Consider the following 57,671-nt stretch of genomic DNA (forward strand, 5'->3'; position numbering starts at 1 on the left):
GGATAACCGCTGAAAGCATCTAAGCGGGAAGCCGGCCCAGAGATGAGTCATCCCAAGACCTTTGAGGTCTCTGAAGGGTTGTTGAAGACGACGACGTTGATAGGCAGGGTGTGGAAGCGTTGTAAGGCGTTAAGCTAACCTGTACTAATTGCCCGTGCGGCTTAACCATACAACACCTGAATTGTTTTTTACCTACAAGCACTTGCGTTGCAAGTGGTCGTGATAATGTGCGTAAACGTCGAAGTAAATTCGACTGACACATTATGCCCTCGCTAAAGGGGGAGGTTGAAGAAGGTGAAGTGTGTAATGACATGCTAACGAAGATATTAAAGACGATAGAGTTGTGACTCTGTTGGATGTATTGATTACCAGCTTTCTGAATAGTTAAAGACATACCAGTTTATGTCTGGCGACCATAGCGATACGGTCCCACCTGATCCCATCTCGAACTCAGTAGTGAAACGTATTAGCGGCGATGGTAGTGTGGGGATTCCCCATGTGAGAGTAGCACATCGCCAGACTCTTAATTCTCTGAGAAGAGACAGAAACCCGCACGTGCTGCGGGTTTTTTTATGCCTGCGTTTTATGGGCATGATAAAAAGCAGGCTAATGGACACTGCTCCAATACCTTGTTTTTTGCCTTAGATATCAAATCAAAAATATATTGCCATACAACAAATTGCTCTAGGTTTTTTGACCTAGATCAAGTAGTATTCTTGCCTGTTTTTTAAGATTACCTGAGGACATATTTGTGGCTGATAATGGCGAGTTTAAAGAAGCTTTCAACTGGTGGTACTTTTTTGGCATAGTTGCGGCATTAGTTGCATTTCCTTTACTACATATCATTGCAGGTTGGTATGTTTTCTTTTTCAGTAATTAAATAACCCTTTAATACAAGGAAACGTTGTGTCATCTCAATTAATTAAAGATGCAATAACAACAATCGTTGATTATCCAAAGCCGGGCATTATGTTCCGGGATGTCACCAGTGTTTTACAGAAGCCGGAAGCATTTCAAGCGTGTATCGATCTACTTAAAGCCGAATTCGGTAACAAAGGCTTCACTAAAGTCGTTGGCACAGAAGCCAGAGGGTTTTTGTTTGGTGCACCCTTAGCATTACAGCTTGGTATCGGCTTTATACCTGTAAGAAAACCTAAGAAGTTACCTCGTGATGTAATCAGTGAATCATATCAATTAGAGTATGGTAGTGACGTACTTGAAATTCATAAAGATGCCATTGTCGAGGGCGACAAAGTACTCATGATTGATGATCTTTTGGCGACAGGCGGGACAATGATAGCAACGGCAAATTTGATTCGTAGATTAGGCGGGCACGTAGCTGATGCTGGCTTTGTGATATCATTGCCAGATATTGGCGGTGAAGCTAAATTGCTGGATGCTGGTATCACACCGTATACAATTTGCACATTCGAAGGCGATTAAACTAGTCTTATGAGCTATCAAGTCCTTGCCAGAAAGTGGCGACCTCATACGTTTGCGGAACTAGTCGGACAGCAGCATGTTGTTGATGCGGTCACCAATGCATTAGAGAATAATCGACTGCATCACGCCTATTTGTTTACAGGTACGCGAGGGGTCGGTAAGACTACAATCGCAAGAATTTTTGCAAAGAGCTTAAATTGCGAGAGAGGACAAAGTGCTAATCCCTGTGGTAAATGTAATACCTGCGCAGATATAAACGACGGAAGGTACGTTGATTTACTCGAAATAGATGCGGCCTCTCGGACAAAGGTTGAAGATACAAGAGAGTTATTAGACAACGTACAGTACAAGCCTACACGTGGTGATTATAAAGTTTATTTAATCGATGAAGTGCATATGCTATCAAAGCATAGTTTTAATGCGTTATTGAAAACACTCGAAGAACCACCTCCACATGTTAAGTTCTTATTAGCGACAACTGATCCTCAAAAATTGCCAGTTACCATTCTTTCTCGTTGCTTGCAGTTTAATTTGAAGGCGCTCAGCGTAGAACAAATTCAAGGGCAATTAGAGTCGATACTAAAACACGAATCTATAGAGTATGATCTTAACGCGCTTCATCATATAGCAAAATCAGCCAACGGCAGTATGAGAGATGCGTTGAGCTTGACTGACCAAGCTATTGCACAAGGTAATAACAAAGTAACAACGACAGTCGTAATGACTATGCTGGGACTACTCGATCGTAATTTGGTCTTAAAACTAGCTAAAGCGATATGTGAGAGAGATGGTAATGAGGCAATCGAACAACTGACACAGATTTGCCAAGATTCGCCAGATTACTCTCAAGTACTAGTGCAGTTAATGGCCACTTTCCATCAAATTAGCCTCACGCAGATTGTCCCCGATGTCTGTAAACTAGATAGTAACAACCCTAAAGCTATATACGTTTTATCTAAAGCAATTTCTGTTGAGCATGCTCAAATGCTCTATCAAATAGCATTAAATGGAAAACGTGATTTACCGTATTCACCTGATGGGTTTGCTGGTTTGCAAATGACAATACTTAGAATGCTTGCTTTCAGCCCGGTAAAATCTATTGATATTAATATTGAAGATTTTGAAAGTAATAAAAGTGAATCTCATGTTGTTCATTCCCAACTAAAAACTACAAACAATCATAATGAAGCAATGCATGATGTTGCAGAAAGCATTGCTACGGAAAGTATAGTTACAGAAAACGAAGGTTTGTCTTCCCTTGAGCCTGAAGAAGTACTTATTGAAGCGCCAAGTACTGTCGCGGACCCAATTACAAGTGAACAATATTTTGCGTCTGTTACACCTCAAGAAACAACACCAGCACACGAAGGGAATATTGATTCTAGCATCGTTCCGCTAGGCTCGAATCGTGACAATTTGGATGAAATGAACGCTATGCTAAGCATGGTGAATGCGCCTGAAGACAATGATTTTGAACATAGTATTGCTGCTGCGCCTCAAGGCACAGGCCAAGAAGATCAAGTATTACATGATAGTACAGCACTAAAGCAACACTCGGTATCTAATGAGTCGGCTAAAGATACGCTCGAAGAGACCATGGAGAAAATGGCCTTATTTGATGAGCTGAATGTATCAGACGACGAAGAGGGGACAGAGCTCCCTGTAAAAAAGTCTGAAGTAGTTACTGCTGACAAGGTAGAAGCTCCAAAGCCGCCAAAAGCGTTTGGTAAGACCGTTGATACATTAAGCTCTCACTTGGATACCGGTGAAAAGCTTGTTCAAGCTGCTCAAGTAGATGATTGGAGCCGATTTGTAGATGAGCTTGGCGTAAGGGCTTTAGCGCGGCAATTGTTGCTTCATTCCGAAGTCATTTCTTTTGAAGATTCGTTAGAAATAAAAATTTCTGAGGCAGATCAACACTTAAATGTAGAATCCAATGTACGTACTGTTGAAGAAGCCTTGCAGCAGAAATTTTGTAAACCTATACCTTTGGTAGTTTCTTTTCATGATGTAAATGAAACTCCCTATGAAATACAAACTGACATTAATGATATGCGTTTAGATCATGCGAAAGAAGTAGTCAATACAAACGAGGCTATTCAAGAATTGATCAAGGCATTTAACGCAAAAGTAATCCCCGGCTCTATAGAGCCTAGATAGGAGAAGTAATTATGTTTAAAGGTGGCATGGGCAATATGATGAAACAAGCCCAGCAAATGCAAGAAAAAATGAAGCGCGCTCAAGACGAATTAGCAACACTGGAAGTGACGGGCGAATCAGGTGCTGGCATGGTAAAAGTTACGATGACATGTAACCACAATGTACGTAAAGTGGAAATTGACGAGTCTTTGATGGAAGACGACAAGGAAATGGTTGAAGACTTAGTCGCAGCTGCGCTAAACGATGCTGTTCGCCGGGTGCAGGAAGCTTCACAAGAAAAAATGTCTTCAGTGACTGGCGGAATGAATTTACCGCCAGGCTTTAAAATGCCTTTCTAATTTAAGATAGTGCTGTGTCAGCGAGCCCCTTAATAGAACAACTTATCCAAGCACTCAAATGTTTACCAGGCGTCGGTGCTAAAAGTGCACAACGTATGGCGTTTAACTTGCTTGAACGCAATCGAGATGGTGCGCTCCATTTAAGTAGAGTGCTTCATGATGCAATGGAGCATATACGTAATTGTGAACGTTGCAGAACATTTACTGAATCAACTATTTGCCATATTTGTGACGATCCCCGAAGGGCTGAAAGCGCGCAGATTTGCATCGTTGAATCTCCGCAAGACGTCATCGCAATAGAACAGACATTGCAATTTAAAGGGCGCTATTTTGTGCTTATGGGGCATTTATCCCCTATTGATGGTATTGGACCTAGCGAATTACGCTTAGACGTATTACAGCGCAGGCTCGAAGACGAAAAAATTGACGAAGTAATTCTCGCTACTAACCCTACCGTTGAAGGCGAAGCTACTGCGCACTACATTTCTCAAATGTGCGAAAAACAAGGCATTGCAGCAACACGGATAGCACATGGTGTGCCTGTTGGCGGTGAATTGGAATATATTGACGGTAATACGCTCACGCACGCGTTTACTGGACGCCGTAAGTTTTAAAATAATTTCTTACATTTCCTATTGAAAATACGACTAACGTCCACAAATATAGTGAGCATGTAAGTTAGTAAGTAATTCAATAGGAGACCCTTGGCAATGGCTGAGACTGTTCAACACGAAACACATGGTTTTCAAACCGAAGTAAAACAGTTACTTCAATTAATGATTCATTCTTTGTACTCGAATAAAGAAATTTTCTTAAGAGAGTTAGTCTCAAATGCAGCAGATGCCGCAGATAAATTGAGATTTAAAGCACTGTCGAACAACGATCTCTACGAAGGTGACGGTGAACTTAGAGTTAGACTTAGTTTTGACAAAGATGCTGGAACACTGACAATTAGTGACAACGGCATTGGCATGAATAAAGACGATGTCGTTAAAAATTTAGGTACCATTGCGAAGTCTGGGACGGCTGAATTTTTTAGTCAGTTGTCTGGAGATCAAGCAAAAGATTCATCGCTTATCGGCCAGTTTGGTGTTGGTTTTTACTCTGCATTTATTGTTGCAGACAAAGTGACAGTGAATACACGAGCGGCTGGCGATGATACTTCTGAGGGCGTTCAATGGGTATCAGAAGGCGAAGGTGAATTTTCAGTTGCGACGATTGAAAAAGAGAATCGTGGTACTGAAATTATTTTGCATTTAAAAGACGACGAAAAAGAATTCCTTGATGCGTGGCGCTTGCGTTCGATTGTGACAAAATACTCTGATCACATTAGTATCCCGGTCGAACTATGGAAAGACGAAATACCTGAACAAGATGGCCCTGATGGTGAAAAAACACCTGCAGAGCCTGGCAAATGGGAAGTAGCCAATAAGGCGACGGCACTATGGACTCGCGATAAATCTGAAGTGTCTGAAGACGAATATAAAGAATTTTACAAGCATATTTCTCATGATTTTGCAGATCCAATTAGTTGGTCTCATAATAAAGTAGAAGGTAAAACTGAATACACAAGCCTGTTGTATCTTCCGAGTAAAGCGCCATTTGATATGTGGAACCGCGAGCAGAAAAGTGGTCTAAAACTTTATGTTCAGCGTGTCTTTATTATGGATGACGCAGAACAGTTTATGCCTACTTACTTACGTTTTGTAAAAGGCTTACTTGATTCAAATGACCTGCCATTAAATGTATCGCGTGAAATTCTTCAAGATAACAAGATTACTCAAGCGATTCGTCAAGGCTGTACAAAGCGCGTATTAACCATGCTTGAGCGTATGGCTAAAAATAAGCCAGATGATTACAAAGCCTTTTATGCAGAATTTGGTAACGTGCTTAAAGAGGGACCTGCTGAAGATTTCTCTAATAAAGACAAGATTGCGGCGCTACTTCGTTTTGCTTCAACGCACAATGACGCAAATGACACGGATGTGTCATTGTCACAATATATTGAGCGAATGAAAGAAGGTCAGGACAAGATTTATTATGTCACTGCTGATTCTTACCAAGCTGCACGCACGAGTCCTCACCTTGAGGTGTTCCGCAAAAAAGGCATTGAGGTCTTGTTATTGGGTGAACGTATAGACGAATGGATGATGAGTCATCTAACTGAGTTTGAAGAAAAATCTTTCCAATCTGTTGCTAGTGCTGATATCGATTTAAGTGACTTAGACGATGAAGAAACTAAAAAGGCTAAGGAAGAAGCAGAAAAAGCGGTAGAAGGTGTGTTAGAGCGCATAAAGTCAGCATTAGGTGATAAAGTAGAAGAAGTGAAATTTACTCACAGACTCACTGATTCACCAGCAGTAATCGTTGCTAGCGAAGACAGTATGTCGACTCAAATGGCGAAGCTACTTCAGTCAGCTGGACAAGAAGCGCCAGAACCAAAATATCATTTTGAACTAAACCCCGAGCACAATCTAGTGAAGCTGGTTGCCGATGTGCAAGATGAAGAACAGTTTTCTCAGTGGGCAAATGTGTTGTTTGATCAAGCTGCACTTAGCGAGCAAGGTAGCTTAAAAGACCCTGCGAATTTTGTGAGTAATTTAAACGGACTGTTGGCAGCTCTGGCTAAGTAGATCCGGAAACTCATTAAACCTTAAAAGCCTGAAGAAAGCACTTCAGGCTTTTTTTATTTTAATAAAAAGCGTTCTCTAGCATCTTCCAACTCGTTTAACGTTCGTTCAATGTCTTTATGTACCATAAAACGTGTGAAAATCTCTGTAGACGCGCTGGCCATAGCAGCCTTGGTATCTCTGTCAAAAAATTGGGATACACCTTTCGCTTTAGACAATAAGTTTTGACCTTCTGAGATAAAATAGTTTTTGCTTGGCGTGAGCACTTCAGCTGTTGGTGATATGGTGGTTGCGGCGTCGTTTAGTAAGGCTAAAAAATTCGTACTTGTTAACGACAACAGAACTTGTTCAATCGCGGGTGTCATTTTCGTGTAACTTGGCACCATAAACAAATCCAAAGGTGCTTCTTCATAAAGTGGCATTTCGGGATTAATTGTTGGAAATGCGACAAACCGAAAATCATTTTCTAGTGTTTTTGGCAAAGTGCTAGCGAAGAAGTTTCCGATCAAGGTCATTCCGGCCATTTTGTGATAAAGAAATGGCATTGCTTGAGACCAATCCCAGCCATTAAACCTATCAGTAAAGCAGCCTTTGTTTAATAGTTCATGCCACTTTATAAATACTTCTCTTACTTGTGGAGAGCGAAACGAATGCTCCCCCATTAGTAGCTCTTGGTGGTAGGTAAGGCCATTTACTCTTAAATTTAAATAGTCAAACCATGCAGCAGACGTCCACTTATTTGCCGCCCCGATAGTGATTGGTGTAATTTCATTTTTTAATAATACTTCGCATGTTTTTATTAAATCCTGCCATGTTTTAGGTGGCGATAGGCTCAATTTATCAAATAATGATTGTCGATAATATATTCCCCATTGATAGTACGATGCAGGCACACCATAGCGAGAGTCATCCACACTGATTGCATTGGTTGAACTTACGCTGAATTTTTTTAACAACCCGTGTTTCTTCCAAAATTCGCTGAGGTCTAAAACTTTTTTTTGCGCCACCAACTGGAAAAGTCGTTGTCCACCTTGCCAGGTCAATATTTCGGGGCCGTTTGCATTATTTAACCATTGGCTCAAAGCTTGCTTAAAATCGGCGTCCGACAAAAATTTGATGTTTACATCAATGTCGGGATGTTTTTGTTCAAAATCTTTTTCGTGTTTAGCATAAACCGCTCTTTGTTGGCTTGAGGTTGAGAGCACAGCTATTTCAACGGTATTAGGAAATGCTTGCGGAACAATTAGCAAGCATATTGCCATCGTAATCAAGCATTGAAGGATTTTGTCAAATTTTAAACTAACTTGTTTGGGCATTACTGGTAATCCTCAATTTGGATCGCATAATTAAAATCCTTCTTGAGTATTTCCGTGTAATACGAGGTAAATATGAACCTAAGAAAGAAGCTTAGTATTGCGTCCTTCGCTGTTGTCACTATCACCTTATTTGTATCTCAGATCATTGTTGCAATTAACAACCATCTCAAATTGCGGGATGAAATGACTCAAGCCGCTAACAATACATCGACTAGAATGGGCGTAACATTAACGGATTCTATGTGGAATTATAATGTCGCAAGTTCTCGGCAAATTGCCAGTGTAGAGCTAGGCACAAATGGCCTAGTGGGTGTTAAAGCGTTTAATCGCGACGAAGAAAAATTATTCGAAACCTATTGGGATGAAAAATCAGAAGAGGAAATCTCAACGCCATTCGCGGGTGACGTTTTTCTGACATTGACTAAGCCTATTAAATATCTTGACCAAGGCGATGCATTAGAAGCCGGCAGCATCGAACTTACGTTTAGTGCGAGGGCTTTAGATGAGGCATTGTTGGGCGTCATACTAACAGGCTTATTGCAGTTGTTATTTTTAAGCGCTGTGCTAATTATCTTCCTAAACTTTTTTGTCGTTAAGTTGGTACTTAAGCCTTTGGATGAGATTAACCTCCGTTTAAAAGATATCGCTGATGGAAACGGTGATCTCACTAAGCGGCTTAGTATAAAACGCGATGACGAGCTAGGTAAGTTAGCAAATTACATTAATCGCTTTATTGATAACATCCATTCTGTTATTACTAAAGTCGTTGTGGTGGCTCGGACTCTTGATGGCAGTGCCCAAGCTAGCCAGTACAATGCCGACCAACTGAATCAGCAAGTCGAAGCACTTAATCAACAAGTAGAGAGTATTTTGGCCACTGTCGATACCTTGGAAGACACTGCAATGGAAGTTGCCGGTCAAGCGGCATCTACATCAGAAACGACTAACAATACTAGCTCGCTCGCATCGCATGGTATGCAAAAAGTAAATAGTGCTGCTGATATGATCAAGCAACTGGCGAGCAATATGGAAGAATCTACTCACAAAACTGAAATGTTAGAAAAGCATTCTCAATCGATTGATACCGTCATACAAGTGATAAAGGAAATCGCTGAACAGACTAACTTACTTGCGTTAAATGCGGCAATTGAGGCTGCAAGGGCAGGTGAACAAGGCAGAGGGTTTGCGGTTGTCGCGGACGAAGTGCGAACGCTAGCGCAGAGAACGCAAGTATCTACCGGACAGATCACTGACATTATCACTACCTTGCAGCAGCAATCAAAAGAAACGCTCAATTTAATGCAAACGGGGCAGAAAATGGCATTTGAAAATGTGGAGTCAGTCAATGATGCCGAAAAAACCTTCGAAGAGATCAAGACCTCCATCGAAGGAAATTTAGACGGCGCTAGAATCATTGCCCGAGATACTGATGAGCAAAAGAATAACCTACAAGAAATAAAAACGAATATTGAAGTGATAAAAGGGACCAACGAGCAAACTTTACAGGTGGCTCAGCAGAGTTCTGCAGTCAATCAAGAAATTGTTACGATGAGTCACGAAGTATTTGAGTTAGTTGAACGATTTAAAGTGGACTAATTGCTCAAAAATAGGACAATTTAGGCGTTTTTCACTTGTTATGCGACAAGCTAAGCTGTACAGTTTGTCAATTTTAAAATATTGGTTGGAGGACGCTTAATGCGCATCATTCTTCTTGGCGCTCCCGGCGCGGGAAAGGGCACTCAAGCCCAGTTTTTGATGAACAAATTTGGGATACCACAGATTTCTACAGGTGACATGCTACGTGCGGCGATAAAGGCTGGCACGGAACTTGGTCTAACTGCAAAAAAGGTAATGGACGCTGGTCAACTCGTCTCTGACGATTTAATTATCGGCTTAGTAAAAGAGCGGATTGCACAAAGTGATTGCGAAAATGGCTTTTTGTTAGATGGTTTTCCGAGAACAATTCCTCAGGCTGATGCCATGAAAGAAGCTAATGTAAAGGTAGACTACTGCATTGAGTTTGATGTACCGGATGATGTTATTGTCGATAGAATGGGTGGTAGACGAGTTCATCCTGCTTCAGGAAGGGTATATCACGTAGTTTACAATCCACCTAAATCTGAGGGTAAAGATGACGTTACGGGTGATGATTTACGCATTAGAGATGATGATAAAGAAGATACTGTGAGAAGTCGCCTCGGTGTCTACCATGAACAAACTAAACCTTTAGTCGACTATTATCAAGCAGCTGCGTCAAATGGATTGTGTAAGTACTCAAAGATTGACGGGACTAAAGCCGTTGACGATGTGAGTGCGGAGTTATCAGATATCTTAAGCTAGTATCATTGAAGTTTAGTTCTATCTTTAAGTACTGAAATAAAAAAACCGCCGAATAGGCGGTTTTTTTATTAAAAAGCTAATCTAATTCATCATTTCAAGTTAACAAGCCTACACTAGGCCGCTTTTTAAACAACAGGTATCCAAAAAAAGTGAGGTTTAGCGCCACTCTAGCTCAATCATAAGTTTATCGTCTTCTACTGCAGAGCCACACATCTCATCATACGGCGTATTTTGTTTTAAAAATATCTTGTCGAAATGTTGTCCAGAAACTTGTTCCCTTATATCTGTAATGGATTGAAATGATGGGGAGTTTCTGTAGCTATCTTTTAAGAAAGATGTTGCTTTATCACTTCCAATTCCCGCGATGTACATACCACCTTCAATGGATTCAATGAATAGGTTCATATATAGCCTCATTTGTTGAACGAAAAATAAACAAGTGAGAACTTTGTACATTGCATGTCTGCATAAGGGATCATATTTTTGTGTGATATACATTAAAAAATATTTGAAGGACGTACGTAATTTTGTATACGCTAGTGCTTCCACCAATGCTTTCTTATGACGATTAGACCAATATCTTCAAGCAAGTGTTTAAGGTGTTCTTTGTCTTTCAAGTTCAGAAATTCACCTACTTCAACTTTTTTTTCCGGGTTGGAGATAGTTAGTTTGGGTAACTGCCAATCTCGCTTTGTTTCGATATATCTCACATATAAGTGCTTTCGAGATAATTTTTCTAAGTGATAATGCTTACCGTCGATCCATTCGAATTTCAGATAATCGGCATAAACATATATACGTTGATAACGATAAGTTTGCTTGCATACGTGGTAAATTAAAAATGTAAATACACAAAATTCAATGCCTGCAAAAGGTAGTATTACCCATACGCCAACTAAGGCCCAACCTACAGCAATCGTCGACATAACGAAAAATAAAAGCGCAATAGCCCATTTAGTTGAATACCAAGTAGCAGATTTGTTAGGTCGTAAATCAATGAGTATATGATTAGATTGCAAACTTTTAATGACCATAAGTCCTTGCCTTGGTTATAATCGCTCGGATTGTCCTTGTTAGCAGTATTACGCTCTCGTAGTATCAATATGTTTTGGAATAGATGAGTCAACTTATACAACAAATTAATGAACATAAGATCAAGCTGTTGTTAATTTCAGCGTGGTTAATAATATTAGTATTCCAATCAGATTTTTCTAGTTTGTTGGTTGAATATTCAGGATTTTTGTTTTTGGGAATTGCTGGTGCTATCTTCGCAAATTCCACTGGTGCGGGCGGTGGTGTTGTTTTTGTACCGTTTTTCAATCAGTTAGGTCTAGACAATATCACTATTGTCGCAACAAGCTTCGCTATTCAGTGTTGTGGTATGAGCGCTGGGGCAATAACATGGTGGCAGCACAATAAACGTGTTCATTCTGATGATCCGGAATGGACTGGCTTAGTCAGGGGATTAGTCACTACTGTCCCATGCTCTATCGCAGGTGTTTTGGTGGCACAGTTCTTATTAGCCACCTTAGGCGAAAGTGTATCCGAATCGCTGCATGTTTATTTTGGTTTGTTTTCTATATTGCTTGCTGTATTTATATATATGTCAATTCCATTAATGACACGCCAAACTATTCGTACTCAGTTCTCTGTATTAGATGTTATATGCTTAACTGTGATCGCATTCGCAGGCGGTATCATTACGGCTTGGTTATCGGTAGGAGTAGGTGAGTTGGTTGCAGTTTATTTGATTTTGCGAGGTTTTAATATTACGTTTGCCATTGCGTTAGCTGTGATCTTGAGTGCGTTTTCAGTTTGGGGTGGTATTACTTACCATATCACGGAGTCACAAGCGATTTATTGGGATATCATTTTATTCGCAGGTGCGGGCGCTGTTATTGGCGGAATGATTGCTAAGCATGTTGTACTTTTTTTCTCTCCCGCGCGCCTGAAGCTATTTTTTGCAACTTGGATATTAGTCATGGGCATTGCGGGTTTGCCGTTGTGGCAATGAACATTGGCGATCTAAGTCAATACGTAATACCCAATACCCAATATCATTAATCCAATGATTGGATTGTCTATCCTCGATATTACATTTAGCTTGAACTCTGCATAAGGAATGGTGCAAACCTGTGTTTATACAGAGTTCGGGTTATTTACATAATCTCGGTAATAAATGCAATAACTGCTAGTATGACAAAGCCGATGACCATCCTATAGGTTAATGTCGCAGCATTGGCTCCCTCATTTATATGCATTTTCGGCACTAAGCTCTTAAATAGAAGGAAGGTACGTTTACTCATATGTAGCGAGAATGCCATGGCGTTATGAAGAACTCCTCCAGTGGCCGGCAAAACCTTTCTGTAGAGCCACTCACTGTCTAGATTTACAGATCGTAATTCGGGCGGATACAAACCTTGCTTATTGAGCCATACAAACGCGAGTGCAGAAAAGAATAGCAACTGAAGTTGCGTAAGTACATGCGTAACATCATATGGTTGATAGACGTTGTCCCACGGAAGTAGATGGTAAACTAACCAAGGGTAACTACCAAAAGCAATGCAAAGCCCTGACGCGATTCCCATAGCAATAAGCATATTTGTTGGCGCTTCTTTAGGGCGCATACCTGAATCATGAGCAAAAAACGCAAAAAACGGGATTTTAATTCCTGCGTGATGGAACACGCCGGCGGAGGCAAACAATAGCATTAGCCATAAGTATTCGTGCCCAGCTTCGATCATTGCGGCCATCACCATGCTTTTACTTATGAAGCCACTAAATAGCGGGAACGCCGAAATAGAGGCGGCGCCTACTATACAGAATACCGTTGTTTTAGGCATTGTTTTGTACAAGCCGCCTAAATCTGAGCCATTTACGTGACCCACCCTAGTCAGCACTGCGCCCATGGTCATAAATAACAACCCCTTAAAAATCACGTCATTGAAAGCATGTGCAACTGCGCCATTTAACGCAAGTGCTGTGCCGATACCGATGCCACATACCATAAACCCAAGTTGGTTGATTAAGCTGTAAGCGAGTACTTTCCTTAGATCATTTTCGATAACGGCATAAAAGATTGGAAAGCATGTCATCGCGGCACCAATGTACACAAGCAAATCTTCACCAGGAAAGGTGCGTGCGAGCATGTAAATAGCTACTTTTGTGGTAAACGCTGATAAGAAGACAGTACCTACTGGCGTTGCTTCTGGATAGGCATCAGTTAGCCATGTATGCAGGAAAGGAAAAGCGGCTTTAACACCAAAGGCGAATAAAAATAGATAGGACGCGGTCGTACCTAGGCCGACAAAGTCGATGTCGTAAGACCCAATATCGTTAAAGTGCATAATGGCGGCGATGAGCAACGCGACGCCAGATAATATTTGAATAATAAGATAGCGAATACCAGCATTTTGAGCAGCGGTGGTTTTCCGCGCAAAAATAAGAAACGCACTCGTAACTGCTAGCAGCTCCCAAAATATAAACAAGGTAATAAAGTCGCCGGAGAATACTGCACCTATGGCACTTCCTGCATAAGTTAAACCAGAGACTAATTGGAGTTTATCTTTTAAGTGCATTGCGTATATCAAGCAAATAGCGCAAGCGATATGGAATAGATACGCAAACATTAAGCTAAGTTTGTCTACATCCATGATTTGTATATCGAAGTTGTGTAATTGCCAAGATATATTCGCGGTATTTAGCCCAGAGGTATAGAGTAAAATACCGTTGACTATGGGGACCAATATTAGCGCAAACCTAAATTTATGCGGTATTATCAAGGCAATTGCTGCGGCAACAAAGAAAGGTAAAAATGCGGGAATGGCATAATCGATCATGACTGATGCTCCTCATCTTTGCTTTCTGTCCCAATTAGATCGTCTCTATCACGATAATAATTTTCGTCGCGCATAACGACTTTACGCATGAGTTTGGCAAGTACAACGAGTACGACACAAGCAACGAAACCGTACAATGCGTAGAAGGTAGGAATTTTTTCGAAGTCGAGATAAATATGACGATGCACTACAAAATCTAGTAAGACTAATAAGGCACATAATACATAAAAAACAATCATCATGATTTTTATATTCTTCGGGTTGTCGAAGAAGGAGACTTTTTCTGTCGTTGATTCTTGTGCTTTCATATTAGACCTATTTCACCCTACTAATGTTTGTGACAATGTATAAAACACAGAAGGGTCAAAGAAAAGATAGATAGTCATTGCCGTCGGAATAGCCATACCAATCAAACAAGCGATAGGGGCTTCCTTAATGTGTGTTTTTTCGTTTGAGGGGACTGTAAAAAAGGCTTTCATTGGAATGCTAAGTAAGTAAAAAATATTAAGCATTGAACTAACACTGAGTGTAATTAATATTATCCAGTAAACAAATTGGCTACCTTCAAATTGAATACCACCCGAAAGTAAATACCATTTGCTCCACATACCGCCAAAAAATGGTAAGCCAATAATGCTAAGTGAGCCAACTGTAAATATCGTGAAAGTGATGGGCATTTGTCGTCCCAATCCATCTAGCTGACTCACATATTTTTTATGGGTCGTAACGAGTATAGCGCCTGCCGCAAAAAACAATGCGATTTTAGCAAAAGCATGCATGGCGATGTGCATACTTGCGCCGACAATTGCCAACTGATTTGCGATCATTGCGCCTAATACAATGTAACTGAGTTGACTGATAGTCGAGTATGCAAGACGTTCTTTTAGGTTGTCTTTTGTTAAGGCTATTAGCGATGCCGCAATGATGGTAAAAGCAGGGAGCAAGATGAGTAAATCATTTGCGTCAGAGGCCGTAATAAAATCTGTACCAAATATAAAAACGACAACCTTTACGACAGAGAATACGCCAGCTTTAACTACGGCAACTGCATGTAACAATGCACTTACTGGCGTGGGCGCCACCATTGCAGACGGTAGCCACCGATGTAAAGGCATTACGCCAGCCTTGCTAATACCTAATATAAATAGTAGTAGTAGTGGCAAAACATAGGCTGAGTCTAAACTGCCTTTTAATATCCCACCCTGAACGAACTCTAGAGACCCTGCCGTATACCACGTAATGATCATGGCGGGTAAAAAGAATAATATTGAGGAACCCATCAAAATTAATATGTATTTTCTGCCACCGCGTTTAGCATCACGATTACCAGAATGAGTCACTAAAGGGTAAGTCGATATTGTTAAAAACTCATAAAATATGAATAAGGTGAATAAATTCTCTGAGTAAGCAACGGCCATTACGCCTGCGATTGCAACGGCGAATAATGTATAAAAGCGTGTTTGATGACTTTCTTTATGTGCCCTCATATAGCCCATTGCATAAATGGATGTTGCTATCCAAAGTCCACTTGCAATGAGCGCAAACATTACACCAAAGGCGTTAAATGCAAATGAAATGGCTAAACCGTCAATCGGCTCGGCAACGATGAAACCAGCTTGAATGGCATCTTGTTGATGTATAAGTAAGTAAATGTTTAGCGTAAATAAGGACAGTGCAGTGAGTAGCGTTACACCTTCACGTATATTAGGGACTTTGCCGAGTTTTGAAATAACGACAGCACCAAAAATAGGTAGCAGTATGGTTAGCATTAATACGTAGCTCAATTCCATTTCGGTTACATCCCCAATAAAGCTTTGGCAACAGCGTTTGCTGCATTAAACGGAATATTGGTAAATAAACCAAAATATAAACAGGCAATAGCTCCAAGCCATAACGCTAAGCCCATACTTTTGGATGCACTTGGAATATTTATATCTCCGCTTTTTACGTGTTGAATATGGATTTTACGTTTTGAATTAAAATATAGGGCTTCAACAATTTTCCATACATATGCGATGGCGAATACCGAACCGATAACAATCGCCCCAACAACTATCCATTTGCTTTGCTGGATTGCCGCTTCAAGTAAGTACCATTTAGTGACAAACCCAACGGTACCGGGCACGCCAATGAGGCTTAAGCCTGCGAAAGCCATAGCAAAAAATGTCCAAGGCATACTTGCACCAAAACCGCGTAAATCTGATAGTTTCGTTGAATTGGCACGGTAGACCAGAATACCGGCACCAATAAATAAGGTTGCTTTGATAATGGCATGATTAAACAGATGTAAAACGGCTGCTGTTAAGCCGGTTTCAGTCAGTAGTGCAATGCCAATCACAATATAACCAATTTGCGCAACACTCGAAAATGCGAGTAAGCGCTTAATCTCAACTTGTTGCCATGCGCGCACCGAGCCGTAAATCACACCCACGCAACCAAGTACTAACAGTAGTTGTGGAATCAGCAATTCCTGCCAGTAAGCAATTGGGTATAAGTCAAATAGCACACGAAGTAGAACATATATAGAGACTTTTGTTGCTGTAGCAGACAGAAAGATACTTACTGTTGAGGGCGCAAAGCCATAGGCATTTGGCAACCAGGAATGCAACGGAAATATAGCCGCTTTTAGCGCGATTCCCAACAAAATGAAAATGAAGGCAGTAACGACTAGTTGCATATCTTCGAAGCTACTAAATCTTTCAGCGATGTCTGCAATATTCAAGCTACCTGATGCTGCATACAAAAAACCGACGCCAATGAGGAAAAAGGTGGCGCCGATTGTGCCTAAAATTAGATAAGCAAAAGAAGCGGTAAGTGCTTGGCGTTTTCTTCCCATACTTATTAGCGCATAGCTCGATAACGAGGATATTTCTAAAAATACAAATAAATTGAAAATATCTCCTGTGAGGGCAATACCCAAAAGGCCTAAGAGACAAAGTTGAAATGCCGCATAAAATAAACCGGACTGGGTTGTATCTATCTCACTCGGTGCGCTTCTGAAGGAAAAAATACCAGATACGACGGCGATGCCTGAGACTATTAACGCGATAAAAGCATTAAGCGAATCAATTTTATATTCAATTCCCCAGGGCGGGCGCCAACCACCTAATTCGTAAATAACGTGTTTACCGTCTATCACTTCAGCTAAAATTACACCAGATATTGCGAAACAAACGATTGATACGCTGAGCGTAATTGCCCAAGTTAACAAATGATTTTTAAATATTGCTGTAATTGGCGCACTCAATAGCGGAATAACGACCAATAGGATCGTGAGTTGCTCTGTCATGCGTCTTGATCCAACTTGTTTATTTCATCTTCTTCAATGCTGTCATATGATTCTTTAATTCTTATTACCAGCGCGAAACCAAGTGCTGTGGTAGCAACGCCAACCACAATAGCCGTTAACATTAACACTTGTGGTAGGGGGTTTGAGTATATTTCGTATGCATCATCTACTATAGGAACCGTACCATCTTTTACTTTTCCTAGACTGACATAAAATAAGATCACGGCCGTTTGAAACATGGCTAAGCCAGCGAGTTTTTTCATTAAATTTGTTCGGCTGATAAGGGTGTATAAACCGACCATCATTACGACAATAATAAGCCAGTAATTAACGTGCCCAGCGACATACTCTAACATTCATCGTCCCTCATCATTCTGGCGCGACACGTCTAGCAAAGGTAAAGAATAGCAAAATCATAACAGATGCTACTGTAATCCCTACACCTAGCTCTATGATAATTATACCAATGTGCTGACCTGCTACGGGGTCACTTAATAAAACACTGTAATTGAGGAAGTTTCCGCCTTTGAGCATAGAGACGACACCTACACCTGCATATAACAACACGCCAAAACTGGCACATATCTTTAGGGCAGATTCTGGAATGACTTTCAGTGCAGCATCTAAGCCATACGTGAGTGCATACAGCAGGATGGCACTAGAAAATATTACGCCTGCTTGAAATCCTCCTCCTGGGCTGTAATCACCATGAAATTGGACATACAGGGCAAATAGGACAATAATTGGAGATAACCATTTGGTCACTACTCTCAAGACAAGGTCGTTACCCATGCTGACCTCCTTTGCTTTTGACATGTATTTTTTTTCTGTTACCCAATAAGAGTAAAACGCCGATACCCGCAGTGAGTACAACAGTCACTTCGCCCAATGTATCAAAGCCTCGATAACTCGCCAAAACAGCGGTAACCAAGTTCGGCACGCCGGTTTCTTCTTGGCCTTTTTCAATATACCTTGCAGCGACTTCTCTATTAGGAGGGCTTTGTGCGTCGCCTAATTCAGCAATATCATGTGTACCATAAATAAGTAAACCGCCCATGACGACACATATGATTAAAGGGGCTGTGCGTGATTTCCCCTGTGTGGTTGCTTCATGGCCATCTCTAATAGAGGCAAGCGTAACTAGCATTAATACTGTTGAAATACCTGTGCCAACGGCTGCTTCAGTAAACGCTACGTCTGGTGCGTCTAATACCACGAATAGTCCAGCAACTAGTAGACTGTATAGGCCAAATAGCATCGCCATAGCAAACAAATGACGAGTTTTAAGTACAGCTAGCGCCATAACTAGTAAAAAAACAAGTAGCACGATATTGACGATCAGACTCACTTTTTCTCCTCGTTATCTAGGGAGTTAATGTGGATTTTCTGTTTGTGTCTAAGCCCCCATCGCCACGCATTGTTGGCAAGCGCATACGACGACGCTGGGCTTGTAAATGCCAAAAATAAAAATATTAAAATGAGTTTAGCGATAACGATGTATGATGTAGCTTGTAAGCTAAGTCCAAGCAAAATCAAAAATGTACATAATGTGTCAGTTACGCCGACAGCATGTAAGCGAGCATATGTATCGGGCAGCCGCAGGATACCAATGCCGCCAATTAGACCGAGTAAACACCCTAAACCGATGAAAATAAAACTAATAATATCTAGCATTATTTTTCCTCCGTTTTGGCAGCAGAACCGCGTTGGTCGAACGCAAAGTATTTTCCTCGCTCTACCAGTCTAAGGGCTGCAATAACACCAACGAAGTTTAGTAGAGAATATAGCAGGGCAATATCTAGTAAATCATGTCGGCCTGTGAAAAATGCGAAAATTGCTACCAAAAGTACGGCCTTTGTACCAAACATGTTAACGGCTAATATTCTGTCAAACACACTTGGACCAAGCAATGCGCGACATAATGCCAATGCCATAGTCACTAATATAGCTAAGCCAGCGATGAGAAAGTACATGGCCATTATTGATCTATCTCTATTGTTTTTATTGCGTATTGTTTCGGCATTATGCGTAGCACGTCACTATTAATTAAATCTTGTGCTCCATCTTCACTAATTGTGTGGATAAGCAGGGTGTTATCACCCATGGCAATACTCGAAGAACCGGGTGTTAGTGTTATAGCGTTCGCATAAAGCACCTTGGCGACATCATCTTTAAAAGGTAAATCAATGGTAACAAAAGTCGATTCGACCGGCTTAAAACCGAGTATTCTTGCGCAGACATCAATATTCGACTGCACTACTTTTACGCCTAATTTAAATAAAAATTTGGCAAAACTACCTGTAACGAAGAAGCTATATCGTTCTTGATCTATTTTAAGCATTCTTGATGTTATCCAAAGCGAAAAGATAACTGAGAACAGGCCAAAACCTAACATGAGTGGCTCAAACATTCCGGAAAGCAACAACCACGTGATAACTAATATTATCGCGAGTCTAATTGTATGCGTCACATTACCTCTCTTCGTTACTGTTTGTTTTTATTCTGTATTTTTATACAGTTTTATGTGTAAAAATGAGATGTTAAAATTAATGTAACAACAACTAGCGCTGCTTACAATTAAAATCATCAGGAAAATTTGATACATAACTGAGTTTTTCTCTGCTGCGCAGTCCAACACATGTTACTCCGCTTTCCCCTATGAGCATCTTTTTTGAACTCATGCGCTTAGAGTAAACCTGATTGCTTAACATTTAGATAGGTATTAATCATATACGGCAACAACGATTCAGGTTTACTATTTACACAAATCACATTCTCTTTTCGTAAGCGTTGAGTATTTTGTTTGTATTGATTTTGAAGCGCGAGCGCTGAACAGTATGCATTGGCATCATCATTACTTTCTATTGACATATTTAAGGCGTCTTTTAAACCTTGATTTTCGATGTTAATAAGGGCAACTAAGTGGCGTTTTTGAAGTTGACGGATAGCCGGTAACAATTCATGTAAGTCGTGATCATTTAGTGAAGTAACAAGCAATACTAATGCACGTTTGTTTCTCTTACTGAGTAAGTTGTTTGAGGCTTTCGTATAGTCACTGGCACACTCATCGGGGTACAGGTCATAAAAATGATTCATCACACGAGATACATTTTGCGCACCTTTCACATTAGCGAGCCATCTTTCTTCTAATCCAAAACTTTGCATACTAAACCAATCGCCTTGCTTTAGAACAGTATGGCTAAGCATTAGTAAGGCATTGAGCGCAGCATCGAAGTGACTACCAAATTGCGTTTCTATTTTCATTCGCTGCCCAGCGTCTAGCATTACTACGACATGCTGGTTCTGTTCTTCTTGATACTCTTTAGATATCAATTTTTGTCGTTTACTTGTTGCCTGCCAATCTATTTGTCGAATACTGTCGCTATCTCTAAAGTCACGCAGTTGATGAAATTCAATACCATCCCCACGCTTTTTCCGTAACTTGAGCCCAACGATAGATTGCTTGCCGATACCGTTTAGAGACTCTGATGATCTTATCCGACTAAAATCTGGATAGACTTTGAATACAGTAGATAGGGGGATGAGTGCAATGCGATGCCACAAGCCAAAAGGAGAGTGCAAGCAAAGCTCTATGTGATTTAATACATATTCTCCGCGCTTATTTGGTTTTAAACGATAAGCTACAAGGGCTTCCTCATTAGCGTTTATAATGAGCTTTTTAGTTCGTCCTTCTATTTCAAAAGTATCGGGTATGTGTTCAGAAAACGTAAAGGCATATGTTGTCGCGGACGTGTTCCTAAATATCACTTCAACATTCTGCCAACGATGTAAACTAACATTGTTAGGCACAATGCGTTTAATCGCTAGTTGGGGGGAGTGTCTCACTCGTAAAAAATCACGAATGCATGCGATAGAGAACACTAAGAATAACGCATACAAAATGAACATTGCATTTTCATACGTATTCGACAACAAAGAGACTGCGAGTGTTATTAGAAGTAAACCGCCTAAGTATATTAGGTTAGGAATAGACGGACGAAAACGAAAACCAATCATAAACGGGGAGCTTCTGTGTCTTCCAATATGTCATGAATCAGTTTTTCTTGATTTACCCCTTCAAGCTCTAATTCAGCGGATAAGGTAAGTCGATGCCGTAATATGTTTGGTGAAACTGTTTTTACATCATCAGGCAATACAAAGTCTCGATTGTTCATTAAGGCATTAACTTTTGCCGCTTTTAAGATATTAATGCTTGCTCGTACACCGGCGCCATGTATAACTCCATGCCACTCTCGTGTCTTTCTAACGATATCAACAGCGTACTCATATACTTTGTCGTCCACTATAATCTTACTTGCCATAAGCTTTATATGTTCGATGGTTTGCGCATCAATTACGGGGCATAGTTTGTTGACATTTTCTTCGTTCGATTGGCCACTGGTATTTAGTTTTAACAGGGAAATTTCTGCTTTTTCCGTTGGATATTGTAATTCAACTTTCATCATGAACCGGTCAAGTTCAGCTTCAGGTAGCGGGTATGTTCCCTCTTGGTCTAACGGATTTTGTGTCGCAAGCACCATAAACGGTGCAGATAGCGCAGTGGTCTTGCCATCTATTGTTATTTGTTGTTCTTGCATAACTTCTAAAAGTGCTGACTGCGTTTTTGCTGGTGCTCTATTTATTTCGTCCGCTAATAGGATGTTAGTGAATGCGGGGCCTTGTTTTGTTGTAAATTGTCCGGTTTTCATGTCGTACAAACTATGTCCAACGACGTCAGATGGCATTAGATCTGGTGTGAATTGGACGCGTGCAAATTCAACTTGAATGCTTTGAGACAGCGCGCGTACTAGCAGGGTTTTCCCCAAACCAGGTACACCTTCAAGTAACACGTGACCGCCAGCCAACAATACGGTCAACACTTTTTCAATGACATTATCTTGTCCAATAAGTACTTGATTAATATTGCGCTTTATTTTATTGACGGCTTCAAATGCTTCTTCTAGTGTTAACTTTGTGTCGCTAGCGCGGTCACTCATATTGCTTTCCTTAACTGCTTAAATAGTTTTATTGTTTTAATTCTGTCCGGCTCGTTGTTTGGTAGAGGTTGCTCCAGAATAAGCTGGATCGTTGATAAATCTTTGCCGGTTAACTTACTGAGTATTTTTGCTTGTTCTGCAACGGAGAGATGCTTGAAGCTTACGTGTTTAAGTTCCATTGCGATTTCAATGTCCTTAATTAGCGCACGTTTCAATTCGTCCTCATGTCCATTGGCTTGCATAAACTGTCCTAGCGCAATAACATGCTCAGTAAAGGGAACTTTCTTGTCACTAAGTGGTGTCAGTGCAGGGCCAATCCTTACTAGAAAATACCAAAGAATACATATCACTAGTGCGATAAATACTGTCACTAATTGCCATGACCACAACCATAGGGCAGCGAGCCAATTAGTCGCTTTTAAACTCGGCAAGTAATAAAGTTTTTCATTGTCACCAATTAACCAATGTAAAAATGCGCCATGATCTAAATGGCGTAAACCATGATTTGAAATAATGTCGATGCTAGGCACAAAAGTTATAAAACCATCATCAAACTTAATTTCGCAAATCAGTTCCTTTGCTATTTTTGCTGCAGTACTGTTTGTTGATGTATTGTTTGACTCTGCAAATTCTGAGGGTTGCAGCAGTTCTTTCAATGTTTCGTCGGTTTCAGTTTTTGGCCGATGACGATCATCTAAAGCAACATGCGAAGTACCGCTGCATCCAGAGAAATAATATTTGTAGGGTAGATACAATTGTAGTATCGAGGATTCATGTTCTAAGCTCAGGTTTGCTATAGGTGAGTGGAGAACATTTTGGCGGTTTTGCCAGTTTGAATCCAATACTACCTCTATGTCAGCCGCGCCTAAGTATGGAAAATATGCTGGGTTTAAGCTGTCGCGATTAGGTGAGACAACGTACACTAAATGGCCCCCGCTGCTAATCCATTTAGTTAAGGCTTCTTTGAAATTTGGATATTCAAATAAGGCCGCTTCGTTTACTACAAATGTGTTGTTGATATCGATTGTAATTTCTTCATTATTCAAAAATTGAGCTTTGTATCGTAGTATTTCGGCTGAACGATTAGTGTCCGCCAATAGTAGATTAGCCACTAAAAGCGGGTCTTTTCTCGCAGCTTGATTTAATCCGATCTCTCTTTCGACTTTTTTCCATTCAAGGTTGATTATCGACAATAGGATAACCCCGAAAAGTATAGATAGAAGGGCGTAAAGAAAAATATTACGAAATCGCATTACTTTTCTCCCACGTGATTTTTTTTACGTCTTCAAGTACATCGAAAACCTGAGTGTGTTCAACGTTTTTATGTGCCCAAGCAATGCGTATCCAAGTCCTAAATACGGTGCGAAAAATTGTGTGCAAATGTTCAGGGGCAGCTAATAACACCGCTCGTTCACACTCAATTTCGGTCATGGATTTATGCAATTTAACGGGTAAATATTGATCCGCGCGCATAAGCATATGTTTGAGAATAAACGCAACGCTGAGTCTAACTTCATGCTTATTCAAAGCATCATGCGCAGCAGCCAATAAATCATCGGGCCAATCTTGCTGACTAATTTCACGGAAAAAGCTGGGAAACTCTTGGGGCGTAGGCTTTCGTTCTGATTTATGTGCGGTATGTTTAAACCATATGTTTTGTTTGCGAACTAGTAGCCAAATGAACCATGCAACAATTAGCCCTATTAAGCACCAGATAATGAGGCTAGTACTTGAGCTCATTTCTTTTGAGTTGCCAAATAGTGCAATGAGATCTTTTACCCATTGAGGAAGATCATTATCACTGTCGCTTTGTTTAGTAACAGGCTCCCATGCAATGGTTTTTTCTATGATTGCATGCTCTTCATAGGTATCTTGTACGATTTGTCTAAGCTGAGTTGTGTAAGTTGCGTCCGCTGCTGTAAGCGGCTGCGTAGTTTCTTGATTTGCCAATGGAGTACTATCATCTTTTGCGGCAATGCTTTGTTTTGAAGGTAAAAATACGATCGACGAAAACAAAATAACAATTAGTAGAGATGAAAATTTACTTACAATTTTTTTGAACGTTAATTCAATATCCCAAGCTTCTAGCTGTATTCGGCTATTTAGGTACATCAAGAATCCACCCGTGGTGAAGTAGGGGGCGACTAAAGATATTGCAAACACATAAAATAAGAAATACAGCGACTGAACTAGCGCAGTGTTTACGTTTTCATATAAGAATTCAGTATCAATGTGCACCCCTTGAGGTATTAAACTATATAGTGCAACAAACAATACACTAACTATTAGCATTTCGATGTGAAGACAAAATAATGTCCACCAAGTTTGCTTAGTATGTGTGCGTGCAGTTAACACATCTTTGCGCTGTTTAGCTTTTTGCCCATCTTGACGCTCTAATTGATCCACTGCCGCAAGAAATGCACGATTTGGGCTCAAGCGATGTACAGTAAGCATGAGTAAAATACTTTTGATTCTTAAGTGCTTTAGACTTTTAAGGCAATCGCTTAATGAGGGATGAATACCGAAACTATATTGAGATAAATAGTGCAACAATGGGCGCTCAAATACAGGTTTTAGCCACCAAAGTATAATGCTAGCGTATTCCGTAGGCAGCAAAAAATATAAGGTAATGGCGAGCGGAAAAACTAACACGGTATAAATTTTAAATAATGCCCAATAACAAGGCCGTACAACTAGCTGTGACAGGTCAAATACTTGCCATGGACTTCGGTACTTAGCAACAAAGCGTAAATGCTTAAGTTCCATACCGAACACCTTTATATAGACGATAACATACGAATAACCATCCAATACTGCCGATGAAATATTTGTATGCACTAGGGATATCTCTAGGTGACCAGAATGCCTCAATAAATGCCGCAATGAACAACATTACAAATGCACCAACAATGAGAGGCATAACTTGCTTGCCTGCGGCTTTAAAGGCATATGCTCGAGTATAGTTGCCCGGTGCAAGTAAACTAAAGCCAATTTTACTGCCTGCAGCGCCAGCAACAACTATTGCCATGAGTTCGAAAGAACCGTGAGAAATAACAAATGAATAAAAGGTAGAGGTGTAGCCGACGTTCAGCATATGTGCAAAGACTGCACCCAAGTAAAAGCTATTAAACAGCAATGGTATGAGAGCGCCGATTCCAAAGAGCGCACCACCTCCAATCATTTGAAATGCGATCCCAATATTATTGAAGATATAAACGCCTAACATCAGTACATCTGAGTCGGCTCCACGAATAAGTGATTGAGTAGAGCCGGATGGATTGTACATTGATTCTAAATTATTGACGCTTTGAGGATCTAAAAAATGATAAATGGCATCGGGTGAGATTAGCACCCAAATAAATGCTAAAAGCCCAAACCCGTAAAATGCAAAAAATGATCCCCACATGTAGTATCTAGTTGTATAGAGGGCTGTTGGAAAATCACGTGTAAAAACGTGTAAAATTTGTCGGAGGCTCAACGAACTGCCTTTATATAAGTGAGTTTGCCCTAACTGCACAAGCCTATTTAGATTTTGAACTAGTGTTGGTGAATAGTTTCGCGTCTTTGCTATCGATAAATCGCTGCATATTTGCCTAAACTGTGTTGGAAAATTACTAGGTAAGTTGTCCGCTTGATTGCAGTGTGCTTCGAAACGTTTCCAGTTTTCACTTTTTGACTGTATGAATTGATTTTGTTTCATACATTTCTCGTTGAAGAAACAGATTGCCCAATATAATAACGCGCGTAAGCTTTAATCTGCATGTGAGTTGGTTGTTCAATATCACCTAGGACAGGTGCTAGTACATTTGCTAACTCTACTTGTCTAGCTTCAGATAAGGTGTCACAGCGCTTGGCAAACTCGATAATGGCGAGTTGTTCTGTAGTAGATAACTGAATTGGTGGGCTACAAACTTCACCACCGTCGTCAATATTTAAATCTACCGTTGACTCTTTGTATACCACTAGAGTGCCAGCGGCCCAGTCTCCGATTCGTTTAAATTCTTTAGAGCTCAATACGGTGACAATGCCCAGCGCATACACAAATGGAAAGCTGTCAGCGACTCTTAATAAGTTTCGAATGATGGCATGAGCGAAGTGTGCTGGTAAACCATTGTCTTGAACGACGACAAGCCCGTAGCGTTTTTTACCAGGCGTTTGTCCATTTTTGCCTTCAAAATAGATGTAGTAACCCCAAGACACAACAAAGTAGCTAATTAGAAATATACCGCCGCCTGCTTTCCCTAACATTGCAGTTATTATCCCAATTGCTGCCATCGCAACTAGACGAATGAAAAAATCAAATAGGTAAGCGCTGGTACGAACTGCTAAACCAGCGGGGTGAAGACTCATGCTTACGCCTTCCGCAAGTGAACGTTGAGTCTGATTATCTATTCCTTGTTCATACATCTTTGTGACATCATCCTTTGTGTAAACGCACATTGAGTTTTGTTATTGAAACCTAAAACTCAAATTGCATATAGAATCATGCGATAAAAATGATTTGTGTGCAAGTTGTCGCGAGTCTATAAAATTGCGTTAAAACCTTATTTTGCTTTTTGCTTTGTTAGCTGGAAAATGTATACGTTACATACCGAGCGTAAGGTTTATCTGGCGTTACAATATCTGCTTTAAAAGCTGATTGGTTGATGGCATCAGGGTAACCTTGCGCTTCTAGCGCTACTGCACTGTGTTTTTGAGGAAGGTAATTTCCAGTATATACCTGAAGGCCGGGCTGGTCCGTTGAGATTGTTAAGGTCAATCCTGTTGTATTGTTTGCTAGTGTTGCCACCTTATTTTTTGCCGCGTTCAGGCGATAACATTCATCATAGTCTTTAATGGGGAGTACTTTCACTAAGGCTTTTGCTTTTCGGAAATCCATGATGCCCTCTACTGACAAAAATTGGCCGCTTGGTATACCTTGGTCATCGACTGGGATGTACTCATCGGCTTCTACTTGTAAAGATAAACTTTCTAAGTGTTCCGCCCCAAGCGTAAAATACGTGTGATCACAGATGTTAATTGGGCAATCGGCATCACTGGTAGCAACAAACCGCTGAGTTAAACTATTGTCATCGTTTAATCTAAAAATACAAGAAATATCCATATTGCCAGGAAATCCTTGGTCTCCGTTTTCGCTATGAATGTTAAATGTAACCTCTTGATATCCTTCTCCTGAGGTGACCGGAGATGTATGCCAAGTCCGCAAGCCGATACCCTTAGGTCCGCCATGTAAAGTCTTGTTCGGTTCGTTCGCTTCAAGTAGAAAGGTTTGACCATTTAACTTGAAACTTGCGTTGGATATGCGATTTGCCACTCTGCCACATTTAGCGCCCATATATGCGCTGTCGGTAAGAATTTCTTCGTCGTTTTGTAGGTTCAAGGTAGTTTCTATTAACTCTCCCTTTGAAGATGGCACTTGAATCGACAAAATTCGCGCGCCAAAGTCGCATAACGTAACGGTCATTCCATGTTTATTAATTAGTTGTACTTTGTTTAGCGTGCTCATGCTGGAAGGTCATTCCTTTGTAGTGGCATATAAAATCCTAAGTGCTTGATTAGGAGGTGTTGTCTTGCTACATGTTGTTGATGTCGCATCAATCTGCATGCATTGCCGCGATCGGCGAACACACGAAGAGTACAAAGCTCATACACCTAAGGTCAACCCCAACACGGCTTAGCATTATAAACTGACTTCAATACAATTCAATGCTTTTAGCGTAATGCTAGTTATACATTTATAGTGTTAAGTGTTTGTTTTTTATTGTTTTTTGCGGGTGGTTTTGGCTGATTTTATTTCTTTTTCCGATGTCACATTGGTGACAAATGTCATGTTACATTACTGACTCTCATCACTTACCTCGTGTTTCTATCATAGGTATTCTAGTTTCAGTTTAACGATACATAAAACACTAATTCACTAAAGGAAAGAGAATGAGAACCATCAGAGATATATTAAAACGTAGCATTACTATTTGCTTATTTTTAGCAGTATCGACAGCTGTAAATGCAACTCAAGTAGACGTTAACGGTGACGTTAAAGTATTCGAGGCTTTTCACGTAAAAGTTGTCGGAGAAGGAAAGCCTGTTTTTCTTATTCCTGGCATTTCATCATCAGCAGAGGTCTGGGAAGATACGGTTGGAGTACTTAAAGGCCACTATCAACTGCACGTATTTAATCTCGCAGGGTTTGCGGGTGTACCTGCCGTTTCAACTGAAAAGCTAGGAACTAGCGTTTTGACTTATCAAAAGAATGCTATACGCACGTACATTGAAGAGCAAGAGTTAAAAGACGTCGTCATCGTCGGTCACTCATTGGGTGGTTTTCTTTCACTTTGGTTAGCGGCTGAGCAGACTGAGCAGGTGCGTGCCATCGTTAATGTCGATGGCTTACCAGCCTTAGGTGCTTTGTTCAGTAGTATGCAGAATACTCAAGATGCACAAAATACACCAAGGAATTTTGACCCAGTTGCCATGGTGAAAGGTATGGCGAACAACACAAATTGGCATCAACGTATTTTGAGTGATATGAGTAAATCTGACCAAATGACGTCTGGTCGAGCGATGGGCGAACTAATGCAATTGGATATACGTGCGCAACTTGTCGATGTAAAAATTCCGACATTGACAATTGGTGCTCCATCACAAGGTTTACCTTACACCTCATATGAGCATAGTAAACACAATTATCTGACGCAGTTGAACAATATTCCCTTAGAACACAGGAACTTAAGCTTTGCCAAAACATCTAGACACTTTGTTATGGCAGATGAGCCTGAATGGATGAATCAACAGATTAAAGCTTTTTTAGATGCTTTATAATGAAAAAGGGCGCCCGTTGGGCGCCCTAAACACGTTAGGGAGGTATGTTAAAATTGATGCATTAGCCTGCGTCGAAGAGACGACTACCAATTTCAATTCTTTTGGGCTTTTGTGCCTCAGGCACTACACGCTCTAAGTCTATGTGAAGTAGGCCATTTTCTAAATCTGCTGCAAGCACTTTTACGTTGTCTCCTAACTGGAATTTTCGTTCAAAGTTACGCTCTGAAATTCCTTTATGAAGGAATTTTCTTTCTGCCTCAGATTTGTTTGTGTCTTTTTCTGATGCACGGTTACCATTCACTTTTAGTGTATTCTCTTGAACTTCGATAACCACGTTATCTTTTGAGAAGCCGGCAACGGCCATTGTAATTCTGTATTTATCTTCGCTCAACAACTCTATATTGTATGGCGGATAGCTGGTTTGTTTTTCATGACGGCTAGCTGCATCAATCATAGATGCTAGGTGGTCAGAACCAATGAATGAACGGTATAGTGGAGATAGATCGATAGTACGCATAGTCATATCCTTTTTTACATTAAGCAATATGTTTAATTAATTTGCCCCGACAATTCGGCGGCGGTTATATATCGACCCTTTCGGCGTCGACATATAATATGTAGGTATGGATATTAAATTTTCAATGAAAAATATATAAAAAAAGATAAATTATTTTTTATGCCTTTGTTTTAAAACAGAAATTACATCCGAAAAGTTTAAGTCACTTGCTTGAAGAAGTACGCATAAATGATACATGAGGTCGGCAGCTTCATTTTTAAGTTCTTCTGTGTCTTTTACTGTCGCCGCTAGCGCAGCTTCGACACCTTCTTCTCCTACTTTTTGCGCAATACGCTTAATACCTTTGGCGTATAAGCTTGCTGTATAACTTGAGTCTGGCGCCGCATTTTTTCTGCTTGCAATCACTTGCTCTAACTCGGCTAAAAATCCAAAATCACTTGATTCAGCTGAGTTATAACAACTTGTTGTGCCTTTATGGCATGTTGGCCCATTTGCATTCGCGAGCACCAAAATGCTATCGGCATCACAGTCAGTACTTATGTCAACTAAGTCAAGTGTGTTGCCAGAGGTTTCACCCTTGGTCCATAGTCGTTCTTTGGAGCGACTAAAAAAGGTGACCATTTTAGTTTTGAGCGTTTTCTCAATCGCGGCGCGATCAACAAAGCCTTGCATCAGAATCTGGCCTGAAGTCTTGTCCTGCACAATACAGGGAATTAAATTTTGCATTTTTTCCCAAGCTAAATTCTCTATATTGTCGAGTGTAATTTTCATTTTTTTCCTTAGACTTTTTTTTGCCGGGGCTTTTAGTCAGCGTTAAATGTAATCAGACAAAATATATGCCGGCTAATTTCTCATCGTAATTTGCTGTTCTCGCAGCCACTGTTTTAATACAGGAATTTCGATAATGCCTTTATGAAATACAGACGCTGCGAGCGCGCCGTCTACGTCCGCTTGCTCGAATACGTCCTTAAAATGCTGCGTTTCGCCTGCGCCACCAGAAGCGATAAGAGGGACATCGCATGCGGCACGTACCTTGATTAGCTGCTCGATATCGTAACCTTTGCGAACACCATCTTGATTCATACAGTTTAAGACTATTTCGCCCGCGCCGCGCTTTTGTACTTCTTGAACCCAATCGACGGTCTGCCATTGAGTTTTTTGTGTACGTTTTTCATCGCCCGTAAATTGGTAAACTTCGTAATTACCCGATGCTTCATTGTAAAAGCTGTCGATACCTACCACTACACATTGCTGACCATAGGTATTGTATAATGCGGTGATAAGCTCCGGGTTAGCCAATGCTGGCGAATTAATTGATATCTTATCAGCCCCCATTTCTAAAATGAGACCTGCATCTTCAACGGTTTTAATACCGCCTGCGACGCAGAAGGGAATGTCGATGACTTGAGCTATTTTACTAACCCAGCTTTTATCCACCACACGTTTATCACTGGATGCAGTGATGTCATAAAATACTAACTCATCGGCCCCAGCTTCGGCATATTTTTGTGCTAACGGAACAATATCACCAATGATTTCGTGGTTTCTAAACTTGACGCCTTTAACTACTACGCCATCGCGTACGTCTAAACAGGGAATTAAACGCCTTGCCAGCATGATAAGGCCTCCTCCAGTGTAAATTTACCTTCTAGCAATGCGCGACCCAAAATGACGCCTTGGACGTTTGTTGGAATTAGCGCTTTTATATCATCAATGCTGCCGATACCACCTGACGCTTGCCATTGAATCATAGGATAGCTTGCCACTAATTCAGCATAAAGTGCATTGTTTGAGCCTTGTAATGTACCGTCACGGCTAATGTCTGTGCAGAGCACGTGTTTCAAGCCAAATTCAGCGTAATAGGCGATAAGTTCATCGATGCTTACACCGGAGTTTTCCTGCCAACCATGTGTCGCAACGTACTTGTTTCCTTGCTCATCAATATTTACATCAAGCGCCAAGACAATGGCATCTGGCCCGTATTTTTTGAACCATTCGGCAACCAAAACACGTTCGGATACAGCTAGCGAGCCAATGACGACACGTTCAATACCAGCATCAAGTAAATCTGTTACGTCTTGCTCTGTACGAATCCCCCCCCCACTTTGGAAACGCATGACACCGGTGGCAACCATGTCTTTTATGAGTGGAATTTGACGTTTGCTGGTGTCTTTTGCGCCAGTTAAATCGACGATATGCAAGATATCAGCACCTGCATTCGCGTACGTCTTAACGACATCTATAGGGTCATAGGTATACTCAGTTGTTTGTTCGTAGTCACCTTGATAAAGTCTTACTACTTTACCGTTAATTAAATCAATCGCAGGAATGATCATTAATATTGTTCCTCTAACAGTGCACTCTTGGCTATATAAGTAAAAAGTTTTCTAGCAACTGCGCGCCCGCATCACTGCTTCGTTCTGGATGAAATTGTACGCCAAAAAAATTGTTGCGGTGTATAGCCGCTGAAAACGGTTTACCATAATCACAACTAGCAAGTGTGTGTTCATATTTACTTACAGCATAACTATGTACAAAGTAAAAATAACTGCCGTTGCTGATGCCTTTAAATAAAGGATTTTGTTCAACAATTGATATTTGGTTCCATCCCATATGTGGTAAACGCAAATCACCGACTTGCATGCGTTCTACCTTGCCTGGCATTAAATTCAAACAAGGTGTATTGTTTGAGCTCCCCAAATCACTTTCTTCAGAATTGGACACCATAAGTTGCATACCTAAACAAACTCCCAAAACGGGTTGTGTAAGGTGTTGAATACAATCTATAAGCTGTTTACCTTGTATGCTTTTCATCGCGGCTGGCGCAGCACCTACACCGGGCAAAATGACATGATCAGCAAGTGATATTTTTTGCACATCGTCACTCACGGTTACCGCAGCACCTAAACGTTCAAATGCAAACTTTACGGAGGCAATATTCGCGCACCCTGTATTGATGACAGTAACTTTCGTTTTTGTTGTGGGCACTACAAGGCTCCTTTTGAGCTAGGTAGGTCGTCGCCTTGTTTACTGATTGCTTGACGCAGTGCGCGTCCAAATACTTTAAACAGACTCTCTACTTGATGGTGAGCATTCCCTTCACTCGTAGTTAAATGCAGAGACAAACCCATTGATTGGGCGATTGAGTAAAAGAAGTGTGGCACCATTTCGGTTGCCATTTCACCCACTGATTCTCGTGAAAATTTTGCTTCGAACTTTAAGTGCGGCCGGTTCGAAATGTCTAATATGCACTCTGCTCGGCATTCGTCCATCGGTAAGGCAAACCCAAACCGGCCAATGCCCCGTTTGTCACCAAGTGCTTTTTTTAATGCTTCACCGAGCGCAAGCGCAGTGTCTTCTACACTGTGATGATCGTCAATATGCAAATCACCATCTACGCTAAGGTTTAAGTAAAACCCACCATGGGTTGAAATTTGGTCAAGCATATGATCAAAAAAACCCAAGCCTGTGTGAATATAAGACTTTTGTGTGTTATCAAGGTTAACGTGCACTTTGATATCTGTTTCACTGGTTTTACGCACGACGTCGGCTATACGTGCTTGCTTAGTTAACTGCTCAACAATTGCATTCCAATGACATGTATCTGGACTATATTTGATGCCGACGATGCCCATGTTTTCAGCTAACTGAATATCTGTATCACGGTCACCGATGACGTAAGAGCGAGTAAAATCTATTTTCCCTTGCTGCAAATAATCTTTTACTAAACCAAGTTTAGGCTTACGGCAACTGCAATCGTCAGCGGGGAAGTGCGGACATATGAGGACATCATCAAATTTGATTCCTTGCGACGCAAAAACGGACATCATTTTATCGTGCGGCAAATCAAAATCACTCTGGGGGAAGCTGTCAGTCCCAAGGCCATCTTGGTTTGATACCATGACTAAGGCATACCCCGCATTTTGTAGTGTTAAGAGCGCAGGGATGACATTCGGCTCAAACACAAGTTTTTCTAATGAATCGAGTTGTTTGTCGACAGGTGGTTCTTCGACAAGTGTGCCGTCACGGTCAATAAAAAGAATCGCTTGTTGACTCATGCTTGTGTCCTTGATGTCTGATTTTGTGTAAATTGTTTGTTTGAAATTTCACCTTCAAAAAAGGCAAGTATTGCGTTTAGTAAACGTTCATTTTGCTCGCTGGTACCAGCGGTTATTCTGAGGCAGTTTTCTAACAAATACTGTTTTGATTGGTCGCGGATATATAAATTTCGCTCAACTAAATACTGCATTAACGCTTTATTTTGCTTATGCCTGAATAAAATGAAATTACCTGCAGTGCCGCCGACTATTTCTACGTTGTCTATTTTTTTTAACCGTGCAGCTATGTTAGCTAATTCGGCATTTAAAAGTGCCACTCTATCTGATGTTTTTGCAATACCTTCAGGGCAAAGCGCTTGTGTTGCAATTTGTGCAACTGGTGCGGGCACCGGATATGGCGCAATCACTTTCAATAGCGTAGTAATTATATCTGGCGATGCTAATGTGAATCCGCAACGAATACCCGCAAGCGCAAATGCCTTTGACAAGGTACGCAGAATCACCAAATTATTGTATTTACTCAATAGATCAACTTGGCTTTGTTGCGTTGAGAATTCGATGTATGCCTCATCAACAACTACGATGGCTTTATCTTTATATGCTTCTAACACTTGAATGATATCGGATGTCGGGACATCAGTACCTGTAGGGTTATTCGGTGAGCAAATAAATACTACGTTTACGTCATCCACAAATGCTGTAATGGATTCGAGGTCCAAACTAAAGTCTTCTCTCAAGGGGGCTTTTTTGACACCTACATTAAATGTTTCCGCACTTATTGCATACATACCATAAGTTGGTGGACAAATTAGTACGTTACTTTTGCCTGCCTGACAAAATGCACGAATGATTAACTCAATGCCTTCATCTGCGCCGCGTGTAGTAATTATTTCGCCTTTTTTTACGCCCGCATATTGCGCATAAGCTGCTAAAACTTCACTTGGCTGACAATCTGGGTAGCGATTAAATAAGCGATAGTCGATTTGCACGGCCTCAGTGTCAGGCGCTTCGTTAGCATTGAGCCAAAGCTGATCACCGTCTGCGCCTTCTGCAGAAAACAACCGGCGGGCAGATTGGTAAGGCATTAAGTCACGCACATGCTCACTCGTCAGTTGCGACAACCAATTACTGCTCATTCGCCACCTTCCATTTTATCCAATGTATCTAAACGCAGAGCAACAGCTTGTTTATGCGCATCTAACCCTTCAGCGCTAGCAAGTGTCATAATTGCAGGGCCGATGCTTCTTATCCCTTTCTTTGATAATGTTTGTACTGTGTAACGACGCATAAAATCTAATAAACCTAAACTAGAGTACGTCCGAGAGTAGCCATATGTTGGCAACACATGATTAGTGCCACTCGCGTAATCACCTGCTGATTCAGGCGACCAAGGCCCAACAAATATCGAGCCTGCATTGGCTAGTTTATCAACTAAAATGCTCGCATCTTCTGTTTGCACAATGAGATGTTCAGCCGCATAGGTGTTTGTCACCTCTATGCATTTATTTATGTCTTCGCACAAAATAAAGCGACTATTCGCAATAGAAGCTGCAGCAATGTCTTTTCTAGGCAGTTTATTTAATTGGTTCTCAAGCTCAGTAATGGTCCTAGTAATAAGTGTTTCGTTATCACTGACGAGTATCGCCTGAGAGTCTGCACCATGCTCTGCTTGAGAAAGTAGGTCAGACGCAACAAAGGCTGGATTAGCGTCTTTATCGGCTAATACGAGCACTTCAGATGGGCCGGCAGGCATATCGATTGCTGCACCATCAAATGTCTGGCTAACTTGCTGTTTTGCTTCGGTGACAAAGCTATTGCCTGGGCCAAAGATTTTATCTACTTTAGGAATCGTGTTGGTACCAAATGCCATCGCCGCAATAGCCTGAGCACCACCGCAAAGATAGATTTCTTGAATACCACATTTTTTTGCTGCATAAAGTATCTCTGGCGCGACAGTACCTTGTTTATTGGGTGGGGTACATAAAATCGCAAGTTCACACCCTGCTACCTGCGCACTAACACCTAACATAAGCACTGTAGACGGAAGAGGGGCGGTGCCACCTGGTACGTATAAACCTACACGTGCAATCGGACTATGTTTTTGCTGGCAAATGACGCCCGGTGTAGTTTCAATTTCGATATCCTTTGGATACTGCGCTTGATGAAAAAGCCGTATATTTTCGTATGCTAAATCTATGGCCTCACAAACGTCACTGCTCAAACCCGAAATTGAACTTTCAATGATTTCTTTTGGTAAGCGCAAACTGCCAAGGGACACGCCATCGAACTTTTCACAAAAGTGCTTTAAAGCATTATCCCCACTTTTTCGTACTTGAGCGATAATATCTTTTACTGTCTCTTGAAGTTGGATATTATCTTTAAGTGCCGGCCTACTGAGTGCTAGTTCTTTTTCTCGCTCAGAAAGAGATGACCACTTAGTTAGTGTAGGCATGTTTTACCCCATCATTTTTTCAATTGGCAATACCAATATTGAACTACAACCAAGGGCTTTAAGTTTCTCCATGGTTTCCCAAAATAATGTTTCTGAACTTACAACGTGGATAGCGACACGCTCGCTATCATCTGCATTCTCATGTCCGGATAATGCAAGCACAGTAGGGTTCTCAGCACCGGGCAGTAAGCTCTTAACTTGCTCTAAGTAGGCTTTTGGGGCGTGTAACATAATGTATTTACTTTCTTTCGCTTGAATTACGCCGTCAATTCGGGGTAATAAACGGCTTACAAGTGCTTGTTTTTCATCGCTTAATGCATCAGCTTTTTGTATTAATACGGCTTTAGAATTAAAGACTACATCTTCTTCACATAGCCCATTTGCTTCAAGTGTTGCGCCTGTCGAAACAAGATCGCAAATTGCATCTGCAACACCCGCTCTTGGTGCAACTTCAACAGATCCCGTTAACATGACCGCTTGTGCATTCACGTTCTTTTGCGCAAAAAATCTTTCAAGTAAGAATGGATAAGTCGTGGCGACTTTTTTGCCCTCCAGAGATTTTATATTTTCATATGCCATCTCGTTAGGCACGGCTATAGATAAACGACAGCCGCCATAATCTAGTCGGCGTAGCGTATTAAATGCGGCCTGCTTTTTTGCAGCTTGGCGTTCAAGCATTTTTTCTTCTAATTCGTTTTCTCCAATAAAACCGAGATCAACTACGCCATCCATTACCAAGCCGGGAATATCATCATCACGTACTCTTAATAGATCGATAGGCTCGTTGGTGCTATGGGCTATCAGTAAACGGTCTCGAATCTGGAGTTTAATACCAATAGCTTTGAGTAAAGCTATGCTGTCATCACTAAGACGTCCTGATTTCTGTATCGCAATACGTAATCTAGTAGAGTCGCTCATTGTTTATATTCCTTGTGTTTACTGCGTGCATATTTAGCAATTTTAGTTCAGCAATTCAGACGCCTAAAAAAAAGCCCCCGAAGTTTCCTTCCGAGGGCTTTATGTTCCGAATGCCGACTTGGAAGAAACAATACCTTCCAAGCACATACCTGAAAGGTTATGTGTTGTGATGATGATGAATGTTTGCTGTATATATATTCATTTTATCGGCGTAATAATTTTATGAGGCGCATGGTACCAGAGTTGTTGTATTTTTCAATACAACTTTTCGACATAAGTTAGCGACTTACGCTTTCTTCTACTTGCAAAATTACGTTAGTGATAGGCTCGTTTCGTTTGGACGTATTATTTTTGTACAGAAAAGTGTCGGGAATATTTACAACTTCATTGCTACGAGTTTTAACTTGTTGATCTATAAGGCTGAAATATTTGGCTCAATACTTGTATTGAGATAAGTAATTTGTAGTCTAACGGTAGTAAAAAATGAAAACTAAAAACATAAAAGTAGCCTTAGGTTTAGCATCACTATTAAGCATGAGCACAGTAAATGCATCAATCATTGATATTTCAACATCGGCAGATGCCGCGTTTGATGATGTGCTAACATCAGTATCTGCGGCAGACCAAGCATTACCTGGAGACAATCGTTCTGTTAGCGCTAGTGTCTTTGGTTTTGGTTATGGTGCCAGTGCATCTGGCAATAAATCCGGTCAATTTTTTGTTAATTCGAGCGTAAATACAAGTGGCTCTTCGTTTGCTGAGTATCAACAAACGTTTAATGTATTGAATAACACTGGTATTACGCAGGCTTACGAATTTGACTTTGAAATTCTTGGTGGTGGGTTAAGTGTTGGCTGTGACACGGGTGATGGTGACGGCGAATTTCCGGGCCCAATCGATGTAGCTACTGTTGAAAATGGGTTTGATGCGCTAAGTGACGTTGTTTTTGTTGGAGATGCATGTGCCGGCGTCTCGCTGGTTAGTTCTTATAATGCATCTATTGCGTTAAACGGCGTAGAAATTTGGAATTCGCTTGCTGCGTTATCTTATGATTCTATATTCGGGGCTAATCTTGTCACTGACGGTGAAACTCTAGGGACATACTTACCTGGCGCGAACAACTATTTTTGGAATACATTTTCATCTACAGAAGCCTTAGGCGAGCTTTTAGATGGAGAGTCATTTGAGTTAACTTATACCGTAACTTCTGAGTCGTTTGCCGTCAGCTTATTCCCTGGAATTGGTGGTGGTGATGATGAGATCTCGCCTTTCTTTGCATTTACTGGGTTTGGTGACCCTACTGGTATCGGTGCAAACGCGATTAGAACGGTTCAAGTAAATAACGTGAATAGCCCACTACTAGGAATGTTTGGTTTATTGGGTGTTTTCTCCTTGTTAGCCTTTAGGCGCTCGAAATAAAACCATTTGGGACATCTACCTTGTTAGGTAGGTGTCCATTAATCTCCTGTACACATACATCTTTACGCTCCGTCAACATACATTTTTACAATTCACTTTAGGGCCAACTAGCTTCAAAACCGCAGTTGTGATACTTATTAGTTGGTAATAAGAGTGAGGTATTAGTGAAAAATCCATTTTCATCCATTTCAAAGAAATTCAAACGTGCGATTCGTGACAAAGCGATTGGCCGAGCGAAAACCCGTATTATCATTGCAAAAAGTAAACCTGAAGACTTTTCTGCTGAAGAGTTAGAAGTGATTGTTCAAGAAGAGGAAAGTAAAATTTATTCGTCAATTCGAGAAAAAGGCCTACTTGCAGTACTTGCCGTGTTGGGTATAAATATTTTTGGATAAATAATGAATAAGCTTATTAATATTGTATTGTCTGGGTTGCTGTGGCGGCGTTATAAGTTTCTTATAGTCACGTTGTTGTTGTTAATTGTGTCAATTTTGATTGTCGGGCAAATCCATCAAGATTACGTTGAGTTTGTGCAAACGACAAAAGAGGACACAAACTTGGCAATGTCGTTCGTGCTTAAGTGGCTTAGTTGGGTGGTTCTACTTGTCGTATTTGGGTTGGCAAATCACTTCTTCAACAAAAAAAAGGAAAAGATTGACGCTTTGGATAGTGCAGGAAACTCCGCGCTATCTCGGGTGTTGCTATGGCGTAAAGATAAAGAAATCAATCGAGGTCTTGGTCTAAAAAAAGTGAGTAAAAAGGCGGAGAAAATGCCGAATGAGAATGATCAAAGAGATCCTTTCGCAGAATTAAGGGAAAAGGAAAAGTTGCGCTCTTATGCAGATTTCCTTATTCAATCCAAAGATAAAAAGTAATAGCTAAAAGTAGTACCAACTTAACATTGTCAATACGATTGTACTGTAGAGCATAGAAATCGGCGTTCCAATTTTTACAAAGTGTTTAAATTTGTAATTGGATGCACTAAATACCAGCAAGTTCGTTTGATAGCCGTAAGGAGAAATAAAGCTGGCACTCGCGGCAAACGCCACGGCCAAAGCAAAGGGCATAATGGGTAAATTCAAGCTGGCAACCAAACCGTAGGCAAATGGGAACATGAGTGCTGCTGCTGCATTGTTTGTAACGAATTCTGTCAATAGTAAGGTCAACAGATAAACGATTATAAGAGCGACAATAGGGGAGGAGTGTTCTAATAGCGGCATTAACGCGTTGGTTAGCATTAACAATACTCCAGAATGTTCTAACCCTTTGGCAAGGCTTAAGGCGCCTACAATGACAATAATAAGATTAAGCGGCAGGTTACGTTTTATCTCTGCAATGGATGATATTTTAGTAACGACTAACAAGGCTGCAAAAAACAATAAACCTGTGGCTAATGGCAGAATAGACAGAGCCGCTAAGGCAATTACAGTAATGAAGCCAAACCATGTAAAACTTTCTTGAAGGACAGTCAATTTACGCATGATTTTTTGTTCTGAAACGATAAAGAAATTTTTACTAATGTTCTCCCGTTTTTGAAAGTCAGTGCCTGTAGCCAGCAATAGGAAATCTCCCGCTTGCAACTGCAATTCACCAATTTTACCGGATATAGATTCGCCGTCTCGCCTAATTGCAACTACTGCGGCATCAAACAACGCTCTAAAACCTGTTTGTTTTAATGTTTTCCCTATGATTGGCGCTCTATTGGAGACAATGACCTCAGTTAAATTTTCATGCATTAAGCCGTCCGTCTCTGCGAAAAACGTCAAACCCTTAATATGACCAATATTGTCAATATTCTTTACATTTCCAGTAAAAATTAGCTTGTCGTTTTTTTCAATTACGAGATCTGGTGTAACAGGGCTAATAAGCTTATTTCCGCGTATTATTTCTATTAAAAATAGCTCCGGTAAGTTTCGTAAATGATTCTCTTCTATGCTCTTACCTACCAATTCCGAGTCAGCTTCGACATCAGCCTCAAGTAAATAGCTATTATAATTTGATTTATTGCCTGCAAATTTAGGTAGAAGTGGATTCAGAATATATAAAAGCACGCCGCATATGATGCCTGCAGATAAGCCGAAAACTGTAAAGTCAAAAAAGTCGAAGCCTTTAAGTCCCTTTTCAATCAAAAAACTATCTACAATAAGATTTGTTGAGGTGCCAATTAAAGTGACTGTTCCGCCCAAAATAGCAGCATATGACAGCGGTATAAGAAGTTTTGATGCCGGGTGTAACTGGTTTTGCTTAATTGTGCTGATTAGACTGGCGACCACAGCCGTGTTGTTAAGTAATGCCGACGAGAAAAATGTTAGTGAGAACAACCTTAGGTAAGTCACCGAATAGGATTTGTTTAAGATTGTTCTTCCTATACGTTTTAAAAAAGTGGTTTTGTCTAAGGATGTACTTACAATTAATAGCAGTATTAAAGTAATCAGGCCCGTATTGGTAGCGTTAGCTACGACGTCATTGAAAGTAATTTGTTGAATAATCATCAGCGACAAGGTACATGCCGCAAAAATACCTGATGGGCGCCTTTTGGAAAATATCAACGTCAATATGGTAGTGAAAAATATCAGAATTACTGCAATTTGATGAATTGTCATGTAAGCAATTTGTCAAAGAAAACTATATACAGGTTATAGATTTTGAAACTTTGGGTAAAGCGAATAGGCTAGAGTTTTTCTATTTGATAGGAATAAATTCATATCTCATGTTAGATAATGTTCTAGTCTTGTATGCTGATACCGCCGAATATTACTATTGGTAAGAGTAATAGTTAGAAAAGAAAAAAATGAGGCCTTAGCCTCATTTTCTCTATAGTTGTAAATTATAACTTGCTGATATCTGCTGCGCCCCAATGAGGGAAGTGTTTTCGTACTAATTCATTAAACTCTAGCTCAAACGCTGAAAAAGTTTCATTGGTACTGGGGGCTTGATTTTCGCTAATAATCATACCTGCACCAACAGTACTATTTGAAAGTCTGTCGATGATTATAAATGCACCTGTCGCCCTGTTTTCTGAATAAGGGTCGCATGCAACGGGTTGTGTCAGTTGAATATCAGCAACACCTATTTCATTTAGGTTTAGGTGGACAGCTTCACTTTCTTCTAAAGTGTTAACATCAATATTGTGAGCAAGGCTACGTACACTACCAGCAACTAATTTGGTTGCAAATTTGAAGCTATATTGCTTATTCGGAATCATTGCATCTTCTGCCATCCAGACGAGATGGGTTCGGTAGTTAGTTGAGTGCAATGGGAGGTTTGATGATTTCACAATCATATCGCCGCGAGATATATCAATTTCATCTTCAAGTGTTAGCGTAACAGCTTGCTGAGATAAGGCTTCTTGTTTGTCACCATCAAATGTCGATACCGACTTTATCTTCGAAGTTTTAAGCGACGGCAACACGGTAATCTCGTCGCCAACAGCAACGCTGCCTGAAACTACGGTGCCAGCAAATCCTCTAAAGTTTAAATGTGGGCGATTTACATATTGAACAGGGAACCTGAATTCACTATGTTTTTGGCTACTTATCTCAATATTGTTAAGCAGTTCCATCAATAAAGCGCCATCAAACCAAGGCGTATTGTCGCTTCGGTTGACGACATTGTCGCCTTCTAACGCTGAAATTGGTACAAACTTAATATCAGGAATATTAAGCTGTTCAGAGAATGCTAAATATTCTTGTTTTATGTTGTTATAAACCTCTTCACTATAATCCATCAAATCCATTTTATTGATTGCAACTATAACGTGCTTGATGCCTAACAATGAGACCAAGAATGAGTGACGTTTTGTTTGGGTTTTTACGCCAGCTCTGGCATCGACCAAGATAATTGCTAGGTCACAAGTAGAGGCGCCTGTTACCATGTTTCTGGTGTATTGCTCATGCCCAGGTGTATCCGCAATGATGAACTTTCTTTTATCGGTACTGAAATACCTGTAGGCAACGTCAATTGTGATGCCTTGTTCTCTTTCGGACTGAAGACCGTCTACTAGCAGTGCCAGATCAACTTTTTCACCAGTGGTGCCTACCTTTTTACTATCTTTAGCGACTGCCGCTAATTGATCTTCATAGATCATTTTTGAATCATGTAGGAGTCGACCGATAAGGGTACTTTTACCATCGTCCACGCTACCACAAGTTAAAAAACGCAACATATCTTTACGTTCGTGTGCAGCTAGGTATTCAAGGATGTCTGATTTTAACAATTCGTTTTCGTGGTTCATAATTAGTTGGTAACCATAAAATAAGGGTTTAACACAGATGCTTTCTGGTTATATTTCAACGGTGAAGCATCGGGGTTTAAAGGGTTTTCAATATCGAGTTCAGTCACTTTTCCACCAGCTGCAAGTACAACTGCATGAGCTGCGCCAGTATCCCATTCACTTGTTGGACCAACGCGCGGGTACATATGAGCGGTGCCGTCTGCAACGCAACATAATTTGAGTGAGCTCCCCATTGCGACTAACTCTGATTCTCCCCCAAGCTGTTCGAGCACTTTATTAATTTCTGGGCTTTGATGAGAGCGAGAGCCTACAATTCTCCATGTTTGCGAACCATCGTTCACGCTAGGCGTTAGTGTTTTTTGTTCGCTACTTGTTTCTACGTATGCGAAGTTGTTAACCCAGCCTACATATGTTTTTTTCAGGGCTGGCGCATGTACAACGCCAAATACCGGTTGCCCATATTCAATAAGCGCGATGTTAACAGTAAATTCGCCATTCTTTTTAATGAATTCTTTAGTACCATCTAGTGGATCAACTAACCAATATCGAGACCAAGTTTTGCGCTCATCCCAGCTAATTTCTGCAGATTCTTCAGATAAAATTGGAAGAGAACTGATTGCTTCTAAGCCCGAAACAATATGATTGTGGGCGGCTAGATCAGCATCCGTGAGGGGAGACGCATCGTTTTTTTCATAAATATCGAAATCTTGCTCGTAAATGCCTAAAATTTTGTCACCGGCTTCAATGGCAATCTTCTTTACAGCATCCACAAGTAATTCTGTCAGGTTTTCCTTTCCCATTACACGTACCCCTTTAATTCAAGCATCTTATACAAACGTTCTGCACTTTGTTCGGCAGATTCACTATCGCTATACGCTAAATGTATTTCAGGCTGGTCAGGCGTCTCATATACCGAGTCGATGCCTGTGAAATGTTTAATGTCTCCCTGCCTAGCTTTTTTGTACAAACCTTTAGGATCACGTTGTTCACATACTTCTATGGGAGTATCAACGAATACTTCAATAAACTCACCATCGCATAATAGACTTCTACAAAACTCTCTATCAGCCTTAAAGGGCGAAATAAATGCTGTAATGACAATCGTACCTGAATCCACAAACAACTTAGCTACTTCGCTTACTCTACGGATATTTTCAACTCGCGCTTTATCATCAAAGCCAAGGTCTCCACATAAGCCATGTCGCACATTGTCACCGTCTAACAGATAGGTCTTTTTTTGTTTATCAAATAATTTTTTTTCTAACAAATTCGCAACGGTGGATTTACCCGAGCCAGAAAGTCCAGTTAACCATATGACACTTGGCTTTTGATTCAGGGCGCCTGCACGATTAGCTTTATCAACAATATGTTGATGCCAAACGATATTTTCGCTCATTAGAAATAACCTTCCATTTTTTTCTTCTCCATCGAGCCTGAGGAATCGTGATCAATTACACGGCCTTGACGTTCAGAGGTTTTGGTAAGCAACATTTCTTGAATAACTTCCGGCAGCGTATCCGCTAGTGACTCAACAGCTCCTGTCAATGGATAACAGCCAAGCGTTCTAAAACGCACTGACTTCATTTCTGGTGTTTCGCCTTCTTCTAAAGGCATACGCTCATCATCAACCATAATTAACACGCCATCTCTGTCAACGACTGGACGTGGCTTGGCTAAGTACAACGACGGAATTTCAATATTTTCCATGTAGATATATTGCCAAATATCTAGCTCTGTCCAGTTAGACATGGGGAAAACGCGTATACTTTCGCCTTTATTAATTTGCGAATTATAGATATTCCAAAGTTCCGGGCGTTGATTTTTAGGATCCCAACGGTGATTTTCATCGCGGAAAGAGTAAACACGTTCTTTTGCTCTTGATTTCTCTTCATCACGACGTGCTCCGCCAAATGCAGCGTCAAATTTATATTTATTTAGTGCTTGTTTGAGTGCACCCGTTTTCATAATGTCTGTATGTTTAGCACTGCCTACACTGAAAGGACTAATATTATTCGCAACACCTTCTTCATTAGTATGAACCAATAGATTGAGGTTGTGCTTTTTGGCCATATGATCTCTGAACTCAATCATTTCCTTGAATTTCCAGGTAGTATCTACATGTAACAAAGGAAAGGGAATAGTGCCAGGAGCAAAAGCTTTTCTAGCCAAATGGAGTAAAACGGATGAGTCTTTACCTACAGAATACAGCATTACGGGGTTGTCAAACTCTGCCGCTACTTCTCTGAAGATATGAATACTTTCTGCTTCTAATTGCTTCAAATGAGACATATTTGGCAATTTCGTGGTCATGAGTGTCATTTCCTGTTCGTAAACATATATTAAAAAATTCTATTTATAGAACTCTATCATATTTACAAGTTTAGGATTATGACAATTCGCTATTGCTAATCACAGATCTATAACTATTAAAGCAGTCATGTTACAAAAGCGTTAATATCGATGTTGGTTTGATATTAGGTTAATGCTTCAACACGCTCTTCTGCCCAAGTGCCAGCAGAAAAAAACGTGTCAGAAAGCACATCTAGACTTACTTTGTGTTGTGTACACCCTTCTTCCATTGCATCCCAATCGCCTTTTTCGCAACTACGGCAAAGGTTGAGGTAATTTGCTAAGTCACCTTGATGCCTGACTAGTGCGATTTTTATTTCATCGGATAGAGGAAGTTTACTTATCACAGAGGCTAAATCTGCATCAAGCATGGCATCTAGGAGTGAGAGCATACCTGCTAAAAACGCAGCTGATAACTTCTCTTTACTATTTGTTATTTCTGCAAGTTCTTCGCAAAATTTTGCGCGTTGAAGTGACAATCTAATGAGTTCAGTGGGTTTGTTTTCAGAAAATGTTGCTGCAAACAATAGCATTATGAAGCGCTCGAGTTCCTTGGAGCCAAGCATTACGAGCGCTTGCTTTATGCTGTCAATTTTTTTCCTACGCTGAAAAATTGGCGATTGTGCGTAGCGAAGTAGTTTGAATGATAGGCTTGGGTCTAATTCGAAAATTTCTGTAATTTTGTTGATGTTTGGTGATACTTTAGAGGTTTCATTTAACAAGGTACTTAGCAGTGATTGAGAATTAGATAGGCTGACGCTTTTTATTACTTCTGGCTTAGCAAAGAAATATCCTTGAAACAAATCAAAACCTAATGCTTTGTATTTTTGAAAGGTCTCTGCATCTTCCACTTTCTCAGCCAATAACTGCAGATGAGAGTGACGTTTTGCTACGGCGCATATATCCGCTAATTGCTCATCATTTATTTGTAAACAATCTACCTTTATGGTTTTACATAGTTTGTAAAACGGCTCCCAGTATTCTGAATGAATGAAATCGTCCAATGCAAGCGAATAACCAGCATCAGATAGCGTTTTCATCTTTACGTAGACGGCCTTTGTTGGTCGGACGCTTTCTAATATCTCAATGGTTACTTTTTCTTTTGGCAGCAATTCAGCATAATCATTTAACAAGCTTTGCTTTGTAAAATTGATAAACGCAGTTTTACCGTTCGAAATTCTATCTAGGCCCATGTCAATGTGAAGGCCTTCAATCATTTTTGATGTCGCCTTTTCTTCATCAACATTTGGGAACACATTGTCTAGGCTGCTGCGAAAAAGTAGCTCATAACCTACTAAATTTTTGGATGTATCTAAAATCGGCTGTCGCGCAGTGTATAAAGCCATAGAGTATTAACCGTCCTAGTTGTCTTTTTCTAAATATCTTTCATATTTATCGTACATAAGATCTAATTCATTAGAATTCGCTGGTTTTATTTTTGACACAATAACAATAGCCAGCGCAGAACAAATAAAACCAGGGGCTATTTCGTACATGACGGAAGACATCGATTCTCCGTTGTTGCCCAAGGGTAAATAAATCCAGGCAATTACGACAACAGCGCCCGTCAGTACGCCAGCAATAGCGGCTTCTTTACTGACTTGCTTCCACGTTAACGACAAAATTATCAAGGGACCAAACGCTGCACCAAACCCCGCCCACGCATTGCTTACGAGGGACAATATTGTCTTATTTTCACCAAATGCTAAAACGATGGCCGCAATTGAAACGATTAATACTGATATTCTGCCAACCAATACCTGTGTTTTTTCAGATGCATCGCGCTTGAAGAAATTAAGGTAAACGTCTCTCGTGAGCGAGCTAGATGTTACTAATAGTTGAGAAGATATTGTACTCATGATAGCTGCGAGTATCGCCGCTAATAAAAAACCGCCAATTAGCGGGTGAAATAGCAACTGAGAGAGTACTATAAAAATAGTCTCGTGATCGGACAATAAAATATTTTGTTCCGTTACGTAGGCGAGTCCAAATAAACCAGTAAGCGCTGCACCAAATAATGAAACAATCATCCACGACATGCCAATTCTTCGAGCGCTAGGTAGTGCTTTTAGCGACTTGATTGCCATGAAACGAACAATAATATGTGGCTGGCCAAAATAGCCTAAGCCCCAAGATAACAATGAGACAATACCGATGATACCAATTGTTTGTCCTGTATTTGCGTCGATTGACAGCGACAATAGATGAGGTGAAATTGCGTTAAGTGAATCTAACGTTTGATTTACGCCGCCCAGCTCAAAGGTCACAACTGTTGGTACTAATACCAAGGCAACGAACATGATACACCCTTGAATAAAATCGGTAAGCGATACTGCCATAAAGCCCCCTACAAGTGTGTACGCGACAACCACGCCAGCGGTAATTATTACGCCCCAGTGATACGCAAGGCCAAAGCTTGATTCAAACAGTTTTCCTCCAGCTACAATACCAGAAGAGGTATATACTGTGAAAAATACAATGATTACGGCTGACGCAATAATACGCAACATTCTACTGTCATCAAAAAATCGGTTTTCTAAGTAATCAGGAATAGTGATTGCGTCATTGGCGACTTCTGTGAAGGCCCTTAGTTTTGGCGCAACAATTAGATAATTTAACCAGGCACCGATGATTAAGCCAAATGCAATCCAAAGTGAAGATGCGCCTGAAAGGTACATAGCGCCGGGAACACCCATCAACATCCAGCCACTCATGTCGGATGCGCCAGCGGATAAGGCTGTGACTGGCGCTGATAATTTTCTTCCGCCTAATAAGTAACCGGATGCACTCTCTTCATTGTTTTTATATGCATAAAAACCGATACCTAGCATGGCGATGAAATAAATAGCTAGTGATATGTACGAACTGAATTCCATAGAATCCTCAAATACTTAGTTTAAGAAACCATGGTAACAGGCTGTGCGAATTTCTAAAGAGGAGGGAGGTGTTATCTATTGATTATTTGTCCATTTAAGACCTCTATTAATGCAGAGGCCCTAAATGCAGGTGAAAAAAGTGACACTACGCAGAGAATTGCATGAATTGTTTCGCTTTAGCAGAAAAGTCATTCACTTCACCATCATTTTCACCTACTACGATAATACGAGCAGATTCTAGTAAAAAGCTTGTGCCGCTATGTTCATCGTTTGAAAAAGAAGAGTCCACATCGTCAGTTATATTGTTTGGCAATACAAACAATGACATCAATCCTTCTTGCCCTTTTACAATAAGGTGTAAGCTTTTAATGCTGCTCAAGTAGCAATAATTAGCAGAAACAATTTCTCCAATCTTCTGGTTAATGCTGCCATTATAATTCGCCAGTTTCGCATTTACGTCTTGTAAATCAACCAACCCATATTTTTGTGACTCCATTTCAACGTGCTCAACATGTGCTAATGCATCCATCGCAATACCACTTGGTGCCTGCGTTAACATACCCACTGTGACTAATGCTGCTAACGCAATAGATGCGGCCATTGCTATATACCAAGGGCGCTTTTGTTTTTGCTCTGAATGTTCGGCAATGGATTGTCGTAGCAATAGTTTGTCAGCAAGGTTTTCGGGCACAGAAACATCTAATGCCTGTTCGATAGACATTTCCATTGCCTTGACTTCATCCCAAAACGCTTGTTTTTTAGGATCGTTTTTTGCGGCATCAATGACTGCCATTTCTTTAGTAAACGGATCCGCATAAACAGTACGTCTAAATGTTAAATCATCCATTTATTTGGGCTCCTATTGTTGAATTATTCGTCATAATTTCTTTTAGCTGACTGCGAGCTCTAAAAAGACGAGTCATGACAGTGTTCTTATTTAGGTCTAATTGTGCAGCTATTTCGTCACCGCTAAACCCCATGATAACTTGGAGTACTAAAGGCTCTCTGTAGTCATCAGCGAGTTGAGCAATCGCACGTCTCAAGTCACGCTGTTGTGTATCAGATGCATCAGTGGCTTTTGGATCGGCGACACTTACATCATCAATATCAACAAGATCAAATTGTTTGCGTTCAAATCTGCGTGCATTTTCTCTACGTAAAATCGTGATTAGCCAAGACTTGGCAGCCGCTTCATCTTGCAGTGAGTCCAATGATTTCCATGCGCGAAGGAAAGTTTCTTGCACCACATCTTCGGCAATGGTCCGGTCTTTAATAAGCCACACGGCGTAGCGAAATATATCGGCATGTAACGCCTTCACTAGGGCTTCATATCTTCGTTGTTTTGTCATCATGTCTGTAGAGACCGAGGCAGTTTCGAAATTATTTCCTGACATTTTAAAAAAGTCCTGTTTGCTATTGAGGGCTGTTCACTCGCAGACAAATAACTTGTCTAAGAAATACGAGGGGCTCAAGTGACTTGCATCTGACATTCAATAAATCAATAGTACAAAAATAAGCGGTGCCTGTGAACTTGTATGACATAAAATAAGACTAACAATTGTATGAAAAAGAATTAACTATTTTGTCACACTCACCTTGAGGATGCCTTTTTTATGAAAAAATACCTACCACTGTTTTTGATGTTAAGCAGTATATCAGCAGTTTGTGCCGCCACAGAGCTTAAAGGAACGCCAGATGAACTTAAGCGTTTCTTGCACCCCGATAAGCGCACTGTCAGCTTACATACAAATGTTGAACGTCGTGCATATGCAGATCAAGCGATAATCAGTGTGATTGTGAAAACAGAGGAAAAGTCGCTTTCTAAAGCGATGGACAAGAATGCTAGTCTCAGAAAAATACTGCGTGAAATGCTGGTGGCTAACGGGGTTGCGAATGAAAATATTCAAAATTCAAAATTTTCTTCTTCGCCTCAATATGGTTGGTTTGGAGATAAACCTAAGAGCTTTGAGGTGGTGAATCGAGTGGCAATTAAAATTAACTCTGAAGTTGGATTGCAGTCTTTAGCGAATATTGCAGATCAGTACGATGAAATGACTATTTCGGCAACTGAGTTCAAGCATACTAAGAAAGATGAACTATATTTGAGCTTAAAAGATGAAGCGATGAAGAAAATTTTGGCTGAAAAAGCCTATTACGAAAAAAATCTAAATGTGTCGCTAAGCGCAATCTATTTTCATGATAACGGCATTAGCCCTGTTAATACGCAAGGGGCAAGAGTATTAAGAAGTCGAGCATTAGCTGAAGCGAAAGGTTTGCGCCTTGAGCAGGAAGCTTCTTATGCCGATACTTCTACACAATATAAACCGCCGCAAAGCTCTTTTGAAGAAGTCGAGTACCATTTAAATATGCGCGTCGATTTTGAATTAGAAAGTAATTAGATGAATTCATAGTCGAATTATGCAAATCATTTGAAGAGGCCCCTTAGGGGCTTCTTCAAATTTAAAAGAGTATCGTAAACCTTGCAAAGAGCTGCGCTATTGCGGATAGAGGCGGGCAGTGGCTTGCGTTTTCTGTTGCAAATCTTCCCGCAGTTGAGAAAGTTTACTAAATAAATCATTTGTATTCAGTTCCCCTCCGGTTGTTGAATATCGCGATGAGAGAAGCTCATCAAATGCCTTATATGAAGCAGTGCTATTTTCACTCAATCCTTCGGATGCTGATGCATATTGCTTTTTCGTTATTGTGTTGAGCCATGCACACAGCAAGTTGGGCAGTTTTCCTATTCTTCGTTGATGAATTGCGTTACTGAGATGTTCCCAAGCTATACCCTCATCATCATTACTGTTTTTAACCTGTTTTTCATGCAACGTCCCTTGCTTTGACTTGCTCAAGCCCAAGTACATCACGAGTATGAGTAAAACGGCACATATTGCTAGTAAGCTGATATGTAACCAATCTAAGATCCACAATATAGCGTTAGATTGAGGCTTCGTTGACACCGAACTCTCCGTATTTATATCAGTCGGAGAAACGTCAGTTTGTTCGGTATTTTCCTGGTGAATTTCTGCGCTATCATTCGCTGCAACATTTACTTTTTTTGCAGGAAGTACAGCAAATTCTGTTTCACCAGTCTTGACATTAAACCACGGGACTCGGATTTCAGGCAGTATAAAGTCACCAGCACTTTCTGGGATGATGGCGACATTTTGTACAGTCTGCGCAATAAGTTTATTGTCTCTTTGAACCGTCGCTTTTTGCGCTAGTTCAGGGTATGTTTTAAAGCTTGGGTGATAGTTTATATCAATATTAGGTAGTTGCTCTTCAATTAAGCCAAGTGCCGTCAGTGTGACTGTGTGCGTTATTGGTTCACCAGCGACCAGCGCGTCTTCACCGCCTTGCCATTCGTCTTGAATTTGTACCATTTCACTCGGCAACCAAGGGTAAGGGTAATTTGCAGGTATTGGCTGAACATTTATGGTTTGTGGAGGCCCAACTCGATTGATTGTTTTAGTGCGATTAAAATAAGCAAAACTTTGTCTGCTGCCACTCAGCACGCGAGCCTCAAAAAGAGGGCTCTCAATTTCAAATGTACCACTTGATTGAGGAATAATGGCGAAGCTTCGCTCAACGATGCGATAGTTAATGCCGTTGATGAGTTCTTGATATTCTTTGTCGTCACCAACTTTTTCAATAATTGCACCAGCAAGTTGTGGCTCGCCTAGCGAGCCACTTTGTATATCACCAGCAAGATACAATTTGACTGTGTAAGTAATTTGCTGTTGTAAGTAGAGTTTGCTATTACTGACTGCTGTTGTGAGATAGAACTCTCGTGGACGATTAACATTTGCCGTCGCAGACACGACATCCATGTTAATCGCTTTACTGGTTTGGTTGCCTAACGTAAATGAAGGAATGGTGAATTTTCCCGTATTTTTAGGAAACAAGGTGACGCGCCAAGTCACTGAAGAAGACCGATTACCATTGATTATTTGGGTTGACTGACTAACTGAAGGAACACTGACGCGAAAGTTCTTCTCTAACACAGAAAAGTCAATGTCCTCCCGCGTAATATTTCCCGTTGCTGTCAACTGTAGTGTGAAAGATTCATTTTCTATAACAGGATTTTGGTCAACAGAGGCTACTAAATTTGTAACGTCCGCAGTGCTTGAAAAAGCGCATATAAAACAAAGAGTAAAAAGCAAAAGTTTCATTGTGTTACCATGTCTGTTGTTGCAAAACTGGCGCCCGATTTTGGCGACGAGTCTGAGATTCTAAAAGCATTTTTCGCTTCAATAAAAACGCAGGGTCATCTGGCACTTTATTCATTAGCATCTGCATTTTTTGGAGTTGTTCTCTTTCTTCGGGCGATAAATCTTTCGGATCTATTTGGCCTTCGATCACTGAGTCGGGGTTTTCTTCAATCGGTTCTTGACCCTCGACGGGTTGTTCAGTGGAGCTTTGTTTCGCATTCCCATTGTTACTGTTTTCATCTTGTGCTTGTTGCTCGTTTTGTTGCTGCTCACTTGAGCCATCTTGATTTTCTTCAGGCTTGTTGTCTTGCTCAGCGTTATTTTGCGCATTTTGTTGTTCTTGCGATTGGTTTTGCTGACCTTCTTGAGATTGTTGATCACTATGTTGACTATCGTCTTGGGACTGCTCCCCTTGTTGCTCTTGTTTTTGCTCATCGTTCTGTTGCTGGTTGTCGGCACCGTTGTCACTATCTTGATTTTGCTGTTGCTCTTGTTGTTGCTGCTCTTGTTGCTCTAACATAGCTTCTACAATCGCTTTGTTCTTTAGCGCATCTTCATGGTCGGGGGCCTCTTTTAGTACTGCATTATAAGCGTCCAATGCCTCCTCTAAACGTGTGAGTTTAGCTAAGGAATTTGCCTTATTATATTTATTTATAATGGCCTGCTCAGGTGAAGAAGCTTCTTGCTCTAGGGATTCATATAAATCAAGTGCTCGCTCATAATCCCCTAGCTTATAGGCTGATGCTGCTTTCCAGCTAGGATCTTTAAATGTTAGTTGAGCATTGGCGTAATCTTCTTGATGATAAGCTATTTCTCCTTGTTGATTTGGATTAAGGAATAGCTTGTTCAGCAAAGACAATTCGTTAGTATCACTCATAGTCTTGGCTTTAGTGATATCATTTGCTAGTGTTTCTTGCGCGTAAATTGTGTCATTTGGTACAAAGGTAAGCCCAACAAAAAAGCATACTAGTACCCCTTTTCTAAAAAAGTAAGCGACTAAAGGTAACAAGGCAATTGCGATATAAACCCCCATATCTTCCCAAACATCCCCAGTTGACAATTCATCAGTTTCTTTGGCATCTTTCGTTATTGGTTTTGATTCAATTACCATATCGTCTATATCTGAAGCCGTAGTCGTCATCCTCGTCACTTGACCTCTTACCGTGCTAAGTGCTTGTTGGATGTAATTTTCATTCGCACGTGGAATAACAATTTTTCCAGTAGAATCCTTTAACAGTGAACCATCAGCCATTTTGATGGGGGCACCGTCTTTAGTGCCAACGATTAATGAAGATACTTTGTATTGGCTATTGGCTAGTTCTTCTTGTAGTAATTCGATATCTCGATATTCAATGCCGTCTGTTATCCAGTAAATTTCACCTTCTTGATAACCAGCGTTTACGAGTAATTCCTTTGCTTTATCAAATGCTACAAGTGGATTACTGCCTTGTACAGGCATGATTTCAGGAGATAAACTAGGTATTAAGTTTTGTAAATTAGCAATATCATCCGTTAACGGACTAATGATAAAAGCGTCCCCAGCATAAGCTATTAGGCCTATTTCTCCCTCTTGTATCGATTCAAGTAAATCCAAACTCTTAAATTTGGCGCGAGTAAGCCGATCCGGTGAAATGTCTGTTGCTCGCATAGACATAGACATGTCTATAATTACTACTTTTCCTACCTGTGTTTGATAGACGGGTTGAGGCAATTTCTCCCAACTAGGGCCTGCAAGACCAACGGCGCTTAAAATCCATACTAATCCAAGTAACCAATAAGTATAATTGTCGCTAGACTTAGAGTTTTCTTCAATTTGATGCCGTTGCAAATGTGCAGGCAACAGATTTCGCCAAGCTGTTTGTCGGCGCCGTACTTTCATTAACAATAGACACAACAGTGGTAGTAAAACGATAGCGAGTAAAAAATACGGCCGAATAAAGTGTAGTTGAGCAAAATCAATCATTGGTTTTACCCCTTTTTACAATTGAATGCACCGCAACAAAGATGGCAAATATTGCACTCATAAGTAAGGCCAAACCCATTGGATAAAAATATAGCGCAGTTTGAGGCCGCATTTGTTGGGTGCCTTCTTCAATCGGTTCGAGTGCATCTAGCTGGCGATATATGTTGATCAATGATTCGGTGTCAGTCGCTCTAAAAAACTGGCCGCCGGTTTCTTCTGCGATTTGATTTAAGGTTGCTTCGTCAAAGCTTGCACCACTTTGCATAGTAAAGCCAAACATATCTCGTTGGTTACTGCCAACACCAATGGTATAAATAGTGACTTCGTTATCTTTCGCTAGGGACAATGCTTGCTCAGGAGAAATATTACCTGCAGTATTTCTGCCGTCAGTTAACAAAATTAACACGCGGTTAGATTTTTCTCGTTGCCTAAAACGCTTCACAGCCAAACCTATTGCGTCACCTATGGCGGTATTGTCTCCCACTAGTCCAATCACTGATTCTTTAAGGAGAGTCTCTACTGTCGGGCGATCAAATGTTAGCGGCGCTTGCAAATATGCGGTATCAGCAAATAAAATAAGCCCTAAGCGATCGCCTACTCTTCGTGAGATAAAGTCTGACAATACGTATTTTATCATGGTTAAACGATTCACCGCTTGCGCGTTTACCACCATATCTCTAGCTTTCATGCTACCAGACAAATCGACAGCCACCATGAGATCTCTGCCTTCGGTGGGAATTGCAATGGGTTCACCAAGCCACTGCGGACGGGCTGACGCGGTTACAAGGAGCAGCCAAAGTAGCGCCATTAAAAATAAATTTACTTTAGCGTATGATTGCTTGGACACTTGAGATGGTCCCAATTGTATTGGAAAAGGCACTTTTAACGCGGCGCTACTTTGCTTATTTTCTTTTGCCGGGAAGAGCAAATAAACCAATAAGGGTAACGGCAAGGCCAAAAACATGAGTGGCCAAACAAATTCAAACACTATTTGCCCTCGCTTTTTATTGATTCATAACTAAATGCCGGAAGCTCCAATTGTAACCATTTTATCGCTGCACTTTTTATTTCAGCAGGCGACGGCAGTTCGTTAACCTGAGCGGTATACAATGATTCATGCAACGCATATAGAGTATTCGCTAGTTCCGGTTTAGTTACACTTGATTTTCCTGAATGCAGTAAGGTTTCCCATTGTTTAGAATGCCATGATGTGATTGTTTCATTCGGTAAATAGTGCTGAATAGTAAGCTTCAAAATGTGTTGCATTGACAACGAGAACGTTGACGATTGCTCATCAAGTGCTTGAATTTGACGAATGGCTTCATTACGTGTTTTTCTCTTATTGCGGTATTTAATAATCGATACACTTAGTAGAATTACTAATAAAATCATAGCCACAAGTAATACCCAATATCCTGTTGCTAGCGGCCACCAGGAGACGGCATCAGGTGTCTGTATATCAGAGAGTTGATCGAGTGGATTCATATAAGCTCTCCTGCGACAAAACCGTTGCGACTAAAGGATAGTTGGTCCTCCAATATGTCACCACAAGAAATGGTTCTTAGTTCTGTTTTTAATTGCAGAAATTGCTCTTTTAAGAGTCTTGTCCTCGCGAGTTGCCGTGTTTGGTAGTCCGTGGCACTTTTATCATCACCTACAACGATGGACTGAAGGTTATTCCCATCGGTTACTTGTAGCGTTTGTTTCATTGTTGATTTGGGCAGTGAAAACTCAAATGGATCATAAATTAGGTTTGCTTTTAATTCGCAATGTCTTGCGAGGTTTCCTAGGCGATCAAAGTGCTCGTCTGTAAAGTAGTGAAAATCGCTAATAAGGTGAATAAGGCTGCCAGGTTTGGCAATATGTTGTAGTCGGTTTAATGCATTTAAGGTGTTTTCTTGTGCATTGGACATCTTATTATCTTGGAGTTCTATTAATTGATTAATAATGAATAATGCAGCTTTGCTTTGTGCTTTAGGCTTGCATTCAATGTCAATATCATTTTTGAATATAACCGCACCAAGCTTGTCGCCTCGGCGCACGGCTGCCCAGCCAACTAGACTTGCCAGGTGTGCTGCTTGAACGCTTTTATATAACAATTGCGTACCAAACTGCATGCTGGTACTTTGGTCGACAAACAGAAATACTGGCCGCTCTCGTTCCTCTCTGAATACTTTAGTGTGAGGCTTTCCTGTTCTTGCGGTAACGCGCCAATCAATACTTCTGATGTCATCACCCGCTTGATAATATCGGGCTTCGTCAAACTCCATGCCGCGCCCTTTAAAGGCAGAACGCTCTCCACCGCTTTGCAGGTTTTTACTGCGCTTTTCAGGAGACAAACGAAACTGTGCAGCAATCGTACGATACCTGACGAGTTCGTCCAGCGTCAGTTGAATACCGTCGGAAGATAGTTGTTTTAAGTAAGTCTGTATTTCTGATACTGCTAACATACGGAATCAATAATTATCTATGGCACAGGAACTAACTGTTTTATTTGCTCAATCACGTGATTTCCCGTGATCCCTTTCGCTTGTGCTTGATAACTCAATATTAAGCGGTGGCGCAGTACGTTGTTAGTGACTGCTTGCACGTCATCAGGGCTCACAAAGTCGCGACCGCTCAGCCAAGCATGAGCCCTTGCGCATCGCTCAAGTGCTATGGTTGCTCTAGGGCTTACGCCAATATCGATATACGACGCTAATTCTTCCGAGTAGCTTTCTGGACGTCGTGTCGCGATGACCAGTTGTACGATGTATGCCTCAATAGCTTCAGATAAATGTACATCTAATACGGCTTTTCGAGCTATCTTAATATCTAGTTGAGAAAGTTTTTCTACGCCTTTGGCTAAACGACCAGTGAGATCACCGATAGATTCGCCTCGTGTAAGGCGTAAAATATTTAATTCGGTGTCTGCGTCTGGGTAATCGATTTCGACATGCATTAAGAAACGGTCAAGCTGGGCTTCAGGCAAAGGGTATGTGCCTTCTTGCTCAAGTGGATTTTGGGTCGCCATTACCAAAAATAATTCGGGTAGCGGGTAGGTATTTCCGCCAACGGTTATTTGTCGCTCAGCCATCGCTTCCAACAAGGCCGCTTGCACTTTAGCTGGCGCTCGGTTTATTTCATCAGCCAGAATTAAGTTATGGAATAGTGGTCCCTTTTGGAAAACAAACTCGCCAGTTTCAGGTCTGTAAATATCAGTACCGGTTAAATCGGCAGGCAATAAGTCTGGCGTAAATTGTACTCTGTGGAAATTGGCGTCAATACCGTCGGAAAGACTATTGATTGCACGTGTTTTGGCTAATCCTGGTGGGCCTTCCACCAATAGGTGTCCATCAGCAAGTAAAGCAATCATAATACTCTTGGTTAAATGTTGCTGTCCGATCACTTGACTATCAAGGTGTTTTAAAAGTGTTTGAATCTGATTTACTGCCATGTTGTTCCCGAATGTTTAAATTCTGATAAACGCTGAGTTTGCAATGTTGAAACGTTATCTTCTCAAA

58 protein-coding genes, 2 rRNA genes and 1 other annotated feature are annotated in these 57,671 nt (G+C 40.8%); of the genes, 16 read left to right on the plus strand and 44 right to left on the minus strand.

The window, feature by feature from the left end; translation table 11 throughout:
• From QQK00_RS14510 to htpG, 8 genes are all read left to right on the plus strand, one after another.
• A 23S ribosomal RNA gene (locus QQK00_RS14510) occupies positions 1 to 169 on the plus strand; the annotation flags it as partial.
• A 236-nt stretch (positions 170 to 405) separates the two neighbouring features.
• A 5S ribosomal RNA gene (gene rrf, locus QQK00_RS14515) occupies positions 406 to 521 on the plus strand.
• A gap of 230 nt (positions 522 to 751) precedes the next feature.
• A complete protein-coding gene (locus QQK00_RS14520) occupies positions 752 to 880 on the plus strand; it encodes a hypothetical protein (protein WP_284218332.1) in 129 nt (42 codons plus the stop codon).
• Between the two features lie 26 nt (positions 881 to 906).
• Positions 907 to 1,443 carry an adenine phosphoribosyltransferase gene (apt, locus tag QQK00_RS14525; RefSeq protein ID WP_284218333.1) on the plus strand — a complete coding sequence of 179 codons (537 nt, stop codon included), beginning with the start codon at positions 907 to 909 and terminating at the stop codon, positions 1,441 to 1,443.
• A 9-nt stretch (positions 1,444 to 1,452) separates the two neighbouring features.
• Positions 1,453 to 3,603, plus strand: coding sequence for a DNA polymerase III subunit gamma/tau (gene dnaX, locus QQK00_RS14530; protein WP_284218334.1), 2,151 nt, complete (start codon positions 1,453 to 1,455; stop codon positions 3,601 to 3,603).
• An 11-nt stretch (positions 3,604 to 3,614) separates the two neighbouring features.
• Entirely contained in the window at positions 3,615 to 3,941 is a 327-nt protein-coding gene (locus QQK00_RS14535; RefSeq protein ID WP_284218335.1) for a YbaB/EbfC family nucleoid-associated protein, read from the plus strand.
• 14 nt (positions 3,942 to 3,955) lie between these two features.
• Entirely contained in the window at positions 3,956 to 4,555 is a 600-nt protein-coding gene (gene recR / locus QQK00_RS14540; RefSeq protein WP_284218336.1) for a recombination mediator RecR, read from the plus strand.
• A gap of 96 nt (positions 4,556 to 4,651) precedes the next feature.
• Complete coding sequence (gene htpG, locus QQK00_RS14545; RefSeq protein ID WP_284218337.1) at positions 4,652 to 6,574, plus strand: molecular chaperone HtpG; 1,923 nt, start codon at positions 4,652 to 4,654, stop codon at positions 6,572 to 6,574.
• A 53-nt stretch (positions 6,575 to 6,627) separates the two neighbouring features.
• Here the strand turns inward: htpG and QQK00_RS14550 are convergent, their stop codons facing one another.
• Entirely contained in the window at positions 6,628 to 7,887 is a 1,260-nt protein-coding gene (locus QQK00_RS14550; RefSeq protein ID WP_284218338.1) for an ABC transporter substrate-binding protein, read from the minus strand.
• Between the two features lie 72 nt (positions 7,888 to 7,959).
• Here QQK00_RS14550 and QQK00_RS14555 point away from each other — a divergent pair, with 72 nt between their 5' ends.
• Both QQK00_RS14555 and adk read left to right on the plus strand, forming a co-directional pair.
• Positions 7,960 to 9,483 carry a methyl-accepting chemotaxis protein gene (locus QQK00_RS14555; protein WP_284218339.1) on the plus strand — a complete coding sequence of 508 codons (1,524 nt, stop codon included), beginning with the start codon at positions 7,960 to 7,962 and terminating at the stop codon, positions 9,481 to 9,483.
• 99 nt (positions 9,484 to 9,582) lie between these two features.
• Positions 9,583 to 10,227, plus strand: a complete 645-nt coding sequence (gene adk, locus QQK00_RS14560) for an adenylate kinase (RefSeq protein ID WP_284218340.1) — start codon at positions 9,583 to 9,585, stop codon at positions 10,225 to 10,227.
• 156 nt (positions 10,228 to 10,383) lie between these two features.
• On the opposite strand, the gene QQK00_RS14565 is transcribed toward adk, so the two are convergent.
• Together QQK00_RS14565 and QQK00_RS14570 are read right to left on the minus strand one after the other, a co-directional pair.
• Positions 10,384 to 10,725 (minus strand): DUF6482 family protein, encoded by a 342-nt coding sequence (locus tag QQK00_RS14565; protein WP_348521159.1) that lies wholly within the window; start codon positions 10,723 to 10,725, stop codon positions 10,384 to 10,386.
• A 38-nt stretch (positions 10,726 to 10,763) separates the two neighbouring features.
• Positions 10,764 to 11,261, minus strand: a complete 498-nt coding sequence (locus QQK00_RS14570; RefSeq protein ID WP_284218341.1) for a DUF2244 domain-containing protein — start codon at positions 11,259 to 11,261, stop codon at positions 10,764 to 10,766.
• An 83-nt stretch (positions 11,262 to 11,344) separates the two neighbouring features.
• On the opposite strand from QQK00_RS14570, the gene QQK00_RS14575 reads away from it, so the two are divergent.
• Entirely contained in the window at positions 11,345 to 12,241 is an 897-nt protein-coding gene (locus QQK00_RS14575) for a sulfite exporter TauE/SafE family protein (RefSeq protein ID WP_284218342.1), read from the plus strand.
• A gap of 145 nt (positions 12,242 to 12,386) precedes the next feature.
• Here the strand turns inward: QQK00_RS14575 and QQK00_RS14580 are convergent, their stop codons facing one another.
• The 17 genes from QQK00_RS14580 to QQK00_RS14660 form a co-directional block, all read right to left on the minus strand.
• A complete protein-coding gene (locus QQK00_RS14580; RefSeq protein WP_284218343.1) occupies positions 12,387 to 14,066 on the minus strand; it encodes a Na(+)/H(+) antiporter subunit D in 1,680 nt (559 codons plus the stop codon).
• Complete coding sequence (locus tag QQK00_RS14585) at positions 14,063 to 14,374, minus strand: hypothetical protein (protein WP_284218344.1); 312 nt, start codon at positions 14,372 to 14,374, stop codon at positions 14,063 to 14,065. Before QQK00_RS14585 ends, QQK00_RS14580 begins: the two co-directional genes overlap by 4 nt.
• Before the next feature lie 12 nt (positions 14,375 to 14,386).
• The gene (locus tag QQK00_RS14590; RefSeq protein ID WP_284218345.1) at positions 14,387 to 15,856 is read right to left on the minus strand and encodes a proton-conducting transporter transmembrane domain-containing protein; all 1,470 of its coding nucleotides are present in this window, start codon (positions 15,854 to 15,856) and stop codon (positions 14,387 to 14,389) included.
• Between the two features lie 5 nt (positions 15,857 to 15,861).
• Positions 15,862 to 17,355, minus strand: coding sequence for a monovalent cation/H+ antiporter subunit D family protein (locus tag QQK00_RS14595; RefSeq protein ID WP_284218346.1), 1,494 nt, complete (start codon positions 17,353 to 17,355; stop codon positions 15,862 to 15,864).
• On the minus strand, positions 17,352 to 17,711 hold the full coding sequence (locus QQK00_RS14600) for a cation:proton antiporter subunit C (RefSeq protein ID WP_284218348.1): 360 nt from the start codon (positions 17,709 to 17,711) through the stop codon (positions 17,352 to 17,354). Before QQK00_RS14600 ends, QQK00_RS14595 begins: the two co-directional genes overlap by 4 nt.
• Positions 17,712 to 17,724: 13 nt before the next feature.
• A complete protein-coding gene (locus tag QQK00_RS14605) occupies positions 17,725 to 18,147 on the minus strand; it encodes a Na(+)/H(+) antiporter subunit B (RefSeq protein ID WP_284218349.1) in 423 nt (140 codons plus the stop codon).
• Complete coding sequence (locus QQK00_RS14610; RefSeq protein WP_284218350.1) at positions 18,140 to 18,703, minus strand: DUF4040 domain-containing protein; 564 nt, start codon at positions 18,701 to 18,703, stop codon at positions 18,140 to 18,142. Before QQK00_RS14610 ends, QQK00_RS14605 begins: the two co-directional genes overlap by 8 nt.
• Complete coding sequence (gene mnhG, locus QQK00_RS14615; RefSeq protein WP_284218351.1) at positions 18,700 to 19,029, minus strand: monovalent cation/H(+) antiporter subunit G; 330 nt, start codon at positions 19,027 to 19,029, stop codon at positions 18,700 to 18,702. Before mnhG ends, QQK00_RS14610 begins: the two co-directional genes overlap by 4 nt.
• The gene (locus QQK00_RS14620; protein WP_284218352.1) at positions 19,029 to 19,334 is read right to left on the minus strand and encodes an MrpF/PhaF family protein; all 306 of its coding nucleotides are present in this window, start codon (positions 19,332 to 19,334) and stop codon (positions 19,029 to 19,031) included. The genes mnhG and QQK00_RS14620 overlap by 1 nt, the downstream gene beginning before the upstream one ends.
• Complete coding sequence (locus QQK00_RS14625; RefSeq protein ID WP_284218353.1) at positions 19,334 to 19,825, minus strand: Na+/H+ antiporter subunit E; 492 nt, start codon at positions 19,823 to 19,825, stop codon at positions 19,334 to 19,336. Before QQK00_RS14625 ends, QQK00_RS14620 begins: the two co-directional genes overlap by 1 nt.
• Positions 19,826 to 20,040: 215 nt before the next feature.
• On the minus strand, positions 20,041 to 21,372 hold the full coding sequence (locus QQK00_RS14630; protein WP_284218354.1) for a DUF58 domain-containing protein: 1,332 nt from the start codon (positions 21,370 to 21,372) through the stop codon (positions 20,041 to 20,043).
• Positions 21,369 to 22,352, minus strand: coding sequence for an AAA family ATPase (locus QQK00_RS14635; protein ID WP_284218355.1), 984 nt, complete (start codon positions 22,350 to 22,352; stop codon positions 21,369 to 21,371). Before QQK00_RS14635 ends, QQK00_RS14630 begins: the two co-directional genes overlap by 4 nt.
• Positions 22,349 to 23,545: a DUF4350 domain-containing protein gene (locus tag QQK00_RS14640; RefSeq protein ID WP_284218356.1), complete on the minus strand. Its 1,197-nt coding sequence runs from the start codon at positions 23,543 to 23,545 to the stop codon at positions 22,349 to 22,351. Before QQK00_RS14640 ends, QQK00_RS14635 begins: the two co-directional genes overlap by 4 nt.
• Before the next feature lie 46 nt (positions 23,546 to 23,591).
• Positions 23,592 to 25,118, minus strand: coding sequence for a hypothetical protein (locus QQK00_RS14645; RefSeq protein ID WP_284218357.1), 1,527 nt, complete (start codon positions 25,116 to 25,118; stop codon positions 23,592 to 23,594).
• Entirely contained in the window at positions 25,108 to 26,052 is a 945-nt protein-coding gene (locus QQK00_RS14650; RefSeq protein ID WP_284218358.1) for a stage II sporulation protein M, read from the minus strand. Before QQK00_RS14650 ends, QQK00_RS14645 begins: the two co-directional genes overlap by 11 nt.
• Positions 26,049 to 26,759: an RDD family protein gene (locus QQK00_RS14655; RefSeq protein WP_284218359.1), complete on the minus strand. Its 711-nt coding sequence runs from the start codon at positions 26,757 to 26,759 to the stop codon at positions 26,049 to 26,051. The genes QQK00_RS14650 and QQK00_RS14655 overlap by 4 nt, the downstream gene beginning before the upstream one ends.
• Positions 26,760 to 26,916: 157 nt before the next feature.
• Positions 26,917 to 27,858: an aldose epimerase family protein gene (locus QQK00_RS14660; protein ID WP_284218360.1), complete on the minus strand. Its 942-nt coding sequence runs from the start codon at positions 27,856 to 27,858 to the stop codon at positions 26,917 to 26,919.
• Between the two features lie 425 nt (positions 27,859 to 28,283).
• On the opposite strand from QQK00_RS14660, the gene QQK00_RS14665 reads away from it, so the two are divergent.
• Positions 28,284 to 29,171: an alpha/beta fold hydrolase gene (locus tag QQK00_RS14665; RefSeq protein WP_284218361.1), complete on the plus strand. Its 888-nt coding sequence runs from the start codon at positions 28,284 to 28,286 to the stop codon at positions 29,169 to 29,171.
• A gap of 61 nt (positions 29,172 to 29,232) precedes the next feature.
• Here QQK00_RS14665 and QQK00_RS14670 read toward each other — a convergent pair whose 3' ends face one another.
• The 9 genes from QQK00_RS14670 to hisG all read right to left on the minus strand — a co-directional run bounded on the left by QQK00_RS14670 (position 29,233) and on the right by hisG (position 37,116).
• On the minus strand, positions 29,233 to 29,688 hold the full coding sequence (locus QQK00_RS14670; RefSeq protein WP_284218362.1) for an Hsp20 family protein: 456 nt from the start codon (positions 29,686 to 29,688) through the stop codon (positions 29,233 to 29,235).
• 150 nt (positions 29,689 to 29,838) lie between these two features.
• Positions 29,839 to 30,459: a bifunctional phosphoribosyl-AMP cyclohydrolase/phosphoribosyl-ATP diphosphatase HisIE gene (gene hisIE / locus QQK00_RS14675; protein ID WP_284218363.1), complete on the minus strand. Its 621-nt coding sequence runs from the start codon at positions 30,457 to 30,459 to the stop codon at positions 29,839 to 29,841.
• Positions 30,460 to 30,531: 72 nt separating this feature from the next.
• The gene (gene hisF, locus QQK00_RS14680; RefSeq protein ID WP_284218364.1) at positions 30,532 to 31,305 is read right to left on the minus strand and encodes an imidazole glycerol phosphate synthase subunit HisF; all 774 of its coding nucleotides are present in this window, start codon (positions 31,303 to 31,305) and stop codon (positions 30,532 to 30,534) included.
• A complete protein-coding gene (gene hisA / locus QQK00_RS14685; RefSeq protein WP_284218365.1) occupies positions 31,287 to 32,024 on the minus strand; it encodes a 1-(5-phosphoribosyl)-5-[(5-phosphoribosylamino)methylideneamino]imidazole-4-carboxamide isomerase in 738 nt (245 codons plus the stop codon). Before hisA ends, hisF begins: the two co-directional genes overlap by 19 nt.
• A gap of 31 nt (positions 32,025 to 32,055) precedes the next feature.
• Positions 32,056 to 32,676 carry an imidazole glycerol phosphate synthase subunit HisH gene (gene hisH, locus QQK00_RS14690; RefSeq protein WP_284218366.1) on the minus strand — a complete coding sequence of 207 codons (621 nt, stop codon included), beginning with the start codon at positions 32,674 to 32,676 and terminating at the stop codon, positions 32,056 to 32,058.
• Positions 32,676 to 33,746: a bifunctional histidinol-phosphatase/imidazoleglycerol-phosphate dehydratase HisB gene (gene hisB / locus QQK00_RS14695; RefSeq protein WP_284218367.1), complete on the minus strand. Its 1,071-nt coding sequence runs from the start codon at positions 33,744 to 33,746 to the stop codon at positions 32,676 to 32,678. Before hisB ends, hisH begins: the two co-directional genes overlap by 1 nt.
• On the minus strand, positions 33,743 to 34,882 hold the full coding sequence (hisC, locus tag QQK00_RS14700) for a histidinol-phosphate transaminase (protein ID WP_284218369.1): 1,140 nt from the start codon (positions 34,880 to 34,882) through the stop codon (positions 33,743 to 33,745). Before hisC ends, hisB begins: the two co-directional genes overlap by 4 nt.
• Positions 34,879 to 36,198, minus strand: a complete 1,320-nt coding sequence (hisD, locus tag QQK00_RS14705) for a histidinol dehydrogenase (RefSeq protein ID WP_284218370.1) — start codon at positions 36,196 to 36,198, stop codon at positions 34,879 to 34,881. Before hisD ends, hisC begins: the two co-directional genes overlap by 4 nt.
• Before the next feature lie 3 nt (positions 36,199 to 36,201).
• Entirely contained in the window at positions 36,202 to 37,116 is a 915-nt protein-coding gene (hisG, locus tag QQK00_RS14710; protein ID WP_284218371.1) for an ATP phosphoribosyltransferase, read from the minus strand.
• 65 nt (positions 37,117 to 37,181) lie between these two features.
• Positions 37,182 to 37,295: a sequence feature (His leader region), on the minus strand.
• Positions 37,296 to 37,599: 304 nt separating this feature from the next.
• Between hisG and QQK00_RS14715 the strand changes: the two genes are divergently transcribed.
• The 3 genes from QQK00_RS14715 to QQK00_RS14725 all read left to right on the plus strand — a co-directional run bounded on the left by QQK00_RS14715 (position 37,600) and on the right by QQK00_RS14725 (position 39,410).
• A complete protein-coding gene (locus tag QQK00_RS14715; RefSeq protein WP_284218372.1) occupies positions 37,600 to 38,535 on the plus strand; it encodes a hypothetical protein in 936 nt (311 codons plus the stop codon).
• 164 nt (positions 38,536 to 38,699) lie between these two features.
• The gene (locus QQK00_RS14720; RefSeq protein WP_284218373.1) at positions 38,700 to 38,930 is read left to right on the plus strand and encodes a hypothetical protein; all 231 of its coding nucleotides are present in this window, start codon (positions 38,700 to 38,702) and stop codon (positions 38,928 to 38,930) included.
• Between the two features lie 3 nt (positions 38,931 to 38,933).
• Positions 38,934 to 39,410: a hypothetical protein gene (locus tag QQK00_RS14725; RefSeq protein ID WP_284218374.1), complete on the plus strand. Its 477-nt coding sequence runs from the start codon at positions 38,934 to 38,936 to the stop codon at positions 39,408 to 39,410.
• Positions 39,411 to 39,413: 3 nt separating this feature from the next.
• On the opposite strand, the gene QQK00_RS14730 is transcribed toward QQK00_RS14725, so the two are convergent.
• From QQK00_RS14730 to QQK00_RS14770, 9 genes are all read right to left on the minus strand, one after another.
• Entirely contained in the window at positions 39,414 to 41,138 is a 1,725-nt protein-coding gene (locus tag QQK00_RS14730) for an SLC13 family permease (protein ID WP_284218375.1), read from the minus strand.
• Between the two features lie 224 nt (positions 41,139 to 41,362).
• On the minus strand, positions 41,363 to 42,769 hold the full coding sequence (cysN, locus tag QQK00_RS14735; RefSeq protein ID WP_284218376.1) for a sulfate adenylyltransferase subunit CysN: 1,407 nt from the start codon (positions 42,767 to 42,769) through the stop codon (positions 41,363 to 41,365).
• 2 nt (positions 42,770 to 42,771) lie between these two features.
• Entirely contained in the window at positions 42,772 to 43,569 is a 798-nt protein-coding gene (gene cysQ / locus QQK00_RS14740) for a 3'(2'),5'-bisphosphate nucleotidase CysQ (protein WP_284218377.1), read from the minus strand.
• The gene (cysC, locus tag QQK00_RS14745; RefSeq protein ID WP_284218378.1) at positions 43,569 to 44,165 is read right to left on the minus strand and encodes an adenylyl-sulfate kinase; all 597 of its coding nucleotides are present in this window, start codon (positions 44,163 to 44,165) and stop codon (positions 43,569 to 43,571) included. Before cysC ends, cysQ begins: the two co-directional genes overlap by 1 nt.
• Complete coding sequence (gene cysD, locus QQK00_RS14750) at positions 44,165 to 45,079, minus strand: sulfate adenylyltransferase subunit CysD (protein WP_284218379.1); 915 nt, start codon at positions 45,077 to 45,079, stop codon at positions 44,165 to 44,167. Before cysD ends, cysC begins: the two co-directional genes overlap by 1 nt.
• Positions 45,080 to 45,243: 164 nt before the next feature.
• Positions 45,244 to 46,464 (minus strand): EAL and HDOD domain-containing protein, encoded by a 1,221-nt coding sequence (locus QQK00_RS14755; RefSeq protein ID WP_284218380.1) that lies wholly within the window; start codon positions 46,462 to 46,464, stop codon positions 45,244 to 45,246.
• Positions 46,465 to 46,479: 15 nt separating this feature from the next.
• The gene (gene putP, locus QQK00_RS14760; protein WP_284218381.1) at positions 46,480 to 47,994 is read right to left on the minus strand and encodes a sodium/proline symporter PutP; all 1,515 of its coding nucleotides are present in this window, start codon (positions 47,992 to 47,994) and stop codon (positions 46,480 to 46,482) included.
• Between the two features lie 145 nt (positions 47,995 to 48,139).
• The gene (locus QQK00_RS14765) at positions 48,140 to 48,841 is read right to left on the minus strand and encodes a DUF3379 family protein (protein WP_284218382.1); all 702 of its coding nucleotides are present in this window, start codon (positions 48,839 to 48,841) and stop codon (positions 48,140 to 48,142) included.
• A complete protein-coding gene (locus QQK00_RS14770) occupies positions 48,834 to 49,388 on the minus strand; it encodes a sigma-70 family RNA polymerase sigma factor (RefSeq protein ID WP_284218383.1) in 555 nt (184 codons plus the stop codon). The genes QQK00_RS14765 and QQK00_RS14770 overlap by 8 nt, the downstream gene beginning before the upstream one ends.
• A 219-nt stretch (positions 49,389 to 49,607) precedes the next feature.
• Here QQK00_RS14770 and QQK00_RS14775 point away from each other — a divergent pair, with 219 nt between their 5' ends.
• On the plus strand, positions 49,608 to 50,393 hold the full coding sequence (locus QQK00_RS14775; RefSeq protein WP_284218384.1) for an SIMPL domain-containing protein: 786 nt from the start codon (positions 49,608 to 49,610) through the stop codon (positions 50,391 to 50,393).
• Between the two features lie 96 nt (positions 50,394 to 50,489).
• Here QQK00_RS14775 and QQK00_RS14780 read toward each other — a convergent pair whose 3' ends face one another.
• From QQK00_RS14780 to QQK00_RS14805, 6 genes are read right to left on the minus strand one after another with little or no spacing between them, the layout of a single operon-like run.
• Positions 50,490 to 52,166 (minus strand): BatD family protein, encoded by a 1,677-nt coding sequence (locus QQK00_RS14780; protein ID WP_284218385.1) that lies wholly within the window; start codon positions 52,164 to 52,166, stop codon positions 50,490 to 50,492.
• Between the two features lie 4 nt (positions 52,167 to 52,170).
• Positions 52,171 to 54,168: a vWA domain-containing protein gene (locus QQK00_RS14785; protein ID WP_284218386.1), complete on the minus strand. Its 1,998-nt coding sequence runs from the start codon at positions 54,166 to 54,168 to the stop codon at positions 52,171 to 52,173.
• A complete protein-coding gene (locus QQK00_RS14790) occupies positions 54,161 to 55,156 on the minus strand; it encodes a vWA domain-containing protein (RefSeq protein WP_284218387.1) in 996 nt (331 codons plus the stop codon). Before QQK00_RS14790 ends, QQK00_RS14785 begins: the two co-directional genes overlap by 8 nt.
• Positions 55,156 to 55,653, minus strand: a complete 498-nt coding sequence (locus QQK00_RS14795) for a DUF4381 domain-containing protein (protein WP_284218388.1) — start codon at positions 55,651 to 55,653, stop codon at positions 55,156 to 55,158. Before QQK00_RS14795 ends, QQK00_RS14790 begins: the two co-directional genes overlap by 1 nt.
• Positions 55,650 to 56,618 (minus strand): DUF58 domain-containing protein, encoded by a 969-nt coding sequence (locus tag QQK00_RS14800; RefSeq protein WP_284218389.1) that lies wholly within the window; start codon positions 56,616 to 56,618, stop codon positions 55,650 to 55,652. The genes QQK00_RS14795 and QQK00_RS14800 overlap by 4 nt, the downstream gene beginning before the upstream one ends.
• A gap of 17 nt (positions 56,619 to 56,635) precedes the next feature.
• Entirely contained in the window at positions 56,636 to 57,604 is a 969-nt protein-coding gene (locus QQK00_RS14805; RefSeq protein ID WP_284218390.1) for an AAA family ATPase, read from the minus strand.
• Positions 57,605 to 57,671 lie beyond the last annotated feature (67 nt).

Source organism: Agaribacter marinus (assembly GCF_030160655.1).
GTDB lineage: Bacteria > Pseudomonadota > Gammaproteobacteria > Enterobacterales > Alteromonadaceae > Glaciecola > Glaciecola marina.

Excerpts from the sequence above, each read along its gene's own strand:
- dnaX (WP_284218334.1), top strand. The coding sequence starts at position 1,453 with ATGAGCTATCAAGTCCTTGCCAGAAAGTGGCGACCTCATACGTTTGCG.
- QQK00_RS14535 (WP_284218335.1), top strand. The coding sequence starts at position 3,615 with ATGTTTAAAGGTGGCATGGGCAATATGATGAAACAAGCCCAGCAAATG.
- htpG (WP_284218337.1), top strand. The coding sequence starts at position 4,652 with ATGGCTGAGACTGTTCAACACGAAACACATGGTTTTCAAACCGAAGTA.
- QQK00_RS14550 (WP_284218338.1), bottom strand. The coding sequence starts at position 7,887 with ATGCCCAAACAAGTTAGTTTAAAATTTGACAAAATCCTTCAATGCTTG.
- QQK00_RS14555 (WP_284218339.1), top strand. The coding sequence starts at position 7,960 with ATGAACCTAAGAAAGAAGCTTAGTATTGCGTCCTTCGCTGTTGTCACT.
- adk (WP_284218340.1), top strand. The coding sequence starts at position 9,583 with ATGCGCATCATTCTTCTTGGCGCTCCCGGCGCGGGAAAGGGCACTCAA.
- QQK00_RS14565 (WP_348521159.1), bottom strand. The coding sequence starts at position 10,725 with ATGTATATCACACAAAAATATGATCCCTTATGCAGACATGCAATGTAC.
- QQK00_RS14570 (WP_284218341.1), bottom strand. The coding sequence starts at position 11,261 with ATGGTCATTAAAAGTTTGCAATCTAATCATATACTCATTGATTTACGA.
- QQK00_RS14575 (WP_284218342.1), top strand. The coding sequence starts at position 11,345 with ATGAGTCAACTTATACAACAAATTAATGAACATAAGATCAAGCTGTTG.
- QQK00_RS14580 (WP_284218343.1), bottom strand. The coding sequence starts at position 14,066 with ATGATCGATTATGCCATTCCCGCATTTTTACCTTTCTTTGTTGCCGCA.
- QQK00_RS14585 (WP_284218344.1), bottom strand. The coding sequence starts at position 14,374 with ATGAAAGCACAAGAATCAACGACAGAAAAAGTCTCCTTCTTCGACAAC.
- QQK00_RS14590 (WP_284218345.1), bottom strand. The coding sequence starts at position 15,856 with ATGGAATTGAGCTACGTATTAATGCTAACCATACTGCTACCTATTTTT.
- QQK00_RS14595 (WP_284218346.1), bottom strand. The coding sequence starts at position 17,355 with ATGACAGAGCAACTCACGATCCTATTGGTCGTTATTCCGCTATTGAGT.
- QQK00_RS14600 (WP_284218348.1), bottom strand. The coding sequence starts at position 17,711 with ATGTTAGAGTATGTCGCTGGGCACGTTAATTACTGGCTTATTATTGTC.
- QQK00_RS14605 (WP_284218349.1), bottom strand. The coding sequence starts at position 18,147 with ATGGGTAACGACCTTGTCTTGAGAGTAGTGACCAAATGGTTATCTCCA.
- mnhG (WP_284218351.1), bottom strand. The coding sequence starts at position 19,029 with ATGCTAGATATTATTAGTTTTATTTTCATCGGTTTAGGGTGTTTACTC.
- QQK00_RS14620 (WP_284218352.1), bottom strand. The coding sequence starts at position 19,334 with ATGGCCATGTACTTTCTCATCGCTGGCTTAGCTATATTAGTGACTATG.
- QQK00_RS14630 (WP_284218354.1), bottom strand. The coding sequence starts at position 21,372 with ATGATTGGTTTTCGTTTTCGTCCGTCTATTCCTAACCTAATATACTTA.
- QQK00_RS14635 (WP_284218355.1), bottom strand. The coding sequence starts at position 22,352 with ATGAGTGACCGCGCTAGCGACACAAAGTTAACACTAGAAGAAGCATTT.
- QQK00_RS14645 (WP_284218357.1), bottom strand. The coding sequence starts at position 25,118 with ATGGAACTTAAGCATTTACGCTTTGTTGCTAAGTACCGAAGTCCATGG.
- QQK00_RS14650 (WP_284218358.1), bottom strand. The coding sequence starts at position 26,052 with ATGAAACAAAATCAATTCATACAGTCAAAAAGTGAAAACTGGAAACGT.
- QQK00_RS14655 (WP_284218359.1), bottom strand. The coding sequence starts at position 26,759 with ATGTATGAACAAGGAATAGATAATCAGACTCAACGTTCACTTGCGGAA.
- QQK00_RS14660 (WP_284218360.1), bottom strand. The coding sequence starts at position 27,858 with ATGAGCACGCTAAACAAAGTACAACTAATTAATAAACATGGAATGACC.
- QQK00_RS14665 (WP_284218361.1), top strand. The coding sequence starts at position 28,284 with ATGAGAACCATCAGAGATATATTAAAACGTAGCATTACTATTTGCTTA.
- QQK00_RS14670 (WP_284218362.1), bottom strand. The coding sequence starts at position 29,688 with ATGCGTACTATCGATCTATCTCCACTATACCGTTCATTCATTGGTTCT.
- hisIE (WP_284218363.1), bottom strand. The coding sequence starts at position 30,459 with ATGAAAATTACACTCGACAATATAGAGAATTTAGCTTGGGAAAAAATG.
- hisF (WP_284218364.1), bottom strand. The coding sequence starts at position 31,305 with ATGCTGGCAAGGCGTTTAATTCCCTGTTTAGACGTACGCGATGGCGTA.
- hisA (WP_284218365.1), bottom strand. The coding sequence starts at position 32,024 with ATGATCATTCCTGCGATTGATTTAATTAACGGTAAAGTAGTAAGACTT.
- hisB (WP_284218367.1), bottom strand. The coding sequence starts at position 33,746 with ATGAGTCAACAAGCGATTCTTTTTATTGACCGTGACGGCACACTTGTC.
- hisC (WP_284218369.1), bottom strand. The coding sequence starts at position 34,882 with ATGAGCAGTAATTGGTTGTCGCAACTGACGAGTGAGCATGTGCGTGAC.
- hisD (WP_284218370.1), bottom strand. The coding sequence starts at position 36,198 with ATGCCTACACTAACTAAGTGGTCATCTCTTTCTGAGCGAGAAAAAGAA.
- hisG (WP_284218371.1), bottom strand. The coding sequence starts at position 37,116 with ATGAGCGACTCTACTAGATTACGTATTGCGATACAGAAATCAGGACGT.
- QQK00_RS14715 (WP_284218372.1), top strand. The coding sequence starts at position 37,600 with ATGAAAACTAAAAACATAAAAGTAGCCTTAGGTTTAGCATCACTATTA.
- QQK00_RS14725 (WP_284218374.1), top strand. The coding sequence starts at position 38,934 with ATGAATAAGCTTATTAATATTGTATTGTCTGGGTTGCTGTGGCGGCGT.
- QQK00_RS14730 (WP_284218375.1), bottom strand. The coding sequence starts at position 41,138 with ATGACAATTCATCAAATTGCAGTAATTCTGATATTTTTCACTACCATA.
- cysN (WP_284218376.1), bottom strand. The coding sequence starts at position 42,769 with ATGAACCACGAAAACGAATTGTTAAAATCAGACATCCTTGAATACCTA.
- cysQ (WP_284218377.1), bottom strand. The coding sequence starts at position 43,569 with ATGGGAAAGGAAAACCTGACAGAATTACTTGTGGATGCTGTAAAGAAG.
- cysC (WP_284218378.1), bottom strand. The coding sequence starts at position 44,165 with ATGAGCGAAAATATCGTTTGGCATCAACATATTGTTGATAAAGCTAAT.
- cysD (WP_284218379.1), bottom strand. The coding sequence starts at position 45,079 with ATGACCACGAAATTGCCAAATATGTCTCATTTGAAGCAATTAGAAGCA.
- QQK00_RS14755 (WP_284218380.1), bottom strand. The coding sequence starts at position 46,464 with ATGGCTTTATACACTGCGCGACAGCCGATTTTAGATACATCCAAAAAT.
- putP (WP_284218381.1), bottom strand. The coding sequence starts at position 47,994 with ATGGAATTCAGTTCGTACATATCACTAGCTATTTATTTCATCGCCATG.
- QQK00_RS14765 (WP_284218382.1), bottom strand. The coding sequence starts at position 48,841 with ATGGATGATTTAACATTTAGACGTACTGTTTATGCGGATCCGTTTACT.
- QQK00_RS14770 (WP_284218383.1), bottom strand. The coding sequence starts at position 49,388 with ATGTCAGGAAATAATTTCGAAACTGCCTCGGTCTCTACAGACATGATG.
- QQK00_RS14775 (WP_284218384.1), top strand. The coding sequence starts at position 49,608 with ATGAAAAAATACCTACCACTGTTTTTGATGTTAAGCAGTATATCAGCA.
- QQK00_RS14780 (WP_284218385.1), bottom strand. The coding sequence starts at position 52,166 with ATGAAACTTTTGCTTTTTACTCTTTGTTTTATATGCGCTTTTTCAAGC.
- QQK00_RS14785 (WP_284218386.1), bottom strand. The coding sequence starts at position 54,168 with ATGATTGATTTTGCTCAACTACACTTTATTCGGCCGTATTTTTTACTC.
- QQK00_RS14795 (WP_284218388.1), bottom strand. The coding sequence starts at position 55,653 with ATGAATCCACTCGATCAACTCTCTGATATACAGACACCTGATGCCGTC.
- QQK00_RS14800 (WP_284218389.1), bottom strand. The coding sequence starts at position 56,618 with ATGTTAGCAGTATCAGAAATACAGACTTACTTAAAACAACTATCTTCC.
- QQK00_RS14805 (WP_284218390.1), bottom strand. The coding sequence starts at position 57,604 with ATGGCAGTAAATCAGATTCAAACACTTTTAAAACACCTTGATAGTCAA.